This window comes from Bradyrhizobium sp. CIR18 (assembly GCF_014198295.1).
Taxonomy (GTDB): Bacteria; Pseudomonadota; Alphaproteobacteria; order Rhizobiales; family Xanthobacteraceae; genus Bradyrhizobium.
On sequence record NZ_JACIHF010000006.1, the window covers coordinates 112,743 to 168,410 of the forward strand.

The following is a 55,668-nucleotide window of genomic DNA, read 5'->3' on the forward strand; positions in this document are numbered from 1 at the left end:
GATGACGTTGAAGGCGATGCGCTTGGGGAATTTCTTCGCGACCAGCTCGTCGTTGGTGTAGACGGCCTTGGTCTGCGAGAACAGCTCGTCCATCCCGTCCTTGCCGGCGCCCGACACCGATTGATAGGTCGAGACCACGACGCGCTTGATGGTCGCCTTCTCGTGCAAGGGCTTGAGCGCGACCACGAGCTGCGCGGTCGAGCAGTTCGGGTTGGCGATGATGTTCTTCTTCTTGAAGCCTTCGGTCGCGCCTGCGTTCACCTCCGGCACGATCAGCGGCACGTCCGGATCCATGCGCCAGGCCGACGAGTTGTCGATCACGACGGCGCCGGCGGCGCCGATCTTCGGCGACCATTCCTTCGACACCTCGCCGCCGGCCGACATCAGGCAGATGTCGACGTCGGAGAAGTCGTAATGCTCGAGCGCCTTGCACTTCAGGGTGCGGTCGCCATAGGAGACCTCGACGCCGACGCTGCGGCGTGACGCCAGCGCCACGACCTCGTCCGCGGGGAATTTGCGCTCGTCGAGAATGTTGAGCATTTCCCGTCCGACATTGCCGGTCGCGCCGACGACTGCGACTTTGTAACCCATCGTTCACTCTCCGATGAAAAAGCCCGTTCCCGAAGCTGACGCTTAAACGGGAAGAGCAGCGCTTCTATGCGAGAACCGGCCTCAAGACAACGTTGGACCATGCCTTAGGGACGTGGATGCAGTCGCCTGAGGCCAGCACGGCCGTTAGCCATACCCAGATCCACCTGACTCTCTTGGCTATCGCCGACGAGGTCGTCGGCACGCTGGCGCATCTGGTCGCCTATGTGGGGGCGCTCGCGCTGTTTGCCATCCTCGCCCTCGCCGCGCTCGGCCAGCTCCCCGAGCTGCGCGGCGATGATCCCGCAGACAAGCCGGGCTGGAGCACGGCCGATCGCTCGCACCCGGCCTTCGCCCTGAGCCGGATTGATTCATCAGAGAAAACAGCCTCTTACACCATCCTTCGGCATCCCGAAGGCGGCCGCAAAGACGTGATGCGCTGGGCAGGCGCGGCGGACCAGCCGCTGGCCGAGCTCGAAATCTATCGGGAAGGTGGCGAATTCGATGTGACCCGTCCTGTCGCGATGGACCTCGCCGTCCAGATGGGCCTCGGAGCGGCCACCGCGCTCGAGCAAGCCGGCCTGATCGAGACGAAATTCGGCCCCGTCGCGCTGTTCCGGCCGATCGGCACGGACAAGGGGACGCCGGCCTGCCTCGGCTACCTCAAGCGCAACGAGGAGCCGGCCTTGCAGATCTCCGGCTTCTCCTGCCAGGGCGATACCCTGCCCGCCCGGCGCGCGGCGATCGCCTGCACGCTGAACCGGCTGACGCTGCTGACCTCCGGCAACGAGCCGAAGCTGGCGGAATTGTTCGCCCATGCCGAGCTGAAGCGCCGTGGTTGCGACCTCGCGGGCTCGCCGGACTGGCTGCTGGGCGCCGCCAACGCGCAATTGCGCGGGGCGCTTTGACCGGCATCAAGCCCAAGTGGCTGGTATTGATGCAACTTTTGCCAGCGCGCACGATTATTCCGAGCTGGTGTGACCCAATAGACCTAGTTGCACTCACCCCGGCCGGGCTAGTATGGGGGTGAAATCGACTGGCGGCCTGCCGCCTGAAGGGGACGTGATGAGCTCGAAATTCTCTGCCAAATTGGCGACCTTGCTTGCAGCGGGCGCCGTGATTGCCATGTCCTCTGCCATTGTGGCGACGCCGGCCTCGGCTGACACCAAGACCAAGCGCTATGACGAACGTGGCCGGCACTATTACGGCCCTGGTGGACCCAACGCCGTCTACCAGCAGGGCCGCACCCGCATCTATGTGAGCAAGCGCTCCTGGCTCGACGGCGGCACCGAGGTCAATCCGGGCGACCGCAAGTTCTCCGACTACGCCTTCCCGCCGGCGGTCGGCTATCCGTCCTTCGCCCGCGAGAATCTCAACCGCCCGATCGACCGCCAGCCGCTTTCGCCGCCGCAGGACGTCGGCGGCTACCCGCAGAATTTCCCGCTGTACTGAGCGGAGTTATCGACCGAATCAAAATGGCCGGGCTCGCGCCCGGCCATTTTTGTTTTTGCGAGGTGCCGTAGGGTGGGCAAAGGCGCCCTTGCGCCGTGCCCACGATCTCTCTCGGTCACGAAAAATGCGTGGGCACGCTTCGCTTTGCCCACCCTACGATTCCTGTTGCTTGGGTGAGATGCGTGCGCCTCACGCGTTCGCAGCCGGATCATAGCGTCTGCAAAACTCCTCGATCGCTTCGGAGCGGAAATCGGCGAGGCGCTCGAAGATGAGCTCATCCGACCAATCCCACCAGGCGATGCGGCGCAGGCTGTCCGCAACGGAATCAGGAAAGCGCTTGCGGATCGGACGCGCGGGAACGCCGCCGACGATCGTGTAGGGCTCGACATCGCGGCTGACCACCGCGCCCGCAGCGATCACCGCGCCGTCACCGACGTTCACGCCGGGCAGCAGGATGGCGGCGTGCCCGATCCAGACATCATTGCCGACGATGACCCGGTCGCCGCGGCGGTCCGCGAAGAAGTCGCGGTCGCGCGTCACGCCCGCCTCGTAATATTCCGGGCAATAGGTGAAGCGATGCTGCGACGGCCGGCCCATCGGATGATTGGGCGCACCGATCCGCACCGAATTGGCGATGGCCGTGAACTTTCCGATGGCGGCGTCGGCGACCTCGCAGTTCTCGCCGAGATAGGAGTAGTCGCCGAGCGAGGCATATTCGATGCGGGTGTGGCTGAGGACCTCGCAGCGCCGCCCGATCTGCGCCTCGCGCTGGCGCACCGTGTCATGGATGATGGTTTCCGCGATCTTGGGGCGGGGTGAAGCATCCATGAATCAGCTCCGAGAGCAGGTGCCGCAGGGTGGGCAAAGGCGCAACGCGCCGTGCCCACCATCTCTTTCTAATCAGCACTCAGAACGTGGGCACGCTTCGCTTTGCCCACCCTACGAGAGCGGTGCCTGCCGTTACGCGTGCAGCTTCTGCAGTTCCTTCAGGATCGCTTCGCCCATCTGCGTGGTCGAGGCGGCCGTGGTGCCTTCCGACTTGATGTCGGCGGTGCGCAGACCGCTGGCGAGCACCGCGGCGATCGCGGCGTCGACCTTGTCGGCGAGCGCGCCCATGTCGAAGGAATAGCGCAGCGCCATGCCGAACGACGAGATCATCGCGATGGGATTGGCGAGGCCCTGGCCTGCGATATCAGGCGCCGAGCCGTGCACGGGCTCGTACAGCGCCTTGCGCTTCTTGGTCTTGACGTCGACCTCGCCGAGCGAGGCCGAGGGCAGCATGCCGAGCGATCCCGTCAGCATCGCCGCGATGTCGGACAGCATGTCGCCGAACAGATTGTCGGTGACGATGACGTCGAACTGCTTCGGCCATTTCACCAGCATCATGCCGCCGGAATCGGCGAGCTGGTGCTCGAGCGTGACATCAGGGTATTCGCGCTTGTGGACCTGGGTCATGACCTCGTTCCAGAGCACGCCCGATTTCATGACGTTGCGCTTTTCCATCGACGTCACTTTGTTCTTGCGCTTCCTGGCAAGCTCGAAGGCGACGCGGCCGATGCGCTCGATCTCATAGGTGTCGTAGACCTGGGTATCGACGGCGCGCTTCTGGCCATTGCCGAGGTCGGTGATGGTCTTGGGCTCGCCGAAATAGACGCCGCCGGTGAGCTCGCGCACGATGACGATGTCGAGGCCTTCGACGGCCTCACGCTTCAGGCTCGATGCATCGGCCAGCGCCGGGTAGCACACCGCGGGACGGAGGTTGGCGAACAAGGCCAGATCCTTGCGCAGGCGCAAGAGGCCGGCTTCGGGGCGCACCTCGTAGGGCACCGCGTCCCACTTCGGACCGCCGACCGCGCCGAAGATGATGGCGTCGGCCGCAAGCGCCTTGGCCATGTCGCCCTCGGAGATCGACACCTTGTGCGCGTCATAGGCGGAGCCGCCGACGAGGCCGGTATCCGTCTCGAACTTGGCGATCCCGGCCGAATTGAGCCAGTCGATCAGCCGCTTCACCTCGCCCATCACCTCGGGGCCGATACCGTCGCCGGGAAGCAGCAGCAATTTGTGGGTCGCCATGGTCGTTCCTCTCAGGTCGAATTCGGCCGGAGTGCTAGAGCGGCGTTGCGCGCTTGGCAAGACACCATTGCCGGGGTGCGGCTGTGCAAGGCGGACGGGGCCTGCCACACTGGGTGGGCCGGAGAACCCCTTGCACGCCCAAGACTGCTTTACTAAAGACCGCCGCCCGCCCTACGCGCATCCCGCGCGGCTGATCCTGACCCTGTCGCTGGCGGCGACGGTCGGGCTCGGCATCGGCCGCTTTGCCTATGCGCTGGTGCTGCCCGACATGCGGGAGGCCCTCGGCTGGTCCTACTCGGCGGCCGGATTCATGAACACCATCAACGCCGTCGGCTATCTCGTCGGCGCGCTTGTGGCCTCGCGCCTGATCCAGCGCGTCGGCTGGGCGGCCGCGATCCGCGGCGGAACTGTGGCCTGCGTCGCCGCGCTCGCCATTTGCGCGCTGACGGGGAATTTCGTCGCGCTGAGCCTGGCGCGCCTCGTACTCGGTCTCGGGGCCGCGGCGGGCTTCGTCGCCGGCGGCGCGCTCGCTGCGACCATCGCCCAGTCGCGCCCGGAGCGGGCCAATTTCCTGCTCAGCCTTTTCTATGCCGGGCCCGGCATCGGCATTCTGTCCTCGGGGCTGATCGCGCCGTTCACGCTGCAATATTTCGGGCCGGGCTCGTGGTGGATGGTGTGGTGGGCGCTGACACTGCTCTCGGCCGCGATGACCGTGCCGCTGTTCCTGATTCGCATCGAGAGCGGCGCGCGTTTCTCGGAAGGCAGCCACGCCGCCTTCGCGATTCGTCCCGTGCTGATCTACCTCGCGGGCTATTTCCTGTTCGGCGCGGGCTACATCGCCTACATGACCTTCATGATCGCCTATGTACGCGACGGCGGCGGCGGGGCCGCAGCACAAGCGGCGTTCTGGGGCCTGATCGGCCTGTCCGCCTTCGTGACTCCCTGGGCCTGGCGCGGCGTGCTGGCGCTCGATCGCGGCGGATTGGCCACCGCCATCATTCTCGGCACTAACGCGCTCGGCGCGGCCCTGCCGATGCTCGGGCATTCACCGGCATGGCTCGCGGTCTCCGCCGTGGTGTTCGGCGTCGCTTTCTTCGCCGTGGTCGGCTCGACCACCGCCTTCGTGCGCTTCAACTATCCGCCGGCGATGTGGCCGACCGCGATCGCGGCGATGACGATTTCGTTCGGCGTCGGGCAAACGCTGGGGCCGATCGTGGTCGGCGCGATCACGGACGCGCTGGGGAGCTTGAGCTACGCGCTCAACGTATCGGCGGCGCTGCTGGCGCTGGGGGCGGTCGCGGCGCTATGTCAGCGGAAGGTGGGGCCAGCCAAGGAATCGGCGCCGTAGGGTGGGCAAAGGCGCGTAGCGCCGTGCCCACGGTTTTATTCATGATGGATGGAATGGTGGGCACGCTTGCGCTTTGCCCACCCTACGGCAGCTTCGCCGGAACGGCGATCAGCTCCCGCTAAACGAATTGTACCCCTGGTCTTCCCAATAGCCGCCCTTGTAGTCGTTGGTGACTTCCATCGAGACCACGTATTTCGGGTTCTTGAAGCCGAGTTTTGTCGGCACGCGGATCTTCATGGGAAAACCGTAGGCGCGCGGCAGGATTTCATTCGCGTATTTGAACGTCATCTGGGTCTGCGGATGCAGCGCGCTGCGCATGTCGAGCGGCGAATTGTAGCCGTCCTTGTCGGCGCACTGGAACCAGACGTATTTGGCGCGCGTGTCGGCGCCGATCAGCTTGAGGAAATCGCGCAAGGGCGTGCCGGTCCAGCTGCCGATCGCGCTCCAGCCCTCGACGCAGATGTGACGCGTGATCTGCGTGACCTGCGGCAGCTTGTAGAGCTCGTCCAGCGGCCAGGACTTGTTGTTGTCGACCAGGCCGCGAACCTCGAGCTTCCAGTCGGCGCCAGCGACGTCGGGTGCGTCGTCGAGATCGTAATAGGCATTGAACGGAAACGGCTTCGTGATCGCGCTCTCGGGAAAAGTCGGCGCCAGCGCGTCGGGATTGAAGATGAAGGCCTGCACCGCGTCGTTGAATTTCGAGACCTGCTTCAGCATCTCCTCCGCCGAGGACGAGTCGATCACATCGCAGCCGGTGAGCAGCGTCAGCGCGCCGAGACTGGCGCCGCCCGCGATGAAGCGACGGCGGGTGACGTCGGGCATCGTTTTGATGGAATCCTTGATCAGGAGCCGCTTGTCGACGCCGGGGATCAGGAATGAACGCTTGGCCATGCTCTCCTCACATATCTATTCTGAGCATGATCTTGTCGGAAAACCGCTTTACACTTTTCCGGATCATGCTCTAGCGACCGATGATCATGGCGCGCAGGCTCTTCGGCACGAGCAGCGCGAGCAGGACGTGAACGACGAGGAACGCGCAGATCGCGACCATGCAGAAGAAATGGATGTAGCGCGCGGTCGGGTAGTCGCCGAACAGGGCGACGAGATAATAGAGCTGCACCGGCTTCCACATCCCTAAGCCCGTGAGCACGATCAGCACGCCGACCACGATGATGCCGGCATAGAGCAGGCGCTGCACGTAATTGTAGACGGTAAGATCGTCATGGCCGAGCTTGAAGGTCAGCGCAGCCCTGACGTCGTGGAGCACGCCCGAAGGTGTGATCGGCAACAGCTTCTTGCGGAAGCGGCCGGTGGCAAAGCCCGTGATGAGATAGGCGAGGCCGTTGATCATCAACAGCCACATCGCGGCAAAGTGCCAGAGCAGGCCACCGCCGAGCCAGCCGCCGAGCGTGTACTCGCGCGGAAAACTGAAGCCGAACAGCGGCGAGGCGTTGTAGATCTGCCAGCCCGACAGGATCATCAGGATCATGGCCAGCGCATTGACCCAGTGCATGACGCGGACCCAGGCCGGCTGGATCACTTTGGCCGGGGCGGCGCTGACCTGCTCGTCGGTGACTGTGAGGCTCGACATGATGGTTCCGTCCTGAATGTCGTGTGACACCGATTATACGCCGATGCGCCCGCTTTCGTTACGCCCTGTCCGCCATCGAATCGATAGCGTCGGGCTATGGCGGTCACAATAAAGCGAGCCGGGTGCCCCCGGCTCGCCGTTTCGTCGCATCCTGCTCGGGGATGAAACAGGATCGCGCGGTGTTACGTCGCCGGCATCAGCACGGTGTCGACCACATGGATCACGCCGTTGGACTGGTTGACGTTGGAGATCGTGACCATCGAGGTGCCGCCCTTGGCATCGACGATCCAGGTCTTGCCGTCCATCTTCTTGACCGTCAGTTCCTCGCCTTCGGCGGTCTTCAGCTTCTTGCCCTCGGTGAGGTCGGAGGCCTCGAGCTTGCCGGGCACGACATGGTAGGTGAGGATCTTGGTCAGCGTCGCCTTGTTCTCGGGCTTGACCAGATTGTCGACGGTGCCGGCCGGCAGCTTGCCGAAGGCGGCGTTGGTCGGCGCGAACACCGTGAACGGACCCTTGCCTTCCAGCGTCGGCACCAGGCCGGCCGCCTTCACCGCCGCGACCAGCGTGGTGTGGTCCTTCGAATTGACCGCGTTCTGGACGATGTTCTTGGACGGGAACATCGCGGCGCCGCCGACCATGACGGTCTTCTCCTCGGCGCGGACAGGCGCGACGACGGTCGCGGTGATGGCCAGGGCGCTGAAGGCGGCGGCGGCGAGATAGGCAATGCGCTTCGACATGGAAAGTCTCCCGATTGAATTGGTACCGGCGATGGCCGGTGATGGGTTGGGGCAACAACGGCGACTGCGACCTATTGGCGTGAAGCAGCAGCGCCGTCGTTGGACCGAACTACGGGAGGGTTCGGGTTGCGGTTTCGGAGAAAAATTCTTTGTGATGCGTGAAACTATGGAGCGGCGTGTCCGTGTGATGCGAACACGCGCCAAGCGGGCGGTGCCGTAGGGTGGGCAAAGCGCAGCGTGCCCACCAACCGCAAATGGAGAGAGGTGGTGGGCACGGCGCTTTGCGCCTTTGCCCACCCTACGACAGTGCGCCCGTTGCAGTAGTTGTGCCCGCACTAATCCCTGTTGTTCGGCGTCTGAATGAATCCGCGATTATGCGTCGGGCTGATCAGCACCTCGTTGATGCAGACGCGCGGCGGCATCGAGGCGATGAACGCGATGGTGCGGCCGAGATCTTCGGATTGCAGCATCTTCGCCTGCTCGTCCTCGCTCGGCACCACCGGGCGCAGCTTGAGGATCGGCGTCGCTACCTCGCCCGGCATCAGACAGCAGGCGCGCAGGCCGTTGACGCATTCGTCCATGTTGAAGGAATGGGTCAGCGCCAGCACCGCATGCTTGGTCGTGGTGTAGGCCGGCCCCGGCATCTTCGAGACGTGGCGGCCGGCCCAGGACGAGACGTTGATGATCGCGCCGTCCTGCTGCTTGCGCATCGTCGGCAGCACCGCGCGCATGCAATAGAGCACGCCGTTAAGATTGACCTGGACCAGTCTGTCCCAGCCCTCCAGTTCCATGTCCTTCCAGCTGCGCTTGGGAACATTGATGCCGGCATTGTTGACCAGGAGGTCGATGCGGCCGTGCCTGGCGACGATCTGATCGGCGGCTTTCTGGGCTTCCGCAGCGTTGGCCACGTCCAGCGCGATGGCCTCGGCCGCCCCGCCCGTCTTGGCGATTTTGGCAACCACGGTATCCAGGGCGTCCTTCCGCCGGCCGGACACCACCACCGTCCAGCCGTCGGCCGCCAGCGCCTCGGCGCCGGCCTCGCCGATCCCGCTGCCTCCACCCGTGACCCAGGCCACGCGTTTCCCACCTTTTGTCATGCAAACTGTCTCCGTTGCTTCATTGGGGCGGTTTTTGCTAATCCAACCCTCGGTTTGACCGGCCTTCGCCGGCGAGGAATGTTGCATGAACCCAGCTGCCAACGCCAATTTGTTCTCCCGCCTGTTCGACGGCCTGGACGATCCGAAGCGCCTCGCGATCGAGACGCATGACGGCGGCCATATCAGCTATGGCGAGTTGATCGCGCGGGCCGGGCAGATGGCAAATGTGCTGGTCGCGCGCGGCGTGAAGCCGGGCGACCGCGTTGCGGTGCAGGTCGAGAAATCCGTCGCCAATATCGTGCTGTATCTCGGCACTGTCAGGGCCGGCGCGGTCTATCTGCCGCTCAACACCGCCTATACGCTGAACGAGCTTGATTACTTCATCGGCGACGCCGAGCCGTCGCTGGTGGTCTGCGATCCCTCCAAGGCGGAAGGCCTTGCCCCGATCGCCGCCAAGGTAAAGGCCAAGATCGAGACGCTCGGAGCTGACGGCAAGGGCTCGCTGACGGAAGCCGCCGACAAGGCCGGCAGCGAATTCACGACCGTCGCGCGGGCGAACGACGATCTCGCCGCCATCCTCTACACCTCGGGCACCACGGGGCGCTCCAAGGGCGCGATGCTGACGCATGATAATCTGGCGTCGAACTCGCTCTCGCTCGTCGGCTATTGGCGCTTCACCGACAAGGACGTGCTGATCCACGCGCTGCCGATCTATCATACCCACGGCCTGTTCGTGGCGACCAACGTGACGCTGTTCGCGCGGGCGTCGATGATCTTCCTGCCGAAGCTCGATCCGGATTTGATGATCAAGCTGATGGCGCGCGCCACGGTGCTGATGGGCGTGCCGACCTTCTATACGCGCCTGCTGCAAAATTCCGCGCTGTCGCGCGACACCACAAAGCATATGCGACTGTTCATCTCGGGCTCGGCGCCGCTGCTGGCCGAGACCCATCGCGAATGGTCGGCGCGGACGGGGCACGCCGTGCTCGAACGCTACGGCATGACCGAGACCAACATGAACACGTCGAACCCCTATGACGGCGAGCGCGTGCCCGGCGCAGTCGGCTTTCCCTTGCCGGGCGTCTCCGTGCGCGTGACCGAGCCCGAGACGGGCAAAGAGCTGCCGCACGAGGAGATCGGCATGATCGAGGTCAAGGGCCCGAACGTCTTCAAGGGCTATTGGCGCATGCCGGAGAAGACCAAGTCCGAATTCCGCGACGACGGCTTCTTCATCACCGGCGACCTCGGCAAGATCGACGCCAAGGGCTACGTCCACATCCTCGGCCGCGGCAAGGATCTCGTGATCTCCGGCGGCTTCAACGTCTATCCGAAAGAGATCGAGAGCGAGATCGACGCCATGCCGGGCGTGGTGGAATCCGCTGTGATCGGCGTGCCGCACGCCGATTTCGGCGAGGGCGTCACGGCGGTTCTGGTCTGCAACAAGGGCGCGGACGTGAGCGAGGCCTCGGTACTGAAGGCGCTCGACGGGCGGCTTGCGAAGTTCAAGATGCCCAAACGCGTCTTCGTCGTCGACGAGCTGCCGCGGAACACCATGGGCAAGGTGCAGAAGAACATTTTGCGGGATACGTACAAGGATATTTACGCCAAGAAATAGGGCTGGCGTTCGCCGTCCTTGCGGATGAAGCCGTAGGGTGGGTGAGCCGAAGGCGTAACCCACCTCTTTGCGTTCCGCGGCGGCAGAAGCGGCGCCGCACTCGAATGTGGACGCAGCGGCTACAGCCCGCCGACCAGACTCATCACGAACCGGCTGCCGACGATCAACAGATAACATCCGAACGCGACTTCCAGCGACCGCTTCGACATCGCATGCGCGGCTCTCACGCCTAGCGGCGCGGTGACGAGGCTCATCGGCATCACCAGCACGGCGCCGATCAGCGAGACGTAGCCGAGTGCGAACGGGATCTGCAGGGCTGCGACGGCCGGATAGTTCGCCGCCGCAGGCCAGCCCGCATAGATGTAGCCGAGTGCGCCGGGGATCGAGATCAGCACCGCGAGTGCGGATGACGTCGCCACCGCCTGATGGATCGGACGGCTGTAGAAAGTCATCAGCAGGTTCGATAACAGGCCGCCGCCGATGCCCATCAGCGTCGAAAGAATACCGACGCAAAAGCCGTAGACGCGCATCAAGGGACCCTTCGGCAGATCGTCGCCCAACTTCCAGCCTTCGCGCGCGAAGATGAGGCGTGCCGCCGCCGACCAGGCGACACAGACGAACACGATCTTGAACAGCCGCTCCGGCGCATAGCGCGCGACCACGCTGCCGGCGACCACGCCCATCATGATCGGCAGCCACCACACCCGCAAGATGGCCGTATCGACGGCGCCGCGCTTGTAATGCGCCTGGAACGAACGGATCGAGGTCGGGATGATCACCGCGAGCGAGGTGCCGATGCAGAGCGGCATGCGCACCTGCAGCGGCACGCCGGCGATGCGAAAGCATTCGTAGAACACCGGCACGAGAATCGCGCCCCCGCCGATGCCGAACACGCCGGCCAAAAATCCCGAAAGCGCGCCGGTTGCGATCAGCAGCAGCGCGAGCTCGACGATGTCCTTGATATCAAGTCCTGCAATCACCCCAGACCTGCCCCGGCGACTGGTCGCAACCTCTCCCGACGTCAGCCGGAGACGGCTGCGGTCCCAGCTTTAGGCGATCCGGGTTGCGTGGTCGACGCACCGGACGTGCCGGCTGGGGTGGAATGCGGGCTGCGCATATCCGCGGTCCCAGCGAAACCGGCCCAGCGTGCGGCGGGCCGAGTCGCCTTGGCCCTGGTGAGGCGGCTATGGGCGACACGGAGCGATTGGCGCGAGCGGCGAGCAGCGGACGGTGGGTTAGAGGCGTTCCAATAGTGATTTCAATGCGCCTCGCACAGGCTGCGAAGTAGTGAATCTAAGTTCTTAATTTGGTTGGCGGACCGATGTCCTGGTATACCAAGCCCCTGATTGGCCTTGTTTCATCAAGGCTCTAGAGCTGAACCATGGTTCGATTTATGGCAATTTGGAGATTGCGCAGGCCAAATCGACTCCGTAAATAGAGCCGACCTTTCCGATCCCCGCGCGCCCCCTGCTGGGCCGCCATAAAACATCAAAGCCCATGACCGCACGGATCGAACGACCCCTCTCGCCGCACATGCAAGTCTACCGCTGGACGCTGACGATGGCTCTCTCCATCATCCATCGCGCCACCGGTATTGCCCTCTATTTCGGAACCCTGCTGCTGGTCTGGTGGCTGGTTGCCGCGGCTTCCGGCCCGGCCGCTTACGCGCACGTCCAGGCCTTCGCCGGCAGCATCATCGGGCGGCTGATCGTGTTCGGCTACACCTGGGCGCTGATGCACCATATGCTCAGCGGCATCCGGCACTTCGTGTGGGACCTCGGCTACGGCTTCAAGGCCAATGAGCGGGAAGCGCTGACCTGGGGCGCCCTGATCGGCGGCATCGCGCTGACGGTGCTGATCTGGATCATCGCCTATGCGAACGGAGGTGGACGATGAGCGCATCCGATACGCCGAAGCGCAGCCTGCGCACCCCGCTCGGCCGCGTTCGCAATCTCGGCGCCGCGCATTCCGGCACGTCCGATTTCTGGCGTCAGCGCATCACCGGCGTCGCCATGACGCTGCTGATGATCCCGGCGCTGGTGATCATCGTGATGCTGCTCGGCCGCAATCAGGTCTACGCTGCGCAGACCCTGAGCTCCATTCCCGTCGCGGTGATCCTGCTCCTGTTCATCTTCGCCAGCGCCTGGCACATGAAGATCGGCATGCAGGTGGTGATCGAGGACTACGTCCATAACGAGAAGCTGAAGCTCGTCTCGATCATGCTCAACAATTTCTTCTCGGTCGCCGTGGCGCTCGCCTCGACCTACGCGATCCTGAAACTGTCCTCCGGAGTGTAACCCATGGCCACCACAACGAATGGCACGGGCAACGGCGCTCCCGCCACCAACGGCAAAGCCTATCCGATCGAAGACCACACCTATGACGTCGTCGTGGTCGGCGCCGGCGGCGCGGGCCTGCGCGCCGTGGTCGGCTGCAGCGAGGCCGGCCTGCGCACGGCCTGCATCACCAAGGTGTTTCCGACCCGCTCGCACACGGTGGCGGCGCAGGGCGGCATCTCCGCCTCGCTCGGCAACATGCACAAGGACGACTGGCGCTGGCACATGTACGACACCGTGAAGGGGTCGGACTGGCTCGGCGACCAGGACGCGATCGAATACATGGTGCGCAACGCGCCCGACGCGGTCTACGAGCTCGAGCATTGGGGCGTTCCGTTCTCGCGCACCGAGGACGGCAAGATCTATCAGCGTCCGTTCGGCGGCATGACCATGGACTACGGCAAGGGCCAGGCGCAGCGCACCTGCGCCGCCGCCGACCGCACCGGTCACGCCATGCTGCACACGATGTACGGCCAGTCGCTGCGCCACGCTGCCGAGTTCTTCATCGAGTTCTTCGCCATCGATCTGATCATGGACGACCAGGGCACCTGCCGCGGCGTCATCGCGCTCAAGCTCGACGACGGCACGCTGCACCGCTTCCGCGCCCAGACCGTGATTCTGGCGACCGGCGGCTACGGCCGTGCCTATGCCTCCTGTACCTCGGCGCACACCTGCACCGGTGACGGCGGCGGCATGGTGCTGCGCGCCGGCCTGCCGATGCAGGACATGGAGTTCGTGCAGTTCCACCCGACCGGCATCTACGGCTCGGGCTGTCTCGTCACCGAAGGCGCCCGCGGCGAAGGCGGCTATCTCGTCAACTCGGAAGGCGAGCGCTTCATGGAGCGCTATGCGCCCTCGGCCAAGGACCTCGCCTCGCGCGATGTCGTCTCGCGCGCGATGACCATCGAGATCCGCGAAGGTCGCGGCGTCGGCAAGAAGAAGGACCACATCTTCCTGCATCTGGACCATCTCGATCCCGCGGTGCTGGCCGAGCGGCTGCCGGGCATCTCGGAATCCGCAAAGATCTTCGCCAATGTCGACGTGACGCGCGAGCCGATCCCGATCGTGCCGACGGTGCACTACAACATGGGCGGCATCCCCACCAACTATCACGGCGAAGTCCTGACCAAGAAGGACGGCGACGACAACGCCATCATCCCCGGCCTGATGGCGATCGGCGAAGCCGCCTGCGTCTCCGTGCACGGCGCCAACCGCCTCGGCTCCAACTCGCTGATCGACCTCGTCGTGTTCGGCCGCGCCGCAGCGCTCCGCCTCGCCGAGAAGCTGACGCCCAATGCCAAGCAGCCGGAGCTGCCGGCGAACTCGTCCGAGCTCGCGCTCGGCCGGCTCGACCATTACCGCTACGCCTCCGGCGGCACGCCGACCGCAAAGCTGCGCGAAGGCATGCAGCACGTGATGCAGAGCAATTGCGCGGTATTCCGCACCGGCGAAGTCCTCAGCGAGGGCCAGAACCTGATCGAGAAGGTCCACAGCGGCATCACCGACATCGCCGTGTCCGACCGCTCGCTGGTGTGGAATTCGGACCTCGTCGAGACGCTCGAGTTCGACAATTTGATCTCGCAGGCGGTGGTGACGATGAACTCGGCCGCCAACCGCACCGAGAGCCGCGGCGCGCATGCGCGCGAGGACTTCTCCGAACGCGACGACAAGAACTGGATGAAGCACACGCTGGCCTGGCTGGACGATGCCGGCAAGGTCAAGATCGAGTACCGCCCGGTTCACGACTACACCATGACCAACGACGTGCAGTACATCCCGCCGAAAGCGCGTGTGTACTGAGCGAACAGCGAAGGCCTTATCGAGATGGTTGAATTCGCACTTCCGAAGAACTCCAAGATCACTGGCGGCAAGACCTGGCCGAAGCCCGCGGGCGCGACCGAGACCCGCGAGTTTCGCGTCTATCGCTGGAATCCGGACGACGGCAAGAATCCGAGCGTCGACACCTATTACGTCGACACCAATGATTGCGGTCCGATGGTGCTGGACGGCCTGATCTGGATCAAGAACCACATCGACCCGTCGCTGACCTTCCGCCGCTCCTGCCGCGAAGGCGTCTGCGGCTCCTGCGCCATGAACATCGACGGCCAGAATACGCTCGCCTGCACCCGCTCGATGCACGACGTGAAGGACGGCGCGGTGAAGATCAATCCGCTGCCGCACCAGCCGGTGGTGAAGGACCTCGTCCCCGACCTCACCAATTTCTACGCCCAGTACGCCTCGGTCGAGCCGTGGCTGAAGACCACCTCGCCGACGCCGCAGAAGGAATGGCGCCAGACCCACGAGGATCGCGAGAAGCTCGACGGCCTCTACGAGTGCATCCTGTGCGCCTGCTGCTCGACCTCGTGCCCGAGCTATTGGTGGAACAGCGAACGTTATCTCGGCCCCGCCGCGCTGCTCCAGGCCAACCGCTGGGTGTCCGATTCGCGCGACGAGGCGACCGGCGAGCGGCTCGACAATCTCGAGGATCCATTCCGCCTCTACCGCTGCCACACCATCATGAATTGTGCCAAGGCCTGCCCGAAGGGACTGAACCCGGCGGAAGCCATTGCCGAGCTCAAGCTCAAGATGGTCGAGCGCCAGATCTAAGGCGCGGTTCATGCTTCCTGTCCCGGCCAGTCCGGCCGGGACATTCCGAGATCGCAGTCAATTCGAGTAGAATTTTCTCCGACCCGCGGTGCGCGTAAGTTCCAGAGCGCACAACCAGCGGTTCCGGCACAAGTTGCTTCCTTCCCCGCGCGAGATTCAGTTAAGCTCCCGTCAGGGACGGAGCGACTGTGCAGAGGGCGCAACGCAATTCGCTGAGGCTGTTGCAGTGGATGATGGCGGCATCCCTGGCGCTGCCGGTTGCGCTGTTCATCATCACATCCGCGATCTCCTACACCTCGACCAGGGACATCGCCGACCGGGAGATCGAGCGCACGCTCGACGTCGTGCATGAGCACGCGCTCAAGGTGTTCGAGACCATCGATCGCAGCCTGGCCGAGCTCAACGAGGTCGTGCGCGGCCTTCCCGACGACGTCATCCGCGCGCGCGAGCCGGCGCTGCACCGCCGCCTGAAGCGGCTGACCGATTCGCTGCCGCAGCTCAAATCGGCCTGGATCTTCGACGCGGACGGAAGAGCGCTGGTCAACAGCCTCGCCTCGCCGCCGCCGGAGCTCCGCTTTGCAGACCGCGACTATTTCTACGCTCATGTCGACCAGACCATCGGCAGCTTCATCGGCACGGCCCTGACACCCCGTCCGCCCTATCAGGGCGCGCGCTTCTTCGGGATGAGCCGCCGCCGCGACTCCGACGACGGCAGCTTCATCGGGGTGATCCAGGCCTCCGTCCTGCCCGAATATTTCGAGAGTTTCTATGCGCGGATCGGCTCCGATGCCGGCAGCTTCTTCGCGATGGGACGCGCCGACGGCGTGCTGCTCGCGCAGTTCCCGCGGCTCGAGCGCGACCTTCGGCTCGATCCGACTGGACCGGTCGGCCGGGAAATCGCGGCGCGGCCCGCGCACGGCCTCATCACCGTCGCCTGGCCGTCGGATGGGATTGAGCGCCGCATTGGCTATCGGCGCGTCGCCGAATATCCGATCTATGTCAGCGCCGGGCTCGAGACCTCGGCGATCCGCGCGCGCTGGCTCGCCACCATGGGCCAGCATCTGGTGTTCGGCATTCCCGCCACCGCACTTCTTTTTCTGCTGTTGGCGCTGGCATTGCGGCGCACGCAGCACCTTCAGGCCGAAGCCGCCAAGCGGCGTGAGGCCGAGGAGGCACTCAAGCACAGCCAGCGCCTGGAGGCGCTCGGACAGCTCACCGGCGGCGTCGCGCATGATTTCAACAATCTGCTGACGGTGATCCGCGCCTCGGTCGACCTGTTGAACCGGCCGCAACTGACGGAGGAGCGGCGGCAGCGCTACATCACGGCCATTGCGGACGCGGTGGCCCGCGCGGCCAAGCTGACCTCGCAGCTGCTCGCTTTTGCGCGGCGTCAAACCCTGAAGCCGGAAGTGTTCGACGTCGGCGAGCGGATGCAGGCGCTGCACGACATGCTGGCGCCGCTGCTGGGGCCGGCCATCGAGATCACCATGCGCCTGCCCACCGAGCCCTGCCTCGTCCACGCCGATGCCGGCCAGTTCGAGACGGCGCTGATCAACATGGCGACCAACGCGCGCGATGCCATGCAGGGCAAGGGCAGGATCGTTTTCACGGTCGAGACCGCGACGACCGTTCCGGACACGCTGGCCCATGCCCCAGGCAGCCAGAACTTGGTAAGCCAGAATTTGGGAAGCCAGAGCTTGGCAAACCAGAACCTGGCAAACCGCGGCTTCATCAGCGTGACCGTCAGCGACACCGGCATCGGCATTCCTGCCGCACGACTGGAGCGCATCTTCGAACCGTTCTTCACCACCAAGCAGGTCGGCCATGGCACCGGCCTCGGCCTGTCCCAGGTGTTCGGCTTCGCCCGGCAATCCGGCGGCGAGGTGACGGTTGCGAGCGAGGTCGGTCGCGGCAGCACCTTCTCGCTCTACCTGCCGCGCGTGCCGCCGGATCTGCTGCCGCAGCGGCAGGCGCCCAACACGGCGCCGGCGGTGGCCGGCAGCGGCATGTCGGTGCTGCTGGTCGAGGACAATATCGAGCTGGCCAATTTTGCCGCCGACGGCCTCACCGAGCTCGGCTACAGCATCACGCTGGTCGACAACGCGACCGATGCGCTCGCCGAGCTCGTCATGGACGCGGATCGCTTCGACGTCGTGTTCACGGACGTGGTGATGCCTGGGATGACCGGGCTCGATCTGGCGCAGGCGATCCGCGACCGCGGCATCGACGTGCCGGTCGTGCTGACCACGGGCTACAGCCAGGCCCTGTCGCAAGAGGGCGTGACCGGTTTCGAGCTCGTGCAGAAGCCTTATTCGATCGAGGAATTGTCGCGCGTTCTCCACCGGGCGGCCCGCATCCGGCGCGTCCGGGACGGCGCGGCCGAGTGAGGCGCCATCCGGAACCTGAGGGAACCGGTTGATTTCCTTCGCGTTGTCCGCTCATGCAAAAGCCGGCCGCGAAGCGCGAACAGGGCCCCAAACCGCCCATCGTCGGGATCAAGGGGGAGAATGGCGACGAGGTCGCCGCGCCACCGCCGGAATTGCTCGAGCCTGACCCGGAGCTAACGCCCGAGGAAGCCGAGCAGGCCCGCAAGGATTATCTGCTGACGCGGTTCTGGATCAGCGCGCGCGGCTTCTGGGGCCGCAACGGCGATCGCCTCGCCTGGCCGTTCTCGCTCGGCCTCGGCGCGCTGATCGTCCTGACCGTCGGCTTCCAGTACGGCATCAATGTCTGGAACCGGGCGATCTTCGACGCGATCGAGAAACGCGATGCGACCGCCGTCTTCCATCTCACCGCTTTGTTCTTCCCGCTTGCGATCGGCAGCATCGTGCTCGGCGTCATCCAGGTGTTCGCGCGCATGGGCATCCAGCGGCGCTGGCGGGCCTGGTTGACTGCGAGCGTGCTGACGCGGTGGCTCAAGAACGGGCGCTATTACCAGCTCAACCTCGTCCGCGGCGACCACGAAAATCCGGAATATCGGATTGCGGAGGATCTGCGCATCGCGACCGATTCGCCGGTCGATTTCCTCGCGGGCGTCACCTCGGCGCTGCTGTCGGCCGCGACCTTCATCGTCGTGCTCTGGACCATCGGCGGCGCGCTCACCGTCACGTTCGGCGGGTCGAGCATCACCATTCCCGGCTTCCTCGTGATCGCCGCGATGCTCTATGCCGCGATCGCGTCCGGCTCGATCCTGGTGATCGGCCGTCAGTTCGTCCAGGTCTCCGAGAACAAGAACCAGGCCGAGGCCGATTTCCGCTATACGCTGACGCGCGTGCGCGAGCACGGCGAGAGCATCGCGCTGCTCGGCGGCGAGGAGGAAGAGCGCGACGGCATCGACCGCAATTTCACGAGCGTGCTCAGGCAATGGGCGCGGCTCGCCGGCCAACACATGCGCACCACGCTGGTGTCGCAGGGATCGAGCCTGGTTGCGCCGGTCGTGCCGCTTTTGCTTTGCGCGCCAAAATTTCTCGACGGCAGCATGACGCTGGGACAAGTGATGCAGGCGGCCTCCGCCTTCACCATCGTGCAGAGCGCGTTCGGCTGGCTGGTCGACAATTATCCGCGGCTCGCCGACTGGAATGCCTGCGCGCGCCGCATCGCCTCGTTGATGATGTCGCTCGACGGCCTCGAACGCGCCGAGCAAGGCGATGGCCTCGGCCGCATCAAGCGCGGCGAGACCCGCAACGACGCCATGCTGGAGCTGAACGACCTCTCGGTCACGCTCGACGACGGCACGGCCGTGGTCGGCGAGACCGAGGTGGTGATCGAGCCCGGCGAACGGCTGCTGGTCGCCGGCGAATCCGGCACCGGCAAGAGCACGCTGGTGCGCGCCATCGCGGGCCTGTGGCCCTGGGGCGGCGGCAGCGTGAATTTCCATCCCGACCGGCGCCTGTTCATGCTGCCGCAGCGGCCCTACGTGCCTTCCGGATCCTTGCGCCGCGCGGTCGCCTATCCGGGCGCCGCCGACCACTGGACCGTGGAGGAGATCGGCGAAGCCTTGCACAAGGTCGGGCTCGATCATCTCAAGGAGAAGATCGAGGAAGAGGCCCCCTGGGACCAGACGCTGTCAGGCGGCGAGAAGCAGCGCCTCGCCTTCGCGCGGCTGCTGCTGCACAACCCCGATATCGTCGTGCTGGATGAGGCGACCTCGGCGCTCGACGAGAAGAGCCAGGACAAGATGATGAAGACGGTCACCGACGCGCTACCGAAGGCGACCATCGTCAGCGTCGCACATCGCGCCGAACTGGAAGCCTTCCACAGCCGCAAGATCGTGCTGGAGCGCCGCAAGGGCGGCGCCAAGCTCGTCAGCGACATCGAGCTGATCCCGCGCAAGGGCAAGCGCAGGCTGCTCGGCCGCTTCCTGCGGCAGCGCAAGGCACCGAAGAAGGCGGCGTGAGGAAAGCGGTGTAACGCACTCTCTCCGTCGTCCCGGACGAGCGCAGCTCTAGGTAACGCGAAGCGTTGCCTAGAGCCGCGTGCAGATCCGGGACCCATACCCACAGGGAGGAGTTTGGCGACGACTCGGAGTGGGCATCTCGCATTAGACTCCTCCCTGGGGTTATGGGTCCCCGCGTTCGCGGGGACGACCCCGAGATTGTGGCTCGCATCGAGCGTTGGAGTCCCGCGCAAAACCGGCTATGCATGCGCCGCTTGCAACGAGGATCGCCTGCTTGACGACCGACAACGCCCCTTCGTCCGCGCCGTTCGGCGCGTTTGCGCCCAATGCGGCGCAAGCTGCGATCATTCGCCTCGCACAGCAGTCGGGGCTGAAGCGCGGCGCATTCCGACCCTGGATGTCGCGGCTGGTCAACCTGCTGCGCGGCGGCCCGGTCGACGTGCAATATCAGGGCGCATCGTTCCGCTTCTATCACCAGGGCAGCGCGACCGAGCGCGGCGCGCTGTTCAATCCCGATTACAATCTCGACGAGCTCGACTTCCTGCGCCAGCACACCCCGGCGGGCGGCACCTTCGTCGACGTCGGCGCCAATGTCGGCACGTTTGCGCTGGTGATGGCGCAGCAGGTCGGCAGCTCAGGCAAGGTGGTCGCGATCGAGCCACATCCGCTGACGTTTGGACGGCTTTCCTTCAACCACGCCGCGTCGAAGACGGCGCAAGTGCGCCTGGTGCAGGCTGCGGCCGGCGACAGCGACGGCGAGCTGATGATCGAGAGCGGCGGCGGCAATCTTGGCGCCACGCACGTCGTCACCGGCACGGCGACCGCCGAGGCCATCAAGGTGCCGTCACTGCGGCTGACACGCATTCTCGACGAGGCCGGCGTCCGCCAAGTTGATTCGCTGAAGATCGACGTCGAGGGTTTTGAGGACCGCGTGCTGATCGGCTTCTTCCGCGATGCACCGCCCTCGCTATGGCCGCGCGCGGTCGTCATCGAGCATCTGTCACAAAACGAATGGCAGCAGGATTGTATTGCCGACATGGTCACGCGTGGATTCGCGATCATGCGCAAGACGCGAAGCAATACGTTCCTCTCACGCTGACAAGGACGAAGGAGGTTACGATGATCGACCATCTGGGTTTCTCCGTCTCCGACTATGAGCGCGCCAAGGCGTTCTACGCCAAGGCGCTGGCTCCGCTCGGCTACGGCCTGATCATGGAGGTCACGGCGGAGCAGACCGGCCACGCTGCCGCCGCAGGCTTCGGTGCCAACGGCAAGCCGGATTTCTGGATCGGCGGCGAAGGCGCCATGAACAAGCCGGTGCATGTCGCGATCGCGGCCAGGGACCGCGCGACCGTCGACGCGTTCTACACGGCGGCCATCGCGGCCGGCGGCCGCGACAACGGCCCGCCCGGCATCCGCCCGCATTACCATGCGAACTACTACGGCGCCTTCGTGCTCGACCCTGACGGCCACAACATCGAGGCCGTCTGCCACGCGCCGGAATAAGGCAGATCCAGCGCGACGCGATCTGGGAACATCGGCGCGGCACCATCGTTGTCCTTCTCCGGACAACTGATCCCGATGATGCCGATGCCGATCGAACCGCCCGAGATTCCACCGGCAACTCCGGGGACTCCAGCCGAACCGCCGCCCGGCATTCCGCCGGGCAATCCGCAGCCTGAAATCACGCCGCCGGTGCGCGAACCCGGCTCGCCACCGCGGCCCGACGAATTGCCGGGCCGCATGCCTGAAGAGATTCCATCGCGCGGGCCGAACGGGCCGCTGACGCCGAATCCTGCGACGGATGCAATTCCGCCGCGGGATCGCGCATGAAGCAGCCGATCACATGTGGGGCAATTGCAACCAGCGTCTGAATGCGCAATGAACGTTGCCGGAGTGATGTGATTTCCGTGCAGAAATAAATCGGGCCGCGACCGCATTGCCCGCCACAATCCGGCCTAACGCGTAGCTGTTCATCCCAACACTTCGTCAAAGAACCTTCCGGGGAAGTTCACCACCATGACCAATCTTCGTTTCGTGCTGCTCGCGACGACGGCTCTGACCGCGATGCAATTCGCAAGCTCCGCATCGCAAGCGCAAAGTGCGCCGCCGCTCGTGGTCGCACAGGCGCAGCCTCAAGATGCAGGCCCTGACGGAAAACCGAAGCAGCCGCCGAAGGGACCCGCGGCTGCGCCGCCTGCTGGGCCCGCGCGCCCGGCCGCTCCGCCGCCCGCCGCTGCACCGCCCCACCCGCCGGCTGCGCCGCCGCCGGCCGCCGCACCGCCGCGTCCCGCCGCGCCGCCACCGCCTCCGCCGCCACCTGCGGCCCGTCCGGCTCCCCCGCCGCCACCACCGCCGCCTGCCGCACCGAAGCAGCCCTCGCCGCCCCCGGCCGCGGCGCCGCAGCAGCACGCCCCGACACCTCCACCTCCGCCGCCTGCGGCACGCCCGGCTCCCACGCCGCCGGCACCGCCGCCTGCTGCAGGTCCGCAGCACGCACCCACGCCGCCGCCTCCCGCAGCACGTCCGGCCCCGACGCCACCAGCGCCGCCGCCGGCTGCAACGCCTCCGGGCCGCCCCGCTCCGGGCCCCGCGGCGACGCCTTCTCCCGCACCCGCAGCGCCGACGGCGCGACCGGGAGCGCCTGCTCCGACCGCCACACCTGCCCCGACTGCGACACCCGCGCCGACTGCAACGCCGGCTCCGGGCAGTACGCCTGGCGCACCGCCGGCGGGCCGCCCCGGCGCACCGCCGCCCGGCGCACGTCCCGGCACGCCTCCAGCTGCAGGATCGCCGGTTCCCGGTGCCGCACCCGCTCCGACGGCCACGCCGGCTCCCGGCAGCACGCCGACGCCACCGCCCGGACGTCCGGGTGCGGCAACGCCGGGCCCCGGCGCGGCTCCGGCCCCGACTGCGACGCCAACCCCCGGTCAGCAGGGTGCAACGCCGCCCGCGGCCGGAACCCCGCCTGCCGGCCCGCAGGCTGGTGCCCCGCCCCGGCCGCCGGCGCCTCCCGCCGGCGCTGCCGCGCCGACCGTCGTCCCTGGCACACCGGCCGCCGCGCCGCCGCCCGACAGGGCACAATACAGGCCGCCGACGGTCGCGCCCGCCTTCCGGGCCGCGCCGACGGTCGCCGCACCCTTGCCGCCTCCGCCGCGCCCGCAGCAGCGCGACCTGACCCCGCTCGCGATCGGTGCAGGCGTGGTGGCCGGCGCCGTGATCGGCGCCACCATTGCCGACATGCACAGCCAGCGACGCGAGGTCGTCGAAGGCGGCCGCACCGTCTACACCGAGCCGGACCGCATCATCATCCGCGATCCGGGCGGGCAGGCTTACGTCCGCGGCAACGATCTCTATCGCTTCCGCTATGGCGCCCGTGACATCCGCACCGACACCGTCGGCGGTGAAACCCGCACCGTCGTGGTCCGTCCCGACGGCAGCGAGATCATCACCGTGGTCGGTGCGGACGGTTCGCTGCGGCGGCGAATCCGCAGGGACCCCCGCGGGGGCGAGCTCGTCATCATCGACAACACCTACCGCGATCCGCGGGCAGTCGGCGGCTTCTATGTCGACGTGCCGCCGCCGGTCGTGAACATTCCCTACGACCGCTACATCGTCGACGCCCAGGAGGCATCGCCGGACGTGATCTACCAGACCATGGTGGCACCGCCGGTACAGCGGATCGATCGGCGCTACTCGCTCGACGAGATCCGCTACAGCCCCAATGTTCGCATGCAGATGCCGAGCATCGACGTCAACACGATCAACTTCGAGACGGGATCGTGGACCATCCCGCCGGACCAGGCGGCCCGGCTGCAGGTGATCGCCGACGGCCTCAACCAGGCGATTCAGCAGAACCCGCGCGCGGTGTTCCTGATCGAGGGACACACCGACGCGGTCGGCAACGAGGTCGACAATCTGTCATTGTCGGACCGTCGTGCGCAGTCCGCGGCCGAATTGCTAACGCAGCAGTTCAACGTGCCCGCGGAGAACCTGACGTCGCAGGGCTATGGCGAGCAGTATCTGAAGGAGCAGTCGCAAGGGCCGAGCCTGATCAACCGGCGCGTGACCATCCGCAACATCACGCCGCTGCTCAATGGCGGCCAGGCCAACGCGGCGCCTCCGCCGCGGCAGTAAGTCCCTCGCAACGAGAAAATGGCCGGGAGCAATCCCGGCCATTTTTGTTTGGCGCGCGTCTCGCCCTTAATGCGCGGCGGCAAGCCCAAGCGCATCCGCGATGACGCGAAACACTTCCGTATTGTCCATCGAGCCGCGCACATGATCGCTGCCCGGACCCGTCGCCGTGAGGATGACGTCCTCGCCGGAATGCACGCTGGCGCCGATCATCGCCGACAGATTGCCCGGCCGCAGCACCGCGCCTGGAACATCCTTGTATTTGTCGTTTGCCTTGAAGGTCCCGTCCTCCGCACCCTTCACGGTCGGCTCGTTGGGATTGTCGAGCTTCGGGCGGAACGTCTCGTAATGGTCCGGCAGGCTGGCCGAGAAGATGGCAAGCCGCCGGCTCACATCGATGCGGGCCGGATAACCCTCCGCATCCGGCGCCGGATAATTCGGAAACCCGGCCTGATCGTAGACGCCGACGCGCTCGCGCAGCGGCACGTTGGGCGCGGTGCCCATGTCGTCATTCACCGTGCCGACGAGGCTGTTGGGATGATTGTGGTCCGCCAACACCAGGATGAGGGTGTCCTCGCCGCGCGCACGCGCCCATTCACGGGTCTGGCGCACCGCGTTGTCGAGCATGATCGTGTCGAAGACGGCACGCTCCATGTCGAGCAAATGCGCGTATTTGTCGATCATTCCGGACTCGACCATCAGGAAGAAGCCAGCCTCGTTCTTCGCCAGGATGTTCAGCGCTGCCTGCACCTGCTCGGTCAAGTCAGGTTGCTCGGGAAATTTCTTCACGCCGCCGCCTCTGAGGAATTTGCGATCCAGCGCGCCGTCCATGTTGCCGGCGGCGAACAGGCCGAGCAGCTTGCTGGTCTCCGGCTTTGCGGCAGAAGCGCCGAGCTCGCCCGCGGTGGTCGCCACCTGGTAGCCTGCGTCACGAAACTTCGCGATGTAGTCGGTCTCGTCCTTGCGCTTGGAGCCGGCGGCGGATTTCGGCAGGAAATTCGCGCTACCGCCGCCCATCAGCACATCCGGCTTGGCCGCGAACAACTGCTCGACGATCTCGTCATAGGCCGCGCGCCGGCGCGTGTGCGCGACCATCGCCGCCGGCGTTGCGTCCTCGATCTCGGTGTTGGTGACGACGCCGATCGCCATGCCGAGCCGCCTCCGGGCAAGGCTCGTGATGGTTTCGACCCGGGGATCGTCGAACGGGCTTGCGGTGCGGTCCGCGTAGACGCCGAGGGCGTTGACGGCAGCCTTGTGCCCGGTCGCATAGGCGCTGGCCGAGTTCGCGGAGTCCGTGATGATCGAGTCCGAGCCCGCGGTCGCCACCAGTGCCATGTGAGGCATGTCGTCGATAGCGAGCTTGCCGCGGCTCTTGCCCTCCGAGATGCCCTTGGACAGGATTCGGGCCGCGACCCGATGCGCCGGCGACATGCCGTCACCGATGAACAGGATGACGTTCTTCGCCTTGCGCGGACCCGTGTCGTAGACCGTCCACGTGATGCTGCGCTGGCGCGTGCCGTCACTCACATCCATGGCAATGCTGCCCGGCGTGGTCAGCGTGACGTCGCGCAGGATCAGCGCCGACTGCTCCTTGCCGTCCTCGCGGTCGATGAAGGTCCCTGAACGGCCGAACATGGTCGCATAATCCGCGCCGTTCACCGTCACCTTCAGCTTGGCGGGATCGACCGGCCCGGGGAATTCGACCTTGAAGTCGAATTGGGCCCCGGCCAGGATCTCGGCACGATCGATCGGATAGATCGTCTGTGCCGACAGTGACGTTGTCCAAAGCAAGACGATGAGAGAGGGCGAGTGCCGATCCCTTGACCATGTTCGATGCTCCGCGATGCCCATTCCGGGGAAAGCGGGGAGCCTAACGGCCGAGGATGACACCGTCATTATGTCGCGCATCGCCCGATCGGGCGGCAAAAGGCCTCAACCCTTGTCGCTCTCGAGCCGGAAGATCTGCGAGCCTTCGCTGCCCGACAAAAGGCCGGTGTCGCTGTAGAGCTTCAGCTTGGTCCGGGTGTCGGCGATGTCGAGGTTGCGCATGGTCAGCTGGCCGATGCGGTCGGCCGGCGAAAACGCGGCATCCTCGACCTTCTCCATGCTGAGCCTTTCCGGCGCATAGGTGAGGTTCGGGCTCTCGGTGTTGAGGATCGAATAATCGTTGCCGCGGCGCAGCTCCAGCGTCACCTCGCCGGTGACGGCGCGCGCGACCCAGCGCTGCGCGGTCTCGCGCAGCATCAGGGCCTGCGAGTCGAACCAGCGGCCCTGATAGAGCAGGCGGCCGAGGCGCATGCCGCTGATGCGGTACTGCTCGATGGTGTCCTCGTTGTGGATGCCGGTGACGAGGCGCTCATAGGCGATGTGCAAGAGCGCCATGCCCGGCGCTTCATAGATGCCGCGGCTCTTGGCCTCGATGATGCGGTTCTCGATCTGGTCGCTCATACCGAGGCCGTGACGGCCACCGATGACGTTGGCCTCCAGGAACAGCGCGACGGGATCGGCGAAGGTCTGGCCGTTCAGCGCTGTGGGCTGACCTTCTTCAAAGCGCACGACGACCTTCTCGGCCTTGACGGCACAATCGTCGCGCCAGAATGGCACGCCCATGATCGGGTTGACGATCTTGATGCCGCTGTCGAGACTCTCGAGATCCTTGGCCTCGTGCGTGGCGCCGAGCAGATTGCTGTCGGTCGAATACGCCTTCTCGGCGCTCATCTTGTAGGCAAAGCCCTGCGCGGTCATGAACGCCGACATCTCGGCGCGGCCGCCAAGCTCGTCGATGAACTGCTGGTCGAGCCAGGGCTTGTAGATCTTCAGGCCGGGATTGGTGAGCAGGCCGTAGCGGTAGAAGCGCTCGATGTCGTTGCCCTTGAAGGTCGAGCCGTCGCCCCAGATATTGACGCCGTCTTCCTTCATCGCCGCGACCAGCATCGTGCCGGTGACGGCGCGGCCGAGCGGGGTGGTATTGAAATAGGTGATGCCGCCGGTCGAGATATGGAAGGCGCCCGACTGGATCGCGGCGATGCCCTCATGGACCAGCTGCGTGCGGCAATCGACGAGCCGGGCCTTCTCGGCACCGAACTCCATCGCCTTGCGCGGGATCTCGTTGTAGTCGGCCTCGTCGGGCTGGCCGAGATTGGCGGTGTAGGCGTAGCAGCGCGCGCCCTTCTGCTTCATCCAGAGCAGCGCCGCCGAGGTGTCGAGGCCGCCCGAAAAAGCGATGCCGACTTTCTCACCCTTGGGCAGGCTTTTCAGGATCGTGGTCATGGCGCTTCCAATCGGGTCTCAAAGGGCTGATGTCATGGACGGGTTGACCGCGCGAATATCAAATTTCGCGGGGCTCGGCACCCATTTAATGGCTTAAACCGAGGGTTCGGGACCGGTCTTGCCGCCGAACAGGCGCCGGCGGAGCCGGTAGGCGGGCATGTTCAGCCGGGTCAGGGCGGCATCGACCGCCTCGTCCGAGAACCGGGTCCGTGGCCAGCGGTAAATCAGCGCGTAGGCAAACCAGATCACGACGAAACTGACGAGACCGGCGATCGCCACATCGGTGAAGAAATGACCGCCAAAGGCCATGCGCAGCCCGCTGGTGACGGCGCCGAACACCACCGCGCCGGCATAGGCGAGCGGGCGCCATGCCGGCGGCGCCAGCGCGGCCGGCGCCAGCGTCCAGAACGCGGTCGCGCCCTCGCCCGAGAAGAACGAGCAGTTGCGCGCGCAGCCGCCGCGCGGATCCCACCACGCCACGAACTGCTGGTCGCCGGCAAACTGCGTCACCACCACCGGGCGCGGGCGGCCCCAATAGGTCTTGAAGGTGAGGTTGGTGAGGATGCCGGCCGACATGATGATCGTGACCAGCAGAAACACGATCGCGCGCCCCGACACCATCAAGGGACGGTCGGGCCGGATCATCTTGACCACGAGCGCCACAAGCGAGGGCAGCACGAAGGCCCAGGCGACCCACATCGCGGCGTCACGCGCAAAGCCCGCCCAGTCGTTCAGCTTGAGCGGAAAGGTTTTGGTTTGGGGGTCGAAGAACAGCGAGGCCAGCTTGAGATCGAGCTCGGGATAGAGGCCGAAAACAACGCCGATCACGAGCCACAGCGCCAGGGCGATGAAGAGTCCAGTCCGGTTCATGGCGGGCGGTTTAGCGGAGAGACGGCGACATGAAAACCCCGGTGAAGGTGCCCATCCTCCCCTGGAGGGGGAGGATCGATCGCGCGAAGCGCGAGCGAGGTGGGGTGAGGCCACACAAATGGTCTCTCGTCCGTCCGCAAACACCAGTCCTCGACACCGCCGATGCGGATAGACTGTCACCCCACCCCGGATCGCATCTGCGATGCGAGCCGACCCTCCCCCTCCAGGGGAGGGTGTCAGAGAGCATCATCTTGCATCCGGCCTTGAATTCGACGGCAGCGGCGGAGGCGGTCGGCGCGGGGGCGGCGGGATGCGCCAGGCGCCGGCATTGCGGCCGGCGATCAGCCAGTACACCACGCCGGCGACGATGCCCGCGCCGGTCATGATCTCCAGATGGCGCCGCACGATGCCTTCGAACTGAAACGTGTCGGAGTGAAAGGGAACGAGGCCGAGATAGCAGGCAAGTCCGACGAGGCCGCCGCCGACGGCATAAGCGAGCGCGCTGCGGATGTAGAGGGCTTCGGTGATCGCAACGATCACTGCCGCCGGCACCAGCGCAAAGCCGGAGACGAAGATGAAGCCGAAGCCGAGCAAAATGTCGATCGCGCCCTGATCGACGGGGCCGGCGCCGAGATCGGCGAACTCCGGAAACAGCAGCGCGACGACCACGATCATGCCGCCGACGAAACAGGCGGCGAGGAAGCCGATGAAGATGACGATGAGGCGGCCGATCAGGGACATGCGGAGGAAGTCACCGTAGTCGTCATTGCGAGCGCAGCGACTTGTCCGCCGAAGCCTTGGCGAAGGCGGAAGCAATCCAGAGATACGTCTGCAGACACAGTCTGGAATGCTTCGTCGCTACGCTCCTCGCAATGACGAGGATGCGAGAGCGCGGTCATGACAACCTAATCCGTCATTGCCATGGCGCGCAGTGCCTGCCGTTCGCGTGCGCTAAGCTTCTCGGTCTCCGACTTGAGCTGGCCGCAGGCGGCGAGGATGTCGCGGCCGCGCGGCGTGCGCACCGGCGAGGAATAGCCGGCATTAAAAATGTATTCGGAGAATTTCTCGATCTGGTCCCAGTCCGAACATTCATAGGCGGTTCCGGGCCAGGGATTGAACGGGATCAGGTTGATCTTGGCGTGAATGCCCTTGAGCATCTTCACCAGCAGTTTTGCATCGTCGAGCGAATCGTTGACGCCCTTGAGCATCACATATTCGAAGGTGATGCGGCGCGCGTTGGAGGCGCCGGGATAATCGCGGCAGGCCTGCAGCAGCTCCTTGATCGGATATTTGCGGTTGAGCGGCACCAGCTCGTCGCGCAGCTCGTCGCGCACCGCATGCAGCGAGATCGCGAGCATGACGCCGATCTCCTCGCCGGCGCGCACGATGTTCGGCACCACGCCCGAGGTCGACAGCGTGATGCGTCGGCGGGAGATGCCGATGCCTTCATTGTCGCCGACGATCAGCAGCGCATCGCGCACCGCGTCGAAATTATAGAGCGGCTCGCCCATTCCCATCATCACGATATTGGTGACGCGGCGTGTGCCGTCCTCGCGATCGGCCCAATCGTTCAGGCGATCCCGCGCCACCATGATCTGTCCGACGATCTCGCCGGCGGTGAGATTGCGCACCAGGCGCTGCGTGCCGGTGTGGCAGAAAGAACAGTTCAGCGTGCAGCCAACCTGCGAGGAGACGCACAGCGTGCCGCGATCGGTCTCGGGAATGTAGACGCATTCGACTTCATGAGCGCGCTCGACATTGTCGCCGCTCGGCAGACGCAGCAGCCATTTGCGGGTGCCGTCGTTGGAGATCTGCTCGGCCACGACTTCGGGCCGGTCGACCGTAAAATGCTGCGCGAGCTCGGCGCGAATGCCCTTCGAGATCGAGGTCATGTCGTCGAAGCTTTGAGCGCCGCGAAAATAGAGCCAGTGCCAGAGCTGCTGCACGCGCATCCTGCGCTGCGCCGGCGCGACGCCGATCTCGCCGAGGCGATCGGCAAGCTCCGTGCGCGACAGACCGATCAGCGAAGGCCTCGCCGGCGGCACATAGGTCTCGAGTGGCGTCTTCTCCACCAGGATTGCGTTATGCGGCTCGGTCGTCGGTTGCATTGAATAGACCTAAAGGTTTTGCGGCGTTTCGGAATGGTCCGAAGGGATCGCAAAGCGACCCTGAGGACCAGACCTCAGGTGCGCAACTGCGCACCGGGGAAGCTCGAGATTCCGGGTTCGATGCTGCGCATCGCCCCGGAATGACGGAAGAAATCTGGAACCGGCCTTATATAGCAACCGGAACAGCCGATTGCGACCGTGGCTGTCGCTTAGCCTTAAAGGACTAAGCCTTACCGCCGGCAGTCCTGCGCGATCTTGTCGAGCGCCTGGGCGAGGCCCTTCAGCGAGAACGTGTCGGTCGTCTCGGTGCCCTTGGCCGAGACCCCCTTGACGACCAGCTCGGCGGATTTGCGCATGGCTTCGACCATCCGCTCCTCCTCGGCCGCGTTCTTGATCCAGAGGCCGTCGCCCTGCGTGTACATGGCGAAGGCGGCGCCGCCGACCTCGACCGACGATTCCGAGCCCGGCTTCAGGGCGTAACCGATCATGACCGAAACTTCGTTGTTCACCTTCTCGGCCGGACGGGTCGAGACGAAGGCATAAGCGGGATCGCGCGGCCGATTCGGCGGATTGGTCTTCGACGACGAGGGTTTTGCCAGCGCGAAGCAGACCTTCTTGCCGTTGGGCGTCGCCGAATAAGCGCCCCAGGTGCCGAACTGGCCGATCAGCGTCGGCTCCGCGCCTCCCGCAACCGCCGCGGGCGGGGCCGCAGGCTTGCTCTCGGGCTTTGCCGCGCTCTTTGCAGCCGTATTGGCCGCCGGAGCCGCCGACTTCGGTGCGGCCTTCGGCGCCGGTTGCGTCGTCTGCGCCCGCGCAAGATCGGCGATCCCGCACGTCATCATGCCGATCATCAAAGCTAAAGATAGCACCCGCCACATGCTGGAGTGGTTCCCTCAATATTGTGACTGGAAGATGGCCCGGCCGCGCTTTGTCCCCTGGCAGGGATAACCGGGAAAGTCCAATTTGGGAAGGCAGTTAGCGGTATCAGCGGCGCCTTACGCTTTGGACCGCGCGGCGCGCTGGTCGGCCCATTGCGTCTCGGTCCAACGTAACAAATCCTCGGCGCCGGAACTGCGCAAATGCGCGCCACCGTCGATGACGACCATCTCGCCATTGATGTAGGCGGCGCGGTCCGAGACCAGGAAGCTGGCGAGATCGGCAAGCTCGCCGTGCTCTCCGGTCCGGCCAAGCGGGTTGCGCGCGGTCCAGCCTTCGTCACGGCCTTCGGGGCGGAGCTGCCCCGACGCGCCCGCGGTCGGGAACGGACCAGGGGCGATGGCGACGGTGCGGATGCCTTTCGGGCCCCATTCCACGGCGAGACTTCTGGTCATCGCCAGCAGCGCCGATTTCGCCATCGCCGAGGGCACGGTGAAGGCGCGGCCGGTGATGGTCGAGGTCGAGAGGATCGAGAGCACGACGCCGCCATGCTGGTCCTCGATCCAGCGCCTGCCTGCGGCCAGCGTGCAGTACATCGCGCCATGCAACGTCGGCGCCAGGATCGCATCGGCGGCGCGGAACGACAGATGCTCGCTCTGTGCGATGAACGTCGCAGCGGCGTTGTTGACGAGGATGTCGAGCGGCGCCTCGCGCCAGATCTGCTCCATCATGCTGTCGACGGCCGCGCCGTCGCGGATGTCGCAGGCGATCGTCGTGACCTTGCCACCTGTCTCCTCGCGCATCTCGCTCGCGGTTGCTTCCAGCCGGTCGAGCTTGCGGCCGCAGATCACGAGCTCGGCGCCGAGTGCAAGGAAACGGCGCCCCATCGCGGCGCCGAGGCCCGAGCCGCCGCCGGTGACGAGGATGCGCTTGTCCCTCAGCAGGCCTGTTTCAAACATCGTTTGAATCCTCCCTTTTCTTCTTGCTCCGTCATTGCGAGCGCAGCGAAGCAATCCAGAATCCGTCCGGCGGAAATAGTCTGGATTGCTTGCTGCGCTCGGATGACGAGGATAGGCCCTCGCGCCGCCCGAGACAAAGAATCCGGATTGTCCGGCCGCAGTAAATCCGGCAGAAACGGCCAAACTATAATTCCACCCAAAACGCCCAAGGTGCCGCCATGAAAGCCATCCTCTGCTCGCAATATTGCCAGCCTGACGATCTCGTACTGGCTGAGGTGCCGGATCCGGTGGCAGGTCCCGGTGAAGCGGTGATCGCGATCAAGGCGGCGGCGCTGAACTTCTTCGACATCCTGATGATTCAGGGCAAGTATCAGATCAAGCCGCCGTTCCCGTTCTCGCCAGCCGCGGAAGTCGCGGGCGTGATCGAAAGCATCGGCTCCGGCGTGACCGATCTGAAAGTCGGCGATCGCGTCGTCGCTTCCTGCGGCCACAACGGCGCGCGCGAGAAGATCGCGCTGCCGGCGGCGTCGATCGTGAAGATCCCCGACAATCTCGACTACGACCGTGCGGCCGGCATCATCATCATCTACGGCACGGCGCTTCATGCGTTGGAAGATCGCGCCAGCCCGAAGCCGGGCGAGACGCTCGCGGTGTTAGGTGCGGCCGGCGGCACCGGCCTTGCCGCCTGCGAGCTCGGCAAGCTGATGGGATTGAAGGTGATCGCCTGCGCTTCGTCGGACGAGAAGCTCGAATTCGCGAAAGCGCATGGCGCCGAGCTGACGCTGAACTACGCCAAGGAAGACCTCAAGGAAGGCTTGCGAAAACTCACGGGCGGCAAGGGCGTTGATATCATCTTCGATCCGGTTGGCGGTGCCTATGCCGAGCAGGCGCTGCGCTCGATCGCCTGGGAAGGCCGCTTCCTCGTGATCGGTTTCGCCGCGGGCGACATTCCGAAGATGCCGCTGAACCTCGCGCTGCTGAAAGGCTGCGACATCCGCGGCGTGTTCTGGGGCGCTTGGACGCGGCAGAATCCAGAGAAGAACCGCGCCAATCTCGAGAAGCTCGTGAAGTGGACGGCGGAAGGAAAGATCTCGTCGCATGTCGACCGCACCTTCCCGCTGGCGCAGACAGCAGATGCACTGAAGGTGCTCGCGGGACGTCAGGCCATGGGCAAGGTGATTTTGCATCCGTGAGGATGTAGGCGTCGCCATCGCCACACACAAAACTGTCACCGCTCGAATCGCTGGCGTCGCTGAAGCTGCGCCAGCTTTTTCGTGCGCCGTCGCTTGGTAATGAGCCCTCAACCATTCCCGCCAAAATTGCGGTGCATTCCCCTGCTTTGCCGCAATCAAACCCAAATCTCTCCCGATTCGCGCAAATCGTCGTCGTTTTTTGGGCTGATTCAGACGGCGATTTACCGGTTCCAGTTTGCGGGGTACCTCTGGACAACAATAAAAAGACTGAAGCCGGGAATGCCCCTGCGTTGCGTTAGTAATGGGGAGCATCACCATGGAGACGACGGCGTTCCGCCCGTCCAAGGAGTCGAGTGCGCTCGACTTCAATCGAGCCGCATCACATCCGCCGACCGCGTCCTTTGTCCGTGCGCGCGCCGCGCGGGCCGATCTTTCGCAGGACGATCCGATTCCGCTGTTCCTGTCCGATCCGCTCGGCGCGCCGGACCCAAGCGAATATACGCCGGTGGAGTTGCGTTCCAGAATTGTGCCGCGTGTTCTCGCGGCTGTTCTGGCAGCGTCCACCCTGGCAGTTCTGGCCGTACTGTATCAATCCGACTTTCGCGGCTTCTTCACCGCCAACGCCGGTAGCTGGGTGGGGCTCGCGCCGGACATGGCCATGGCGTCGGCCAACGCGCCGGCCATACCACAGACCCCGCTCAAGGATCCGGCCCGCGTGTCCAACACGACGCTGGCGAGCGCCGACGCACGGGACCTCCCTGCACCGACGGTGCCAAGCCGCGAAGCGATAGCGACCGCCTATCAGGTTGCGCTGCAAGCGCAAGGACCGGTGCAAGGACCGGTGCAAGCACCGGAGCCCGTCGCCGCACAGCCTGCACCGCCTGAGCCGGTCAGGACGCTCGACGCCGACACGCTGGCAGCGTTGATGACGCGCGCGAAGAGCCTGTTGAGGATCGGTGACATCGCCGCAGCGCGGCTGCTGCTCGAACGCGCGGCCAATGCGCAAGATGCAACGGCCGCGCTTCTGCTGGCGCAGACCTATGATCCCACGGTGCTCGGCACCAGCGATGCGCGAAGTGTCATTGCCGACGCATCCGCCGCACGTGACTGGTACCAGCGGGCTGCATCACTCGGATCGGCGGAGGCGCGCCAGCGTCTCGTCCGGATTCAGAACTAGAACTCTTCAGGGGACATCATGCGTAACGCTTTTGGAATGGCACTTGCCGCCATCATGACGATCTATGCCTCCACCGCCGGCGCCGAGCAGACCGAATACGATCCGGCCAAGGTCTCGGACGGCCTGAAGGCCATCTTCCAGTTCGGCTCGACCTCGACCAAGCAGGCGCTGAACGCCAACACCGTCACGCTGATCACCGGCACGATCGGCGGCACCTATGTGCAGTTCGGCGCCGACCTCGCCTCGGTGCTCGACGACGGCAACAAGATCCGCGTGCTGCCGATCGTCGGCCGTGGCTCGGTGCAGAGCGTCGCCGACATCCTATTCCTGCAAGGGGTCGATCTCGGCATCGTGCGGGCCGACACGCTCGACTATCTCGAGCGCAAGGGTTTTGCCAAGGACATCAAGAAGCAATTCACCTATGTGACGAAGCTCTACAACGAAGAGATGCAGGTGATCGCGCCGAAATCTGTTGCGACGCTGAAGGATCTCGAAGGCAAGACGGTCAGCGTCGACCTGCCCAATGGCGGCACCTTCGTCACCGCGCTCACCGTATTCGAGCGGCTCGGCATCAAGGCGAAATTCGTCTATGTCGAGCAGCGCATCGCAATGGAAAAGCTGAAGGCCGGTGAGATCGACGCCGTCATCGTGGTCGGCGGCAAGCCGTACAAATCAGTCTCGACCTTCGGCAATGACGGCCGCTTCCATCTTGCCAAGGTCGACTATGCAAAGCCGCTCCAGAGCGACTATCTGCCGGCGACGCTGACGACCAAGGACTATCCGAATCTGATCAAGGAGGGCGAGAGCGTGGACACCATCGCGGTGCCAGCGGTGCTCGCGGCCTATAGTTGGGCGCCAAACACCGAACGCTATCGCAAGCTCGCGCTGTTCGTGGACGCGTTCTTCACGAAATTCCCGGCGCTCCAGAACCCGCCCTTCCATCCCAAGTGGAAGGAGGTCTCGCTCGCGGCGCCCCTGTCGGGTTGGAACAGATTGCCGGTGGCGCAGCAATGGCTCGACAAGCACGGCGTCGAGCCGGTGACACGGCAACGATTCGAGGCGTTCCTGAAGCAGAGCCCCACGGCCGCAAAGGTCTCCGATGCGGACAGGGAAACGCTGTTCAAGCAATTCCAGGCATGGGACGCGGAGAAGGCGCGGGTGGAGGCGGGCAAGAAATAGCGAGCGCGTTTCGTCGCCACACACTCCGTGTCATCGCCCGGCTTGACCAATGGCCAACCTGTCAGTGATGTGTCCGAACAGGTGTCAGCCATGTCCCCGGACTACACATCAAGCCGGGGCATGACAGCGGAATGTGTGGTTGAATCCGCGTTGACTACGCCGCTTCCACGTCCGCATCGCCCTCCTCACCCACCCCCCGCTTCAGCACAGCACGGGCGGCTTCGCGGTGCTCATTGGTGATGTGGCCGGAAACCATGCGGATGGCGGTGGCGAGCACGGCGGCATCGTCGGCGAAGCCGAGGACCGGCATCACGTCGGCGACGAAATCGAACGGCAGGATGAAATAGGCGATCGCACCTAACAGCGCGGCCTGGACGTGGCGCGGGGTCTGCCGGTCGAACGCGCAGTAATAAGCAGCAAGCAGGTCTTCCGCGAACGGCAGCTGCGCGGCAACACGCTTCAGCTTGCGCCAGAAGCGGCGGCGCACGCTCTCACGATCTTCCGCGAGCCGATCGGCCGGCTCGAAACCGACGCTGTGTTCGGCAGCCATGTTCGACAAACTCCCCGTTCAACCCCGGGCGGCGGATCGCCGATCCCGGCTGATCACAAGATGGGGATGTGGCCGATCCCTGCAAGACGTCGGCCGGTCTCAGCCTGCGATCGCGTTCATCGTCTTGGCCAGCGCGACGTCGAGCGCCGTGACGCCGCCGGCGTCGTGGGTCGACAGCACCACCTCCACCGTCTTGTAGACGTTCCGCCATTCGGGGTGGTGATCCATCTTCTCGGCGGCCAGCGCAGCGCGGGTCATGAAGCCGAACGCCTCGTTGAAATCCTTGAAGATAAAGGTTTTGCCGATGGCATCCCGGCCCTGAACCTCGCTCCAACCGGGTAGTCCACCCAGCGCCTGCTTGCGCGCCTCCGCCGAAAGCCGATCTGCCATGGTCATGTCTCCGTCCTTCAGGGGAACTTTACCCTAACACCCCGCTGACGCCCGGGTTCATACGGGGATTTCCGCCATCCGCTAACCATGACGGAGATGTAACCCCGCCGGACAAGAAATTTGCTACAATTACGGGCGTAAATCGCCGGCCAAGATGAAACTGAGCCTGAAGCGCCTGTTTGGGAGATCGATGACCGGGGGATTGGACCTGGCCGAAACGCCCTCTCCGCCTTCGCCGCGATCCGCGGCGCGGAAGACCGCGCTCGTGTCTCTTGCGCTCGTGCTTGCGATCATCGGCGCGCTCGTCGGCGGCTACTACTTCGCCATGCGGCCGGTGACGTTGAAGATCGCGGTCGGTCCCGCCAACAGCGACGACGTCAAGGTCGTGCAGGCGCTGACGCAGGCCTTCACGCAGAGCAAGGGCCAGGTGCGGCTGCGGCCGATCCAGACCGACGGCGCCACCGCCAGTGCCAATGCGCTTGCGGAAGGCAAGGTCGATCTCGCCATCGTGCGCGGCGACCTCGACGTCCCCAAGAACGCGCAAGCGGTCGCGACCCTGCGCAAGAACGTCGTGGTGCTGTGGTCCGTGCCTAGCAAAGGCAAGAAGCGGGGCGCGAAGATCACCAAGATCTCGCAACTCACCGGCCATCGCGTCGGCGTCGTCGGCCGCACCCAGGCCAACGTCAATCTGCTCAAGGTGATCCTCCAGCAATACAACGTCGATCCCGCCAAGGTCGAGATCGTGCAATTCCCGGCCAACGAGGTCGCCGAAGCGATCAAGGCCCAGAAGGCCGACGTCTATCTCGCGGCCGGCCCGGTCAACAGCAAGATCACGGCGGATGCGATCGCCGCCTCCACCAAGGATTTCGGCGCGCCCAGCTTCCTCGCGATCGAGTCCGCGGATGCGATCGCGCAGAACCACCCGGTCTACGAAGCGTCCGAGATTCCCGCCGGCACCTATGGCGGCTCGCCCGCCCGCCCGGACGACGAGGTCAAGACCATCAGCTTCTCGCACCACGTCGTGGCGCGCAAAGGCGTGTCCGAAACCACCATCGCGGCGTTCACGCGCCAGCTCTTCGCCGTGCGCCAGCAGCTGGTGACGGAATTCCCGCTGGCGGCGAAGATCGAAACGCCCGACACCGACAAGGATGCGGTGATCCCGGTGCATCCGGGCGCTGCCGCCTTCGTCGACGGCGAGGAAAAGACCTTCCTCGACAAATACAGCGATTACATCTGGTGGAGCCTGATGGCGTTGTCCGCCATGGGCTCGATCGGCGCCTGGTTCGCCGGCTATCTGAAGAAGGACGAGCGCGACAACAACAACCATCAGCGCGAACGGCTGCTCGACATGATCGCCGCCGCACGCAGATGCGAGACGACCGAAGAGCTCGACCAGATGCAGACCGAGGCCGACGAGATCCTGCGCGACACGCTGCGCTGCTTCGATCACGGCGCGATCGAGGAAGCCGCGCTCACCGCCTTCAACATCGCACTCGACCAGTTCCACGCCGCCGTCGCCGACCGCAAGGCGGTGCTATTCAGCCTGCCGCAGAACCTGCAGCGGGCCGGCGCCCAGTTCAGGGCCGCCGGCAACGCGTGAGCGCTTGCGCGCGTTATCGCTGCGTCACATTGTCTCAATATAGGTTCACCGTCATTCCGGGGCGCGCAACGCGCGAATCCGGAATCTCGAGATTCCGGGTTCTGATCCTTCGGACCGTCCGGGAATGACGGCGCGAGATGTGCGCAGCACAGCGAGCCAAGCATGAACATCAAATTCTCCCGCCGCCGCTTCCTCGCCACCGGCGCCGGTACGCTCGGCGCGATCGCGATGCCCTATCTCTCGCGCGCGGCCGATCGGCCGATGGTCACTCATGGCGTCCAGTCGGGCGACGTCACGGTGGACGGCGGTGTGGTGTGGGCGCGCACCGACCGGCCCGCGCAGATGCTGGTCGAGGTGGCGACGACGGAGTCATTCAGGGATGCCCGTGCGCTGCCGCCGATCGCAGCGCTCCCCGAGAGCGACTTTACCGCGAAGATGCTGATCGAGAATCTGCCGGCTAGCCAGGACATCTTTTACCGCGTCCGCTTCCGCGATCTCTCCCACAGCGCCATCGAGGGCGAGCCGGTGGTCGGCCGCTTCCGCACCGCGCCGGCCGACCGCCGCGACGTCAGCTTCGTCTGGGGCGGAGACGTCGCCGGCCAGGGCTGGGGTATCAATCCCGATGACGGCGGCATGTTCACCTTCTCAGCGATGCGCAAGCACCGTCCGGATTTCTTCCTGCATTCGGGCGACACCATCTATGCCGACGGCCCGATTGTATCCGAGGTGAAGCTCGCCGACGGCAAGCTCTGGAAGAACGTCACCATCCCCGAGAAGACCAAGGTCGCCGAGACGCTGGACGAGTACCGCGCCGCGCACAAATACAATCTCATCGACGACAACCTCCGCGCCTTCAATGCCGAGGTGCCGATCTTCGTGCAATGGGACGACCACGAGGTGACCAACAACTGGTCGCTGTCGAAGGAATTGCCGGCCGCCTACAAGGAGCGCGACATCGCCTTGCTCGCTGCCCGCGCGGGCCGCGCCTTCCACGAGATGTATCCGATGCGCGAGAGCATCGTCGAGCCGGGCCGGGTCTATCGCCAGATCTCCTACGGCCCGCATCTCGACGTGTTCGTGCTCGACGAGCGCAGCTATCGCGGTCCGAACGGCGCCAATCTCGAAACCGCTTACGGCCCCGCCAGCTACTTCCTCGGCCCGGACCAGATCGCCTGGCTCAAGCGCGGCCTGCTCAATTCACGCGCGACCTGGAAGGTGATCGCTTCCGACATGCCGCTCAGCCTCGTCGTCGCGGACACGCCGAAGGGCGGCTCGGAAGCAATCGCGCAGGGTGACGGCCCGGTCCGCGGCCGCGAGCTCGAGATCGCCGACATCCTGCGTTTCATCAAGATGGCGCCGATCAGCAACACGGTGTGGCTGACGGCGGACGTGCACTACGCCGCCGCGCATTATTACGATCCGAACAAGGCGCAATTCCAGGAGTTCGAGCCGTTCTGGGAATTCGTCTCGGGCCCGCTGCATGCCGGCACGTTCGGTCCGAACGCGCTCGACAACACCTTTGGACCCGAGGTGCGCTTCGTCAAGGCGCCGGGCAAGGACAGCCAGAACCTGCCGCCCTCCGCCGGCATGCAGTTCTTCGGTCACGTCAAGATCGACGGCGCCTCGGGCCAGATGACGGTGACCTTGCGCGACCGCGCCGACGTCGCGCTGTGGTCGACCACGCTCGATCCGAAGCAGGGTTGATCGCTAGTCGAGGGCGCGCACCTTGAGCGCCGCCTCCAGCGCGTCGCTCGAGCACGGCTTCTGCAACCGCGGCTGGCCCGAGAATTCAGGCGGAATGCGCGCCTCGGCGCCATAGCCGGTAACGAAGACGAACGGGATCTTCAGCGCAGCCAGCCGCTCCGCGACCGCAAAGCTCGTCTCGCGGATCAACTCGACATCGAGCAGCGCGAAATCGGGCGCGCGGTTGGCGATGGCGCCGAGCGCCTGCGTCACCGACCCGACGGTCCGCACGCCCGGCACTCCAAACCCGAGCAGACGGTCCTCGAAATCGATGGCGATGATCGGATCGTCTTCGACGATCAGAACGTCGGCCGGCCAGCTTGAGCCATTGGAAAGTGCGGGTGTCATGATCGCATCTTGTGTGTGGGGGTTCGGATCAGGACTGCCGCGACACGATGCCTGCGCACAGCGCATCGGAGGGTTCCCGGAACGAAACCCACCACATTGCCGTTCTCTAGTCTGTCCACTTGTGCACACAGGGAATGCAAGGAACTCGTTAAGGTGGGGAGGAAGATCGGAGTTCACGATGGATGCGCGTATCAGCAAGATGATCGAGGTCGAGAGCCGTCCGGCCAACAATTTGTTGCGGCGCTTGAGCCAGGCAGACTACGCATTGCTCGCACCGCATGTGACCGTCGAAAACTCCGCAGCCAGCCAGCTGCTCTACAGCCCCGGTGACGACGTCCAGGTCGTCCACTTCCCCTGCGGACCGGCGCTCGCGACCTTTCTGGTCCCCAACGAGGATGGCCGAGACGTCGAGACCATCCTGGTCGGCCGCGAAGGCGCGGTGGGCGGCATCGTCAGCGAGGGATTCCTGCCGGCCTATACCCGGATCTGCGTGAAATTCGGCGGCCCGTTTGCGCGCGTTCATGTCGCCAAGCTGGAAGCGGCCAAGCTGCGCTCGGCGTCGCTGCGCAACATCTTTGCCCGCTATGCCGATTGCATGCTGGCGCAGATCTTCCAGTCGACCGCGTGCAATGCGATCCATTCGATCGAGCAGCGGACCGCCAAATGGATCCTGGCGGCGATGGAGCGCACCGGCGACGAGGACAGCGTGCCGCTGACCCACGAACAGCTTGCGACGCTGCTGGGCGTTGGCCGCTCCTATGCCAGCCGCGTGCTTCAGTCGTTCAAGGCGGAACGGATTCTCGACACCAGGCGCGGATCGATCCTGGTTCGCAACCGCGACGGCCTGAGGCTTCGCGCCTGCCTGTGCAACGACGCGGTGAAGATGCATTTCGAGGAGGTGCTGCGCGGCGTCTATCCGACCGAGGAGCGGGAGGCCGGCTAGCGATCCGCCTCGCTTCCCGGCGTGGAGAACGAGCAGGCGCACTATCCCGCTCGGCCGGAACCTGGGCTAATATCCCCCGGCATGAGCGGGGCTTTCCTACACACCATCTTCGACGTCTTGGCATGGCTGGCGGCGGCGGCGGCCGTCTACTGGCTGTCGCGACAGCGCCTGCAGTTTCCGGCGCAATCCTTCCAGCTGCCCTATGTCGCCGCGCTGGTGTTCGGCGCGGGCCTCGGCGCCTATCTGTTCGGCTCCGCCAATCTGTGGCTGTCGGGCGAGAGCGGCATTGCGCGCTCGGTCGAGGGCGCGCTGGCCGGCGGCATCGTGGCGATCGAGCTCTACAAATGGTCCGCGGGGATCGCCGCGCGAACCGGTGCCCGTTTTGCGCTGCCGCTGGCGCTGGGCATCGCGATCGGCCGGCTCGGCTGCTACTTCGCGGGCCTCGACGATTTCACCTACGGCACGCCGACGGCGCTGCCATGGGCCCATGATTTCGGCGACGGCATTCTGCGCCATCCCGTGCAGCTCTATGAGAGCGCGGCCATGGCCGTATTCGCGCTGCTCTATGTGCTGGCGGTCGTGAACCGAAACGCCTTTGTGATCACCAATGGTTTCTACCTGGTTCTCGTCTATTATGGAGCGCAACGCTTCCTGTGGGAATTCCTCAAGCCCTACGGCACGCTGATCGGCCCCTTCACCCTGTTTCACCTGCTGTCGCTGTCCATTTTGCTCTACGCCGGCGTCATGCTGGCGACGGCGCCCAAAGCGAGACGCTTACAAAACGAGATACTTGCATGAACGCGCCGTTGCGTAAGTCGCGGTCCTATATTTTCTGGGGCCAGACCCAATCTCTTTGCGAGACCTGCCTGAAGCTGGTGCCGACCAAGATCCAGATCCTGGACAACGAGGTCTGGTACGAAAAGCGCTGCAGGGAGCACGGCGTCCAGTCGACGCTGGTGTCGACGGATGCCGCCTATTGGCGCCTGTGCAAGGATTTCATCAAGCCCGGCGACCGGCCGCTGCAATTCCAGCAGCGCACCGAATTCGGCTGCCCCTATGATTGCGGTCTCTGTTCCGACCACGAGCAGCATTCCTGCCTGGCGCTGATCGAGATCACCGAGCACTGCAACCTCACCTGCCCGGTCTGCTTCGCCGAATCCTCGCCCGCACGAACGAAATTCACCCCGCTCGCGACAGTCGAGAAGATGCTGGACGCGCTGGTCGCAAGCGAGGGCGAGCCCGACCTCGTGCAGATTTCCGGCGGTGAGCCGACGCTGCATCCTGATTTCTTCGAGATCCTGGATGCCGTGCGCGCCCGCCCGATCCGCCACGTCATGATCAACACCAACGGGCTGCGCATCGCCCGCGAAAAGGATTTCGTGGCGCGGCTCGCCGAGAACAGGCGCGGGCTGGAGGTCTATCTCCAGTTCGATTCACTGCAGCGCGATGCGCTGATCGACCTGCGCGGCGCGGATTTGCGAAAAATCCGCCAGCAGGCGCTGGAAAATCTCGAGCATTTTGGCGTGTCGACCACACTGGTCGCGACCATCAAGCGCGGCGTCAATGATTCCGAAATCGGCGACATCGTTCGCCACGCGCTGACGTGGAGATGCGTGCGCGGCGTCACGCTGCAGCCGGTGCAGGACGCCGGCCGCAACGAGAATTTCGATGAGAAAACCGACCGCATCATGCTGTCGGAGATCCGCAAGCGCGTGATCGAGACCGGCGTGTTCGGCGACAAGGACATGATCCCGCTGCCCTGCAATCCCGAAAGCATCTCGATCGGCTATGGCCTGCGCAATGGCGAGAAGGTGCTGCCGCTGACCTCGCTGATCCCGCAGGAGCAGCTGGTTGCGGTGATGCCCAACACGATCAGCCCTGAGAAATATCCAGTGCTGCGGGAAAAATTCGTCGATCTGTTCTCGCTGTCGTCGGGCCCGCTCAACACGTCCGAGCGCGTCTGCGAGCTGTTGTGCTGCCTTCCGAGCTTTCAGGTGCCGGAAGGGCTCTCTTACGAGAACGTGTTCCGCGTCACCATCGTGCAGTTTCTCGATCGCTTCAATTTCTGCGTCGGCAACGTCAAGCGCAGCTGCATCCATTTCGTGACGGAGCAGGGCGCGATCATTCCGTTCGACACCTACAATCTGTTCTACCGTAACGGCAAGATCGACGGCATCCGCGCCGCGCTCGAAGGGCAGACTTATCGCGCGGCAAGGCAAGGCGAGGAGGCATCACAATGAGCGATACGCCACCGCCGGTTCTGCCGCCCGTCCCGACACCCGGCGAGGCACGCAGCGGCTGCCTGACCGCGCTGATGGCGATCGCCGGCATCTTCATGCTGCTGCCGGGGCTCTGCGCGCTCCTGTTCGGCGGAATGTCCGTGGTCGAGGGTGGCCAGATCCCCGCCGACATCGCGTCGCTGGTCTTTTTGGGACTGGTCATCGGCATCGGAGGCGTCGTCTTGATCTGGGCGGCCATCATGGGGCGGAAGGCCCCGCCGGCCCGGAACGGGAGCTAACCCCCGGAGATTCCCGGGCAAAATTCAGTCAACCAAGGCCCAAAGAACGCATTGTTTTTTGGCGGTTTTTGCATATATTGCGCCGCAACGCGTAGGCTGCCCGGTCGATATGGCCGGGCTTCCTTTTTGGGCGGAAAGCGCCCCGTTTCCAGTCTTCCAGCGTTGTTTCGAGAAGAGGTCCCGGTCCGACCGGCGAGATCGCGCTTAACCCATTGTTCGAACCAAAGAAGCTCACTCATGAACCTCCGTAACGTCGCCATCATCGCTCACGTCGACCACGGCAAGACGACCCTGGTCGACAAACTCCTCCAGCAGTCCGGCACGTTCCGCGAGAACCAGAAGGTGACCGATCGCGCCATGGACTCCAACGATCTGGAGCGCGAGCGCGGCATCACCATCCTGGCCAAGGCGGCCTCGGTGCAGTGGAAGGACACCCGCATCAACATCGTCGACACCCCCGGCCACGCCGATTTCGGCGGCGAGGTCGAGCGCATCCTGAACATGGTGGACGGCGCCCTGGTGCTGGTGGACGCTGCCGAAGGCCCGCTGCCGCAGACCAAGTTCGTGGTCTCCAAGGCGCTCAAGGTCGGCCTCAAGCCGATCGTCGTCATCAACAAGGTCGACCGCCCCGACGCGCGCCCGACCGAGGTCATCAACGAGGTGTTCGACCTGTTCGCCGCGCTCGACGCCAGCGAGGAGCAGCTCGACTTCCCGATCCTCTACGGGTCGGCCAAGCAGGGCTGGATGGCTGACAGCCCCGAGGGCCCGAAGGACAAGGGCATGGAGCCGCTGTTCGACCTGATCCTGCGCCACGTCGCGCCGCCGAAGGTCGAGGAAGGTCCGTTCAGGATGATCGGCACCATCCTGGAAGCCAACCCCTATCTCGGCCGCATCATCACCGGCCGCATCTCCTCCGGAGTGCTCAAGCCGAACCAGCAGGTCAAGGTGCTCAACGCCGAGGGCAAGCTGGTCGAATCCGGGCGCATCACCAAGATCCTGGCGTTCCGCGGTCTCGAGCGCACCCCGCTCGATGAAGCCGAAGCCGGCGACATCGTCGCCATTGCCGGCCTGACCAAGGGCACCGTCGCCGACACCTTCTGCGATCCGACCGTCGAAGTGCCGCTGCCGGCGCAGCCGATCGATCCGCCGACCGTATCGATGTCGTTCATCGTCAACAACTCCCCGCTCGCCGGCACCGAAGGCGACAAGGTGACGAGCCGCATGATCCGCGACCGTCTGTTGCGCGAAGCCGAAGGCAACGTCGCGCTGCGCGTCGTCGAAGCCTCCGACAAGGACGCAATGGAAGTCTCGGGCCGCGGCGAATTGCAGCTCGCGATCCTGATCGAGACCATGCGCCGTGAAGGTTTTGAGCTCTCGGTGTCGCGCCCGCGCGTCGTGTTCCAGAAGGACGAAGCCACCGGCGCCACCATGGAGCCGATCGAGGAAGTCGTGATCGACGTCGACGAGGAGCACTCCGGCGTCGTCGTGCAGAAGATGAGCGAGCGCAAGTCCGAGCTGATCGAGATGAAGCCCTCGGGCGGCAACCGTCAGCGCCTGGTGTTCTACGCGCCGACCCGTGGCCTGATCGGCTACCAGGGCGAGCTGCTCACCGACACCCGCGGCACCGCGATCATGAACCGCCTGTTCCACGGCTACGCGCCGTACAAGGGCGAGATCCAGGGCCGCCGCAACGGCGTGCTGATCTCCAACGACCAGGGCGATGCGGTGGCCTACGCCATGTTCAAGCTGGAAGACCGCGGCCCGATGATGATCGAGCCGGGCTGGAAGGTCTACAAGGGCATGATCGTCGGCGAGCACACCCGCGACAACGATCTCGAGATCAACGTGCTCAAGGGCAAGCAGCTCACCAACATCCGCACGACCTCGAAGGACGAAGCCGTGCGCCTGACCCCGCCGATCCGCATGACCCTGGAAAAGGCGCTCGCCTATATCGAGGACGACGAGCTCGTCGAGGTCACGCCGAAGTCGATCCGCCTGCGCAAGAAGCACCTCGACCCCAACGAGCGCAAGCGCGCGGAGAAGGCCAAGGAAGCGGTGGCGTAAGGCCACCGTTCTCCGTAGTGCCGTAGGGTGGGCAAAGCGCAAGCGTGCCCACCAATCGACGATGGTGGGCACGGCGCAAGAGCGCCTTTGCCCACCCTACAAAAGCGTTTACCCGTCCGGCTTCAGCACACCCAGCGAACGTGCTAGAGCCCGCCCATGACCTCCCTCCCCTCCTCCGTGGACGTCGCGATCGTCGGCGCCGGTGCCGCCGGCCTCGGCGCTGCACATGCGCTGGCGGGCTCCGGTCTCTCCGCGATCGTACTGGAGGCACGGAACAGGCTCGGCGGCCGCGCCTGGACCGTACAGGCCTCACCTGACGTGACCTTCGACGTCGGCTGCGGCTGGCTGCACTCGGCGGACAAGAACTGCTTCGTTTCGATCGCGCAGCGGCTCGGTTTCGAGCTCAACAAGGACCTGCCGCCCTGGCGCGAGCGCGCCTATGGCAACGCGTTTCCGCAAGGCGAGCGCGACGATTTCATGCGCGCGATGGACGCGTTCTATGAGCGCCTCTGGGAAGCCGCGCAGACGGGCAAGGACGAGCCTGCGAGCCGGAGCCTCGAAATGGGCAATCGCTGGAATCCCATGATCGACGCGATCTCGACCTATATCAACGGCTGCGAACTCAAGGACATGTCGACGCTGGACTGGGACGCCTATGAGGATTCTGGTCTCAACTGGCGCGTCCGTCGCGGCTATGGCGCGCTTGTTGCGGCCTATGGCGCGCCCTGCCCGGTGGCGTTGAACTGCAACGTCGCGCTGATCGATCATTCCGGCCCGCGGGTCCGCATCGAGACGTCGCAGGGCACGCTGACCGCGGACAAGGTGATCGTCACCGTGCCGACCAATCTGATCGCCGATGAGACGACCCGCTTTTCGCCGCCGTTACGGTCCAAGGTCGACGCGGCAGCGGGCCTGCCGCTCGGCGTCGACGACAAGGTGACGCTCGCGCTCGAGGACGCCGAAGCCTTTCCCAAGGAAGCAAACCTGCGCGGCGCCACCATGCGCACCGCGATGGGCACCTACCATATCCGCCCGTTCGGCCAGCCCTGCATCGAAGGCTTCTTCGGCGGCAGCTTCGCCCGCGCGCTGGAAGATTCCGGCGACGGCGCCATCGCCGCGCATAGCATCGACGAGATCGCCGGCTTTCTCGGCAACGACATCCGCCGCAAGCTGAAGCCGCTCGCCGAGTCGCGCTGGGCGCATGATCCGTTTGCCCGCGGCTCATACTCGCACGCGCTGCCTGGCCATGCCGGCGACCGCGCCGTGCTGGCCGCGCCGGTCGATGGCCGGCTGTTCTTCGCCGGCGAGGCGACGTCGCCAACCTTCTTCACGACCGCGCACGGGGCGCGGGACAGCGGGGAACGGGCGGCGAAGGAAGTGCTGGCGGCAATCGGGAAGCGCTAACCTCCCCACCAATGTCGTCCCGGCGAACGCCGGGACCCACCGCGTGATCTTTCAGTCACGCGTGGTGCGCGTACCGCGGATTGACCCTAACTTCCAGTCTTCGCCAAACTCCGCTCTGTGGTGGGTCCCGGCGCTCGCCGGGACGACACAATCTTGTGGTGCCGCTGTCGCGTCACTCGATCACCCTCGCCCGCAAATCCGCATCGGGCACGAAACACGCGTCATACTTGCCGAAGATGCGATAGCGGTTGCGCGCGATGAGGCTGTACACCGGGTCCCGCAGCGGCTTCGGTACGGTGAACAGCACGCGCACCCAACCCCAGCCCGGGAGTCGCGACAGCACCGTCAACGCCGCATCCGACTTCATGTACACCTCACCACCATGAACCACGGCATTGGTGTCGGGATCATCGGGGTCGATGCCGAACGTCCGCGCGAGCCGGGCGCCATACTCCGACTGGATCGGCGTGAAGCGAAACCGCTTCGCCGTGTCGCGCTGCGCGACGAAGCGGACCCAGCGCGAGCAGAAGATGCAGACGCCGTCGAACAGGATCACGTCGTCATCGGGCCATTTGCTCATCAGCGGTTATCCAGCGTCAAGAGCGCCACCAACATCAGCACGATCGCCGGCCCCGTCTTCACCAGCGCGCCGAGCGGTTCGATCCAGAGATCGGGCGTCAGGACCGCCGCGCCGAACATATAGCCGAGCGAGGCGGTGATGCCAGCAACGAGCCCGGCCGCCGCGGTGCGGCGAAAGGCAATCATCGCGCCAATGCTCATGTCCATCAGGCTGGTGCCGATGGTGATGGGATCGACCAGCGCGGCCGGGAAGTCGTGCGCCGTCAGGATGTCGGCGGCGGCACGGTAGGACACGAACAGCGCGATGAAGCCGGAGACGAGCCAGAACACGACGAGGCTGGCGAAGATCAGCGCCTTGACCAGGAATAGCCGCGCGAACCATTTGTCCTGGACGGTCGCGGGATGACGACCAATCATATCGACCAGCGTCTTCGGTGCGATGCCCGTGGCGGCGATCCATGCCGAGGGATCACCTCGCACGCCGCGGCGCAGCTCGGCGATGGCCGTGGAGCGCATCGGCGGCATCCAGCCGAGATAATTGGCGAGATCGCCGATCCTGGCGCCAAGATCGAGCATGAAGGACGGCATCGCGACATGCGGCCAGGCGGCCGTGCCGAACGCAAGGCGGAACTGTTTGATGACGCCGGCCATGGTGACCGGCTCAGCCTGCATCAGATCCCAGCTCACGGCTTTGACAGCGGCATCGTCGATGTCGCGCACGGTGAGCCAGGCGATGGTGGCCGAGATATCCTCGACTGAAACGGGCTGGAACGGCGTCGCCATCTCCTTGTCGGGCAGGTCGAGCGGGAAGGCAGCGAGCGCGCGGAGCATGGCGCTGCCGCCATAGGCGGATGGTGCGACCACGAAGCCGGGCCGCAGGACGGCGTGCGCAATGCCAGAGGCCGCGATCAGGCGCTCGGCCTCGCGCTTGGTCGTTGCGAAGGCGGTGCGATCGGCTTCGGCCGCTCCGGGGATCGAAATGTGCACCAGCCGGATCGCGCGGCCGCCGTCGGTGATCGCCGCAAGCAGGCGCGCGACGAAATCGCGGTGTACGGCACCTGTGTCGCTGCCGGGGCCGTCCTGGAGCACGCCGAGGCAGTTAACGACGACATCCACGGCATGCTCGCGCAACAGCCGCGTCAGCACGGTCGCGTCGAGCGAGAGGATCGGCAGCTCGATGTCGAGCGCGCTCGTCTTCTGCGCCGGCGACAGGCTGCGCGCCACGCCAAGCGCGCGAAAGCCACGCGCGCGAAGATCGTCCGTAACGAAGCGGCCGATCAGGCCGGAGGCGCCGAGCACCAGGATGGTTCGCTGGTTCATCACGGCTCTCAAAACGGCTTTGCAACCATCAGCCAGAGGATCAGCATCGTCGCGCCGAAGCCGGGGAAGCCGAACGCGAACCAGCGGCGAAACAGGACGAAGTATCGTTGTGGCAATGCACGGTGCTGCTCCGCGGCCTTTCGCGCGAGATCGCGCATCTCGATCTGCATGAACACGACAGGAATCCAGAACAGGCCGGCGACAACATACAACACGAGCGAGGCGAGCAGCCAGCGCTCGGTGATCGGCATCGCCGAGAGCAACATCAGCAAGCCGCCCGTGACCGGCTGGAGCAGCACGGCCGACAGTGTGAAGATTGCGTCCGCAATGACGACGACCGAAGCGGTGCGCGCGATGAACTCCGCATCGTCGGTGCGATGCGCCATCGGCATGAAGAAGGCGATGCCGGTTCCGGTGCCGAGGATGACGATGGCGCCGAGCACATGGAGAAACTTGACCAGGAAATACAGCGTCATGGCTTCTTGGTCGCGGTTGGCCTGCCCTGGTTCAGCGCACCCACGAGCTCCCGGCTCGCGGCTTTGACGCCGGCCTCACTTTCGATCATCCAGTGCCCCTCGCTGCCGACGGCCGGCAAGGTGCGGAAGTCGACCTTGCCGCCGCTGCCGCGAAACGCGTCGGCCAGGCCCTTTGAAAACGCCGGCGAAAAATAGCTGTCATTGGTCGCAACGAGCCATGTGACAGGAATGCGCGCGCCCTTGCCGAACTCTGCAGCGGCGGCAAGAAGCGTGTGTGGCGCGCAGATCCGGTTCGGCTCATCATTGGCATGGCCGCCGCGCCCCGGCGCAAACACTGTGATCGCGGCGATCGCCTTCGGATCGGCATTGGCGAGCGCCAGCGCACCCCAGCCGCCGGCGGAATGGCCGATCACGATGGCAGCGTCCTTGCGGATAAAATCCTGCTTTCGCAAGAACTCCAGCGAGAGCCGGATTTCCTCGGCCGTTGCACGGCCCGAACGCGCATAGTCGGCCTCATCGCAGCCGCCCTGGTCCTCGACATAGCGGCCGCCGGTCGCACCATGGCCGAGCCGCTCCGGCACCAGCACGGCAAACCCGCGCGCGACGAGATAGGCGGCGAGCGGACGATATTCCGGCTGCGGCATTTGCGCTCGACGCAAGCCATTCTGCGTCGAGGCGTGTGCGACGACCGCAAGCCGGAACGGACCTGCGCCGGCGGGGCGAAACAGCAGGGCACGCGCAGCGATGTCGGTATCCGGCGACGGCACCCGCCACGCTTGCCGGCGAAACGGTTCACCCTCCTCTCCCGATGGGCCAAACGTGACCTGAGCGCACAGAGGCGGCGCAGTCAGCAAGGCAAGCAGAGTCAGGAGCGCGAAGATGTTGAGAAGCCGCATGAATGGCCGAGGACGAGCACGAACAGCGACAGTCACACTAGTAGGAACGAATCACTATGGGCGGACTTTCTGCGTGGCCCTCGCCCTTCATTCGTTGCTGCAGAGGGAGTTTTGCACCGACACACGGCACGCCGGTGCCATTCGAGTCGGCGTCCTGTCTTTTTTCGGTACAACATGGCTCAGATACTGATGCACAAAGTCCACACGTTAACCGATAATTAACGATAGGTCTTGCCGCCGGCGCGGCGACTTGGTTTGATTGCGCCCATGAGCACAACCCTGATCGAGGTCCGGCCGGCCAAAGCTGCAGATGCGACTGCGGTGGCGTCGACTCATGACGAAGCCTGGCGCTCCGCCTATCAGGGCATCATTCCCGGCGCCGAGCTGGAAAAGCTCATCAACCGCCGCGGCCCGCAATGGTGGGACAGCGCGATCCGCAAGGGCAGCCGCGTCAGCGTGCTGGTGTTCGGCGACAAGATCGCGGGCTACGCCAATTACGGCCGTAATCGCGCCCGCAGCCTGCATTTCGACGGCGAGATCTACGAGCTGTACCTGCGCCCCGAATTCCAGGGCCTTGGCTTCGGCCGCCGCCTGTTCGCCTCCGCCCGCCGCGACCTGATGCAGAGCGGGCTGAAGAGCATGGTGGTGTGGGCGCTTTCGGACAACGACCCCGCGACCGAGTTCTACCGGGCGCTTGGGGGCCGTATGGTGGCCCGCTCCTCGGAGCGGTTCGGGCCGAAGTCGCTCGACAAGGTTGCCTTCGCTTGGACCAATTGAGCTGCTGAAAGCCTAGGCGGCAGCGTTTCCCTTCCGTCGATACCGTTGCCTTTGAGCCGGTGACTTCCGGATTCATTATTTCACAAAAACGCGATGGATCAGCGGGCCAAGCCCGCGTATGACAGCGCCAAATCGCTGCCGGGCGCGATTTATCCTCGGCAATAACGGAGCTTTGAATGCGTATCGATGCGATCTCGATCGGGAAGAACGTACCTCACGAAGTAAACGTCCTCATCGAAGTCCCCGTGGGCGGCGAACCGATCAAATACGAGATGGACAAGGAGGCCGGCACGCTGGTGGTCGACCGCTTCCTCTACACGCCGATGCGTTACCCCGGTAACTACGGTTTCATCCCGCACACCTTGTCGGATGACGGCGATCCCTGCGACGTCCTGATCATCAACACCCGCGCCATCATTCCCGGCGCCGTCATGAGCGTGCGCCCGGTCGGCGTGCTGTTCATGGAAGACGAAGCCGGCGGCGACGAGAAGATTCTGGCGGTGCCGTCGTCGAAGCTGACGCAGCGCTACGACAAGGTGAAGTCGTACTCCGACCTGCCCGACATCACGCTGCAGCAGATCCAGCACTTCTTCGAGCACTACAAGGATCTCGAGAAGGGCAAATGGGTGAAGATCCTGCGCTGGGGCGGCCCGGAGGACGCACACAAGCTGATCCTCGAAGGCATGGATCGCGAGAAGAAGAAGAAGGGCTGAAGCATCCGTGTCCCGGACGCGGCGCGGCATGAAATGACGCGACGCTGAGCCGGGACCCATGTCGCCGCTGGGCCCCGGCTCAGCAGCGCACCGCTGAAGAAGCGCTGCGCTGCGTCCGGGGCACGAGAACCTGACCTATACCGCCGGCTTCGGTAGCTCGGCGATCGCGCAGGCCGCACGCAGCGTGTTGACCAGCAGGCACGCCACCGTCATCTGGCCGACGCCGCCCGGCACCGGCGTGATTGCGCCGGCCACCCCAAGCGCCTCCTGATAGGCGACGTCGCCGACGAGGCGCGTCTTGCCGTCTTCTTTGGGTATCCGGTTGATGCCGACGTCGATCACGGTCGCCCCCGGCTTCAGCCAGTCGCCGCGCACCATCTCAGGTCTTCCGACCGCGGCATAGACGAGATCGGCCTGCTTCACGAGCCCGGGCAGGTCACGCGAGCGCGAATGCGCGATCGTCACCGTGGCGTTCTCGTTCAGCAGCAATTGCACCAGCGGCCGGCCGACCAGATTGGAACGGCCGATAACGATGGCGTTCTTGCCTTCGAGCGAGGCGTGCACGCTCTTGGTCAGGATGATGCAGCCGAGCGGCGTGCAGGGCGACAGCGCCTCGAAACCGCCGGCGAGCTGGCCGGCATTGTTCGGATGCAGCCCGTCGACGTCCTTGGCGGGGTCGATGGCGTTGACGACGGCCTCGGTGTTCAGCCCCTTCGGCAGCGGCAACTGCACCAGAATGCCGTGCACGGCCGGATCGCGGTTGAGCTTCGCGACCAGCGCCAGAAGCTCCGCCTGCGAGACGTCGGCCGGCAGCTTGTGCTCGAACGAGGCCATGCCGGCGGCCTGGGTCTGGGTGTGCTTGGAGCGGACATAAACCTCGCTGGCGGGGTCGCTGCCGACCAGCACGACCGCCAGCCCCGGCACCAGATTGTGCTCGCGCTTGACGCGGGCGACCTCGTCCGCGACGCGGGCCCGGAGTTCCGCGGCAATGATTTTTCCATCGATAATCTTGGCGGTCATGTCAGTTCCCTCAGTCTTTCGATTGGGCCGAGACGAGCTGGCGCAGGGCTTCGCCGAGCCGTGCCGGATCGCCGTCGACCGCGATCTGCTTCAGCCGCGAGGTGGCTCCGGACAGGAGCTTTACGCCGGCCTTGGGGACGCCCAGCGATTTCGCCAGCAGGACCAAAACGGCCTTGTTGGCCTCGCCGCCGTCGGCGATGGCTCGCACCCTCACCTTGAGCACGCTGCGGCCGTCGGCCAGTTGCTCGATCCCGTCGATGCCGTCGCGACCGCCGCGCGGCGTCACCCGCAGCGCGATGCTGATTCCTGCGGCCGAGTAACGCCAGGGCTCCTTGTTTGCAACCAAGGCGCTCCAGCCCGCTCAGATCACGTTGGGGTAGATGTAGTACAGGATCACCCGCTCGATGAACATGATGATCAGGATCAGGATGATCGGCGAGATGTCGAGACCGCCGAGACTGGGCAGGAAGTTGCGAATCGGCGCCAGCACAGGCTCGGTGATCCGGTACAGGAACTCCGCCACCGCCGAGACGAACTGGTTGCGCGTGTTCACGACGTTGAAGGCGATCAGCCAGGACAGGATCGCGGAGGCGATCAGCAGCCAGACGTAGAGGTCGAGCACGATGATGACGATGTCGAGAACGGCACGCATGGCTTTTGAAGCCTCTGGCTTTTGAAAACGTTGGCTGCGGTCGGGATTGACGCCTTTTGCTAGATATCGGTTCCCCCCCGCCCAAACAAGGGAAGTCCGCGCCCCGAATGGCTAAAACCGGGTGACACCCGTCCTTGACTTGACCTTGGCGGGGACTTAAATGGCGCCCGGTTGTCGGCCGCGTTTACCAGAGCGGCCAGCAAAGGGGCCATAGCTCAGCTGGGAGAGCGCGTCGTTCGCAATGACGAGGTCGGCGGTTCGATCCCGCCTGGCTCCACCACGCTTCGCCCTTCGGGCTACGCGTGGCGCAGCCGCGCAGAGCTCGAAGGGCGAAGCGTGGTGTCCGGCGAAGCCCGCAGGGCGAAGACGGACCGGTTGAGGAATACTCCCCCTACCTCCCCGTAAACCGCGGCGGCCGCTTTTCCATGAAGCTCGCAACCCCTTCCCGGAAATCGCTGCCGGCGAGCGCCACCATCATCTCCCGGTTGGCTTCGATGGTTGCTTCCGCGAGCGTCTGGAACGGCACCTCGTAGAGTTGGCGCTTGATCACGGCCATCGCGCTCGGCGAGACGAAATCGGCGAGATCGCGCGCATAGGCATAGGTCTCCTCGCGAAGCTTCTCAGGCGGGCAGAGCCGGTTCACCAGGCCGATCCGCAGCGCCTCGTCGCTCGGCACGCGCCTCGCCGAGAGCAGCAGATCCATCGCATTAGCATGACCGACGATGCGGGGCAGCATCCAGCTGATGCCGTGCTCGGCAATCAGGCCGCGCCGCGCGAAGGCCGTCGTGAACACCGTATTGTCGGCGGCAAAGCGCAGGTCGCAATAGAGCGCGTGCACGAGCCCTATGCCGGCGGTCGCACCGTTGAGCATGGCGATCACAGGCTTCTTGATTGACGGATAGAAACCGTAGCGCGTCTGCCAATCCGGACGGCGGTTCATGTCGAACGGCGGCAGGTTCGACGCGCGCCGGACGTCGTCGGGGTCGAGCCCCTTCAAAGCATCCATATCGGCGCCGGCGCAAAACGCGCGGCCCGCGCCGGTGAGGATGATGACGCGGACATTGTCATCGGCGCTTGACGCTTCCATCGCATGGCGCACGTCGCGCTCCATGGTCGGCGTCCACGCATTCATGCGATCGGGACGGTTGAGCGTGATGGTCGCGATCTTGTCGCTCACCTCATAGAGAATGTGGTCGTAGGCCATGACGCTCTCCCTTTGTCTGCCGGCGCAATTTCGCGCGCTCGTTGGGGAGCGAGCCTAGCATATCCAGGAATGAGGCAAGGGCTTCGCGCGAACGCGCGGATCACTCGGCGGCTTGCGCCAGCACCGGCCGGCGCGCCAGCCAGCCGTCGATGAAATGATCGAGCCAGGCGCGCTCCGCGACATCGTATACGGCACGATCGGCGAAATGATGATGTCGCTGCCGCGCACCGGGCGCGCTGAAGCCGTCATAGCCGCGCGTGGTCCAGCGATGCATCATCGCGTAGGTCACGTCAGGATGAAACTGCACGCCGAAGGCATTGCCGGTGCGGAACGCCTGCACCGGAAAATCGTCGCCTTCTGCAAGCAGCTCGGCGCCGACAGGCAGCTCGAATCCCTCGCGATGCCAGTGATAGACCTGGGCCGGCCAGGCCGGGCAGAGGGCGTGGCCCGCGGCTGTGGGCCGGATCGGGTAGTAGCCGATCTGGGTCAGCGCATCGGCATGCGGCGCGACGCGGGCGCCGAGTTGCATCGCCAGCATCTGGGCACCAAGGCAGATGCCGAGGAATGGCCGCTGCTCGCGCAGCGGAATTTCGATCCAGTCGATCTCGCGGCGAATATAGTCGTCGGAATCATTGGCGCTCATCGGACCACCGAAGACCACGGCGCCGGCATGCTGATCGAGCGTCTCGGGCAGGGGATCGCCGAAGCGGGGACGGCGAATGTCGAGCCGATGGCCAAGCGCACGCAGCGCATTGCCAACACGGCCCGGCGTCGAGGATTCCTGGTGCAGGATGATCAGAACCGGCAACTGGGTTTCGGAGGCGACGGCACTTGGCGTCCTTCTCGGGAAGGGCACCACTTCTGC

55 protein-coding genes and 1 tRNA gene (2 of these 56 running past the window's edge) are annotated in these 55,668 nt (G+C 65.1%); 29 read left to right on the plus strand and 27 right to left on the minus strand.

Features of this window, described 5'->3' with window-relative positions; genetic code table 11:
* Positions 1 to 591: the 5' portion of an aspartate-semialdehyde dehydrogenase gene (locus tag GGD65_RS20765; RefSeq protein ID WP_183236465.1), read on the minus strand. It extends 444 nt beyond the left edge of the window; 591 of the gene's 1,035 nt are visible here — the first part of the coding sequence; the start codon lies at positions 589 to 591; the stop codon falls past the left edge of the window.
* 116 nt (positions 592 to 707) lie between these two features.
* Here GGD65_RS20765 and GGD65_RS20770 point away from each other — a divergent pair, with 116 nt between their 5' ends.
* Both GGD65_RS20770 and GGD65_RS20775 read left to right on the plus strand, forming a co-directional pair.
* On the plus strand, positions 708 to 1,496 hold the full coding sequence (locus tag GGD65_RS20770) for a hypothetical protein (protein WP_183236466.1): 789 nt from the start codon (positions 708 to 710) through the stop codon (positions 1,494 to 1,496).
* 157 nt (positions 1,497 to 1,653) lie between these two features.
* A complete protein-coding gene (locus tag GGD65_RS20775; protein WP_179732340.1) occupies positions 1,654 to 2,040 on the plus strand; it encodes a hypothetical protein in 387 nt (128 codons plus the stop codon).
* A gap of 189 nt (positions 2,041 to 2,229) precedes the next feature.
* Here the strand turns inward: GGD65_RS20775 and GGD65_RS20780 are convergent, their stop codons facing one another.
* Positions 2,230 to 2,868 carry a DapH/DapD/GlmU-related protein gene (locus tag GGD65_RS20780; protein ID WP_183236467.1) on the minus strand — a complete coding sequence of 213 codons (639 nt, stop codon included), beginning with the start codon at positions 2,866 to 2,868 and terminating at the stop codon, positions 2,230 to 2,232.
* Positions 2,869 to 3,000: 132 nt separating this feature from the next.
* Entirely contained in the window at positions 3,001 to 4,113 is a 1,113-nt protein-coding gene (gene leuB, locus GGD65_RS20785) for a 3-isopropylmalate dehydrogenase (protein WP_018318921.1), read from the minus strand.
* A 130-nt stretch (positions 4,114 to 4,243) separates the two neighbouring features.
* Here leuB and GGD65_RS20790 point away from each other — a divergent pair, with 130 nt between their 5' ends.
* Positions 4,244 to 5,461 (plus strand): YbfB/YjiJ family MFS transporter, encoded by a 1,218-nt coding sequence (locus tag GGD65_RS20790; RefSeq protein ID WP_183236468.1) that lies wholly within the window; start codon positions 4,244 to 4,246, stop codon positions 5,459 to 5,461.
* Positions 5,462 to 5,569: 108 nt separating this feature from the next.
* Here GGD65_RS20790 and GGD65_RS20795 read toward each other — a convergent pair whose 3' ends face one another.
* The 3 genes from GGD65_RS20795 to GGD65_RS20805 form a co-directional block, all read right to left on the minus strand.
* Positions 5,570 to 6,352, minus strand: coding sequence for a molybdopterin-binding protein (locus GGD65_RS20795; protein ID WP_183236469.1), 783 nt, complete (start codon positions 6,350 to 6,352; stop codon positions 5,570 to 5,572).
* Between the two features lie 70 nt (positions 6,353 to 6,422).
* The gene (locus GGD65_RS20800; protein WP_018318923.1) at positions 6,423 to 7,052 is read right to left on the minus strand and encodes a cytochrome b/b6 domain-containing protein; all 630 of its coding nucleotides are present in this window, start codon (positions 7,050 to 7,052) and stop codon (positions 6,423 to 6,425) included.
* 182 nt (positions 7,053 to 7,234) lie between these two features.
* On the minus strand, positions 7,235 to 7,789 hold the full coding sequence (locus GGD65_RS20805) for a fasciclin domain-containing protein (protein ID WP_028139268.1): 555 nt from the start codon (positions 7,787 to 7,789) through the stop codon (positions 7,235 to 7,237).
* Between GGD65_RS20805 and GGD65_RS20810 the strand changes: the two genes are divergently transcribed.
* Positions 7,776 to 8,009: a hypothetical protein gene (locus tag GGD65_RS20810; RefSeq protein WP_183236470.1), complete on the plus strand. Its 234-nt coding sequence runs from the start codon at positions 7,776 to 7,778 to the stop codon at positions 8,007 to 8,009. The two genes, GGD65_RS20805 and GGD65_RS20810, sit on opposite strands and share 14 nt — an antisense overlap.
* Positions 8,010 to 8,124: 115 nt before the next feature.
* Here the strand turns inward: GGD65_RS20810 and GGD65_RS20815 are convergent, their stop codons facing one another.
* On the minus strand, positions 8,125 to 8,886 hold the full coding sequence (locus GGD65_RS20815; protein ID WP_092261514.1) for an SDR family oxidoreductase: 762 nt from the start codon (positions 8,884 to 8,886) through the stop codon (positions 8,125 to 8,127).
* A gap of 85 nt (positions 8,887 to 8,971) precedes the next feature.
* Here GGD65_RS20815 and GGD65_RS20820 point away from each other — a divergent pair, with 85 nt between their 5' ends.
* Positions 8,972 to 10,501, plus strand: coding sequence for a malonyl-CoA synthase (locus GGD65_RS20820; RefSeq protein WP_183236471.1), 1,530 nt, complete (start codon positions 8,972 to 8,974; stop codon positions 10,499 to 10,501).
* Between the two features lie 119 nt (positions 10,502 to 10,620).
* Here GGD65_RS20820 and GGD65_RS20825 read toward each other — a convergent pair whose 3' ends face one another.
* Complete coding sequence (locus GGD65_RS20825; protein ID WP_183236472.1) at positions 10,621 to 11,481, minus strand: sulfite exporter TauE/SafE family protein; 861 nt, start codon at positions 11,479 to 11,481, stop codon at positions 10,621 to 10,623.
* Between the two features lie 517 nt (positions 11,482 to 11,998).
* Between GGD65_RS20825 and sdhC the strand changes: the two genes are divergently transcribed.
* The 10 genes from sdhC to GGD65_RS20875 all read left to right on the plus strand — a co-directional run bounded on the left by sdhC (position 11,999) and on the right by GGD65_RS20875 (position 23,977).
* Positions 11,999 to 12,397, plus strand: coding sequence for a succinate dehydrogenase, cytochrome b556 subunit (sdhC, locus tag GGD65_RS20830; RefSeq protein ID WP_018318928.1), 399 nt, complete (start codon positions 11,999 to 12,001; stop codon positions 12,395 to 12,397).
* Entirely contained in the window at positions 12,394 to 12,798 is a 405-nt protein-coding gene (gene sdhD, locus GGD65_RS20835; RefSeq protein WP_018318929.1) for a succinate dehydrogenase, hydrophobic membrane anchor protein, read from the plus strand. The genes sdhC and sdhD overlap by 4 nt, the downstream gene beginning before the upstream one ends.
* 3 nt (positions 12,799 to 12,801) lie before the next feature.
* On the plus strand, positions 12,802 to 14,637 hold the full coding sequence (sdhA, locus tag GGD65_RS20840; protein WP_018318930.1) for a succinate dehydrogenase flavoprotein subunit: 1,836 nt from the start codon (positions 12,802 to 12,804) through the stop codon (positions 14,635 to 14,637).
* Between the two features lie 24 nt (positions 14,638 to 14,661).
* Positions 14,662 to 15,444, plus strand: a complete 783-nt coding sequence (locus GGD65_RS20845; RefSeq protein WP_038972643.1) for a succinate dehydrogenase iron-sulfur subunit — start codon at positions 14,662 to 14,664, stop codon at positions 15,442 to 15,444.
* Between the two features lie 188 nt (positions 15,445 to 15,632).
* Positions 15,633 to 17,831, plus strand: coding sequence for a hybrid sensor histidine kinase/response regulator (locus tag GGD65_RS20850; protein WP_183236473.1), 2,199 nt, complete (start codon positions 15,633 to 15,635; stop codon positions 17,829 to 17,831).
* 53 nt (positions 17,832 to 17,884) lie between these two features.
* On the plus strand, positions 17,885 to 19,840 hold the full coding sequence (locus GGD65_RS20855; RefSeq protein WP_183236474.1) for an ABC transporter ATP-binding protein/permease: 1,956 nt from the start codon (positions 17,885 to 17,887) through the stop codon (positions 19,838 to 19,840).
* A gap of 274 nt (positions 19,841 to 20,114) precedes the next feature.
* The gene (locus GGD65_RS20860; protein WP_183236475.1) at positions 20,115 to 20,939 is read left to right on the plus strand and encodes an FkbM family methyltransferase; all 825 of its coding nucleotides are present in this window, start codon (positions 20,115 to 20,117) and stop codon (positions 20,937 to 20,939) included.
* Positions 20,940 to 20,959: 20 nt separating this feature from the next.
* Positions 20,960 to 21,346 (plus strand): VOC family protein, encoded by a 387-nt coding sequence (locus GGD65_RS20865; protein ID WP_092261470.1) that lies wholly within the window; start codon positions 20,960 to 20,962, stop codon positions 21,344 to 21,346.
* Positions 21,347 to 21,430: 84 nt separating this feature from the next.
* On the plus strand, positions 21,431 to 21,673 hold the full coding sequence (locus tag GGD65_RS20870) for a hypothetical protein (protein WP_026202099.1): 243 nt from the start codon (positions 21,431 to 21,433) through the stop codon (positions 21,671 to 21,673).
* Between the two features lie 186 nt (positions 21,674 to 21,859).
* On the plus strand, positions 21,860 to 23,977 hold the full coding sequence (locus GGD65_RS20875; RefSeq protein ID WP_183236476.1) for an OmpA family protein: 2,118 nt from the start codon (positions 21,860 to 21,862) through the stop codon (positions 23,975 to 23,977).
* A 66-nt stretch (positions 23,978 to 24,043) separates the two neighbouring features.
* On the opposite strand, the gene GGD65_RS20880 is transcribed toward GGD65_RS20875, so the two are convergent.
* The 7 genes from GGD65_RS20880 to GGD65_RS20910 all read right to left on the minus strand — a co-directional run bounded on the left by GGD65_RS20880 (position 24,044) and on the right by GGD65_RS20910 (position 32,057).
* The gene (locus GGD65_RS20880) at positions 24,044 to 25,765 is read right to left on the minus strand and encodes an alkaline phosphatase (protein WP_409362754.1); all 1,722 of its coding nucleotides are present in this window, start codon (positions 25,763 to 25,765) and stop codon (positions 24,044 to 24,046) included.
* A gap of 141 nt (positions 25,766 to 25,906) precedes the next feature.
* Positions 25,907 to 27,244, minus strand: a complete 1,338-nt coding sequence (gene argG, locus GGD65_RS20885) for an argininosuccinate synthase (RefSeq protein ID WP_018318939.1) — start codon at positions 27,242 to 27,244, stop codon at positions 25,907 to 25,909.
* 93 nt (positions 27,245 to 27,337) lie between these two features.
* On the minus strand, positions 27,338 to 28,114 hold the full coding sequence (locus GGD65_RS20890; RefSeq protein ID WP_018318940.1) for a phosphatase PAP2 family protein: 777 nt from the start codon (positions 28,112 to 28,114) through the stop codon (positions 27,338 to 27,340).
* A 246-nt stretch (positions 28,115 to 28,360) separates the two neighbouring features.
* Positions 28,361 to 28,855 (minus strand): hypothetical protein, encoded by a 495-nt coding sequence (locus GGD65_RS20895; RefSeq protein ID WP_018318941.1) that lies wholly within the window; start codon positions 28,853 to 28,855, stop codon positions 28,361 to 28,363.
* A 164-nt stretch (positions 28,856 to 29,019) separates the two neighbouring features.
* Positions 29,020 to 30,222 carry a 23S rRNA (adenine(2503)-C(2))-methyltransferase RlmN gene (rlmN, locus tag GGD65_RS20900; protein WP_183236477.1) on the minus strand — a complete coding sequence of 401 codons (1,203 nt, stop codon included), beginning with the start codon at positions 30,220 to 30,222 and terminating at the stop codon, positions 29,020 to 29,022.
* A gap of 230 nt (positions 30,223 to 30,452) precedes the next feature.
* Entirely contained in the window at positions 30,453 to 31,100 is a 648-nt protein-coding gene (locus GGD65_RS20905) for an invasion associated locus B family protein (RefSeq protein WP_018318943.1), read from the minus strand.
* A gap of 117 nt (positions 31,101 to 31,217) precedes the next feature.
* Positions 31,218 to 32,057, minus strand: a complete 840-nt coding sequence (locus GGD65_RS20910) for an SDR family oxidoreductase (RefSeq protein ID WP_183236478.1) — start codon at positions 32,055 to 32,057, stop codon at positions 31,218 to 31,220.
* A gap of 218 nt (positions 32,058 to 32,275) precedes the next feature.
* On the opposite strand from GGD65_RS20910, the gene GGD65_RS20915 reads away from it, so the two are divergent.
* The 3 genes from GGD65_RS20915 to GGD65_RS20925 all read left to right on the plus strand — a co-directional run bounded on the left by GGD65_RS20915 (position 32,276) and on the right by GGD65_RS20925 (position 35,606).
* Positions 32,276 to 33,250: an NADPH:quinone oxidoreductase family protein gene (locus GGD65_RS20915; protein ID WP_018318945.1), complete on the plus strand. Its 975-nt coding sequence runs from the start codon at positions 32,276 to 32,278 to the stop codon at positions 33,248 to 33,250.
* 316 nt (positions 33,251 to 33,566) lie between these two features.
* Entirely contained in the window at positions 33,567 to 34,427 is an 861-nt protein-coding gene (locus GGD65_RS20920) for a hypothetical protein (RefSeq protein ID WP_183236479.1), read from the plus strand.
* An 18-nt stretch (positions 34,428 to 34,445) separates the two neighbouring features.
* On the plus strand, positions 34,446 to 35,606 hold the full coding sequence (locus tag GGD65_RS20925; RefSeq protein ID WP_018318946.1) for a TAXI family TRAP transporter solute-binding subunit: 1,161 nt from the start codon (positions 34,446 to 34,448) through the stop codon (positions 35,604 to 35,606).
* Between the two features lie 154 nt (positions 35,607 to 35,760).
* Here GGD65_RS20925 and GGD65_RS20930 read toward each other — a convergent pair whose 3' ends face one another.
* The gene (locus GGD65_RS20930) at positions 35,761 to 36,156 is read right to left on the minus strand and encodes a YkvA family protein (protein ID WP_092261474.1); all 396 of its coding nucleotides are present in this window, start codon (positions 36,154 to 36,156) and stop codon (positions 35,761 to 35,763) included.
* Between the two features lie 99 nt (positions 36,157 to 36,255).
* The gene (locus GGD65_RS20935) at positions 36,256 to 36,552 is read right to left on the minus strand and encodes a 4a-hydroxytetrahydrobiopterin dehydratase (protein WP_283813690.1); all 297 of its coding nucleotides are present in this window, start codon (positions 36,550 to 36,552) and stop codon (positions 36,256 to 36,258) included.
* A 148-nt stretch (positions 36,553 to 36,700) separates the two neighbouring features.
* On the opposite strand from GGD65_RS20935, the gene GGD65_RS20940 reads away from it, so the two are divergent.
* A complete protein-coding gene (locus GGD65_RS20940; RefSeq protein ID WP_183236480.1) occupies positions 36,701 to 38,146 on the plus strand; it encodes a TAXI family TRAP transporter solute-binding subunit in 1,446 nt (481 codons plus the stop codon).
* Between the two features lie 162 nt (positions 38,147 to 38,308).
* The gene (locus GGD65_RS20945; RefSeq protein ID WP_183236481.1) at positions 38,309 to 39,850 is read left to right on the plus strand and encodes an alkaline phosphatase; all 1,542 of its coding nucleotides are present in this window, start codon (positions 38,309 to 38,311) and stop codon (positions 39,848 to 39,850) included.
* A 3-nt stretch (positions 39,851 to 39,853) separates the two neighbouring features.
* On the opposite strand, the gene GGD65_RS20950 is transcribed toward GGD65_RS20945, so the two are convergent.
* Positions 39,854 to 40,237 carry a response regulator gene (locus GGD65_RS20950; RefSeq protein WP_026202102.1) on the minus strand — a complete coding sequence of 128 codons (384 nt, stop codon included), beginning with the start codon at positions 40,235 to 40,237 and terminating at the stop codon, positions 39,854 to 39,856.
* Positions 40,238 to 40,415: 178 nt separating this feature from the next.
* Between GGD65_RS20950 and GGD65_RS20955 the strand changes: the two genes are divergently transcribed.
* The 6 genes from GGD65_RS20955 (at position 40,416) to GGD65_RS20980 (ending at position 47,166) form a co-directional block, all read left to right on the plus strand.
* Positions 40,416 to 41,180, plus strand: coding sequence for a Crp/Fnr family transcriptional regulator (locus GGD65_RS20955; RefSeq protein WP_018318952.1), 765 nt, complete (start codon positions 40,416 to 40,418; stop codon positions 41,178 to 41,180).
* 81 nt (positions 41,181 to 41,261) lie between these two features.
* Complete coding sequence (locus tag GGD65_RS20960) at positions 41,262 to 41,978, plus strand: prolipoprotein diacylglyceryl transferase (protein ID WP_183236482.1); 717 nt, start codon at positions 41,262 to 41,264, stop codon at positions 41,976 to 41,978.
* Positions 41,975 to 43,420: a radical SAM protein gene (locus GGD65_RS20965; protein ID WP_183236483.1), complete on the plus strand. Its 1,446-nt coding sequence runs from the start codon at positions 41,975 to 41,977 to the stop codon at positions 43,418 to 43,420. Before GGD65_RS20960 ends, GGD65_RS20965 begins: the two co-directional genes overlap by 4 nt.
* On the plus strand, positions 43,417 to 43,698 hold the full coding sequence (locus GGD65_RS20970) for a hypothetical protein (RefSeq protein WP_183236484.1): 282 nt from the start codon (positions 43,417 to 43,419) through the stop codon (positions 43,696 to 43,698). The genes GGD65_RS20965 and GGD65_RS20970 overlap by 4 nt, the downstream gene beginning before the upstream one ends.
* Positions 43,699 to 43,935: 237 nt before the next feature.
* Positions 43,936 to 45,762: a translational GTPase TypA gene (gene typA / locus GGD65_RS20975; RefSeq protein WP_018318956.1), complete on the plus strand. Its 1,827-nt coding sequence runs from the start codon at positions 43,936 to 43,938 to the stop codon at positions 45,760 to 45,762.
* Between the two features lie 156 nt (positions 45,763 to 45,918).
* Positions 45,919 to 47,166, plus strand: a complete 1,248-nt coding sequence (locus GGD65_RS20980) for an NAD(P)/FAD-dependent oxidoreductase (RefSeq protein ID WP_183236485.1) — start codon at positions 45,919 to 45,921, stop codon at positions 47,164 to 47,166.
* Positions 47,167 to 47,338: 172 nt separating this feature from the next.
* Here GGD65_RS20980 and GGD65_RS20985 read toward each other — a convergent pair whose 3' ends face one another.
* The 4 genes from GGD65_RS20985 to GGD65_RS21000 are packed head-to-tail and all read right to left on the minus strand — an operon-like array spanning position 47,339 to position 50,437.
* A complete protein-coding gene (locus GGD65_RS20985; RefSeq protein WP_183236486.1) occupies positions 47,339 to 47,746 on the minus strand; it encodes a thiol-disulfide oxidoreductase DCC family protein in 408 nt (135 codons plus the stop codon).
* On the minus strand, positions 47,746 to 49,065 hold the full coding sequence (locus tag GGD65_RS20990) for an SDR family oxidoreductase (protein WP_183236487.1): 1,320 nt from the start codon (positions 49,063 to 49,065) through the stop codon (positions 47,746 to 47,748). Before GGD65_RS20990 ends, GGD65_RS20985 begins: the two co-directional genes overlap by 1 nt.
* Positions 49,066 to 49,073: 8 nt before the next feature.
* Positions 49,074 to 49,541, minus strand: coding sequence for a DUF2269 domain-containing protein (locus tag GGD65_RS20995; protein WP_183236488.1), 468 nt, complete (start codon positions 49,539 to 49,541; stop codon positions 49,074 to 49,076).
* Complete coding sequence (locus GGD65_RS21000; RefSeq protein WP_183236489.1) at positions 49,538 to 50,437, minus strand: dienelactone hydrolase family protein; 900 nt, start codon at positions 50,435 to 50,437, stop codon at positions 49,538 to 49,540. Before GGD65_RS21000 ends, GGD65_RS20995 begins: the two co-directional genes overlap by 4 nt.
* A 267-nt stretch (positions 50,438 to 50,704) precedes the next feature.
* On the opposite strand from GGD65_RS21000, the gene GGD65_RS21005 reads away from it, so the two are divergent.
* Complete coding sequence (locus GGD65_RS21005; protein WP_018318962.1) at positions 50,705 to 51,214, plus strand: GNAT family N-acetyltransferase; 510 nt, start codon at positions 50,705 to 50,707, stop codon at positions 51,212 to 51,214.
* A 176-nt stretch (positions 51,215 to 51,390) separates the two neighbouring features.
* Positions 51,391 to 51,927, plus strand: coding sequence for an inorganic diphosphatase (ppa, locus tag GGD65_RS21010; RefSeq protein WP_018318963.1), 537 nt, complete (start codon positions 51,391 to 51,393; stop codon positions 51,925 to 51,927).
* A 135-nt stretch (positions 51,928 to 52,062) separates the two neighbouring features.
* Here ppa and folD read toward each other — a convergent pair whose 3' ends face one another.
* The 3 genes from folD to GGD65_RS21025 are packed head-to-tail and all read right to left on the minus strand — an operon-like array spanning position 52,063 to position 53,599.
* Complete coding sequence (folD, locus tag GGD65_RS21015; RefSeq protein ID WP_183236490.1) at positions 52,063 to 52,947, minus strand: bifunctional methylenetetrahydrofolate dehydrogenase/methenyltetrahydrofolate cyclohydrolase FolD; 885 nt, start codon at positions 52,945 to 52,947, stop codon at positions 52,063 to 52,065.
* A gap of 10 nt (positions 52,948 to 52,957) precedes the next feature.
* On the minus strand, positions 52,958 to 53,293 hold the full coding sequence (locus tag GGD65_RS21020; RefSeq protein ID WP_018318965.1) for a DUF167 domain-containing protein: 336 nt from the start codon (positions 53,291 to 53,293) through the stop codon (positions 52,958 to 52,960).
* A 15-nt stretch (positions 53,294 to 53,308) separates the two neighbouring features.
* Positions 53,309 to 53,599: a YggT family protein gene (locus GGD65_RS21025; RefSeq protein ID WP_018318966.1), complete on the minus strand. Its 291-nt coding sequence runs from the start codon at positions 53,597 to 53,599 to the stop codon at positions 53,309 to 53,311.
* A 204-nt stretch (positions 53,600 to 53,803) separates the two neighbouring features.
* Here GGD65_RS21025 and GGD65_RS21030 point away from each other — a divergent pair.
* Positions 53,804 to 53,879, plus strand: a tRNA-Ala gene (locus GGD65_RS21030).
* A 111-nt stretch (positions 53,880 to 53,990) separates the two neighbouring features.
* Here the strand turns inward: GGD65_RS21030 and GGD65_RS21035 are convergent.
* Both GGD65_RS21035 and GGD65_RS21040 read right to left on the minus strand, forming a co-directional pair.
* The gene (locus GGD65_RS21035) at positions 53,991 to 54,803 is read right to left on the minus strand and encodes an enoyl-CoA hydratase (protein ID WP_183236491.1); all 813 of its coding nucleotides are present in this window, start codon (positions 54,801 to 54,803) and stop codon (positions 53,991 to 53,993) included.
* Between the two features lie 100 nt (positions 54,804 to 54,903).
* A protein-coding gene (locus GGD65_RS21040) for a glutamine amidotransferase (protein ID WP_092261489.1) crosses the window boundary here: on the minus strand, positions 54,904 to 55,668 show its 3' portion. It continues 30 nt past the right edge of the window; 765 of the gene's 795 nt are visible here — the last part of the coding sequence; its start codon lies beyond the right edge, outside the window; its stop codon occupies positions 54,904 to 54,906.

Bases quoted from the DNA above. Each gene is read 5' to 3' on its own strand.
- GGD65_RS21035 (WP_183236491.1), bottom strand. From the start codon at position 54,803: ATGGCCTACGACCACATTCTCTATGAGGTGAGCGACAAGATCGCGACC.
- GGD65_RS21005 (WP_018318962.1), top strand. From the start codon at position 50,705: ATGAGCACAACCCTGATCGAGGTCCGGCCGGCCAAAGCTGCAGATGCG.
- GGD65_RS20890 (WP_018318940.1), bottom strand. From the start codon at position 28,114: ATGAACCGGACTGGACTCTTCATCGCCCTGGCGCTGTGGCTCGTGATC.
- GGD65_RS20770 (WP_183236466.1), top strand. From the start codon at position 708: ATGCAGTCGCCTGAGGCCAGCACGGCCGTTAGCCATACCCAGATCCAC.
- GGD65_RS20945 (WP_183236481.1), top strand. From the start codon at position 38,309: ATGAACATCAAATTCTCCCGCCGCCGCTTCCTCGCCACCGGCGCCGGT.
- GGD65_RS20995 (WP_183236488.1), bottom strand. From the start codon at position 49,541: ATGACGCTGTATTTCCTGGTCAAGTTTCTCCATGTGCTCGGCGCCATC.
- GGD65_RS20800 (WP_018318923.1), bottom strand. From the start codon at position 7,052: ATGTCGAGCCTCACAGTCACCGACGAGCAGGTCAGCGCCGCCCCGGCC.
- GGD65_RS20960 (WP_183236482.1), top strand. From the start codon at position 41,262: ATGAGCGGGGCTTTCCTACACACCATCTTCGACGTCTTGGCATGGCTG.
- GGD65_RS20970 (WP_183236484.1), top strand. From the start codon at position 43,417: ATGAGCGATACGCCACCGCCGGTTCTGCCGCCCGTCCCGACACCCGGC.
- GGD65_RS20955 (WP_018318952.1), top strand. From the start codon at position 40,416: ATGGATGCGCGTATCAGCAAGATGATCGAGGTCGAGAGCCGTCCGGCC.
- GGD65_RS20940 (WP_183236480.1), top strand. From the start codon at position 36,701: ATGAAACTGAGCCTGAAGCGCCTGTTTGGGAGATCGATGACCGGGGGA.
- sdhA (WP_018318930.1), top strand. From the start codon at position 12,802: ATGGCCACCACAACGAATGGCACGGGCAACGGCGCTCCCGCCACCAAC.
- sdhD (WP_018318929.1), top strand. From the start codon at position 12,394: ATGAGCGCATCCGATACGCCGAAGCGCAGCCTGCGCACCCCGCTCGGC.
- GGD65_RS20870 (WP_026202099.1), top strand. From the start codon at position 21,431: ATGCCGATCGAACCGCCCGAGATTCCACCGGCAACTCCGGGGACTCCA.
- ppa (WP_018318963.1), top strand. From the start codon at position 51,391: ATGCGTATCGATGCGATCTCGATCGGGAAGAACGTACCTCACGAAGTA.
- GGD65_RS20980 (WP_183236485.1), top strand. From the start codon at position 45,919: ATGACCTCCCTCCCCTCCTCCGTGGACGTCGCGATCGTCGGCGCCGGT.
- GGD65_RS20985 (WP_183236486.1), bottom strand. From the start codon at position 47,746: ATGAGCAAATGGCCCGATGACGACGTGATCCTGTTCGACGGCGTCTGC.
- folD (WP_183236490.1), bottom strand. From the start codon at position 52,947: ATGACCGCCAAGATTATCGATGGAAAAATCATTGCCGCGGAACTCCGG.
- GGD65_RS20920 (WP_183236479.1), top strand. From the start codon at position 33,567: ATGGAGACGACGGCGTTCCGCCCGTCCAAGGAGTCGAGTGCGCTCGAC.
- sdhC (WP_018318928.1), top strand. From the start codon at position 11,999: ATGACCGCACGGATCGAACGACCCCTCTCGCCGCACATGCAAGTCTAC.
- GGD65_RS20965 (WP_183236483.1), top strand. From the start codon at position 41,975: ATGAACGCGCCGTTGCGTAAGTCGCGGTCCTATATTTTCTGGGGCCAG.
- GGD65_RS20935 (WP_283813690.1), bottom strand. From the start codon at position 36,552: ATGACCATGGCAGATCGGCTTTCGGCGGAGGCGCGCAAGCAGGCGCTG.
- GGD65_RS20815 (WP_092261514.1), bottom strand. From the start codon at position 8,886: ATGACAAAAGGTGGGAAACGCGTGGCCTGGGTCACGGGTGGAGGCAGC.
- GGD65_RS20910 (WP_183236478.1), bottom strand. From the start codon at position 32,057: ATGTTTGAAACAGGCCTGCTGAGGGACAAGCGCATCCTCGTCACCGGC.
- GGD65_RS20865 (WP_092261470.1), top strand. From the start codon at position 20,960: ATGATCGACCATCTGGGTTTCTCCGTCTCCGACTATGAGCGCGCCAAG.
- GGD65_RS20875 (WP_183236476.1), top strand. From the start codon at position 21,860: ATGACCAATCTTCGTTTCGTGCTGCTCGCGACGACGGCTCTGACCGCG.
- GGD65_RS20930 (WP_092261474.1), bottom strand. From the start codon at position 36,156: ATGGCTGCCGAACACAGCGTCGGTTTCGAGCCGGCCGATCGGCTCGCG.
- GGD65_RS20855 (WP_183236474.1), top strand. From the start codon at position 17,885: ATGCAAAAGCCGGCCGCGAAGCGCGAACAGGGCCCCAAACCGCCCATC.
- GGD65_RS21000 (WP_183236489.1), bottom strand. From the start codon at position 50,437: ATGCGGCTTCTCAACATCTTCGCGCTCCTGACTCTGCTTGCCTTGCTG.
- GGD65_RS20810 (WP_183236470.1), top strand. From the start codon at position 7,776: ATGCGCTTCGACATGGAAAGTCTCCCGATTGAATTGGTACCGGCGATG.
- GGD65_RS20780 (WP_183236467.1), bottom strand. From the start codon at position 2,868: ATGGATGCTTCACCCCGCCCCAAGATCGCGGAAACCATCATCCATGAC.
- GGD65_RS20775 (WP_179732340.1), top strand. From the start codon at position 1,654: ATGAGCTCGAAATTCTCTGCCAAATTGGCGACCTTGCTTGCAGCGGGC.
- GGD65_RS20805 (WP_028139268.1), bottom strand. From the start codon at position 7,789: ATGTCGAAGCGCATTGCCTATCTCGCCGCCGCCGCCTTCAGCGCCCTG.
- GGD65_RS20905 (WP_018318943.1), bottom strand. From the start codon at position 31,100: ATGTGGCGGGTGCTATCTTTAGCTTTGATGATCGGCATGATGACGTGC.
- typA (WP_018318956.1), top strand. From the start codon at position 43,936: ATGAACCTCCGTAACGTCGCCATCATCGCTCACGTCGACCACGGCAAG.
- GGD65_RS20925 (WP_018318946.1), top strand. From the start codon at position 34,446: ATGCGTAACGCTTTTGGAATGGCACTTGCCGCCATCATGACGATCTAT.
- GGD65_RS21025 (WP_018318966.1), bottom strand. From the start codon at position 53,599: ATGCGTGCCGTTCTCGACATCGTCATCATCGTGCTCGACCTCTACGTC.
- leuB (WP_018318921.1), bottom strand. From the start codon at position 4,113: ATGGCGACCCACAAATTGCTGCTGCTTCCCGGCGACGGTATCGGCCCC.
- GGD65_RS20915 (WP_018318945.1), top strand. From the start codon at position 32,276: ATGAAAGCCATCCTCTGCTCGCAATATTGCCAGCCTGACGATCTCGTA.
- GGD65_RS20820 (WP_183236471.1), top strand. From the start codon at position 8,972: ATGAACCCAGCTGCCAACGCCAATTTGTTCTCCCGCCTGTTCGACGGC.
- rlmN (WP_183236477.1), bottom strand. From the start codon at position 30,222: ATGCAACCGACGACCGAGCCGCATAACGCAATCCTGGTGGAGAAGACG.
- GGD65_RS20990 (WP_183236487.1), bottom strand. From the start codon at position 49,065: ATGAACCAGCGAACCATCCTGGTGCTCGGCGCCTCCGGCCTGATCGGC.
- GGD65_RS20795 (WP_183236469.1), bottom strand. From the start codon at position 6,352: ATGGCCAAGCGTTCATTCCTGATCCCCGGCGTCGACAAGCGGCTCCTG.
- GGD65_RS20950 (WP_026202102.1), bottom strand. From the start codon at position 40,237: ATGACACCCGCACTTTCCAATGGCTCAAGCTGGCCGGCCGACGTTCTG.
- argG (WP_018318939.1), bottom strand. From the start codon at position 27,244: ATGACCACGATCCTGAAAAGCCTGCCCAAGGGTGAGAAAGTCGGCATC.
- GGD65_RS20895 (WP_018318941.1), bottom strand. From the start codon at position 28,855: ATGTCCCTGATCGGCCGCCTCATCGTCATCTTCATCGGCTTCCTCGCC.
- GGD65_RS20845 (WP_038972643.1), top strand. From the start codon at position 14,662: ATGGTTGAATTCGCACTTCCGAAGAACTCCAAGATCACTGGCGGCAAG.